This is a genomic window from Aeromonas sp. S5(2024), assembly GCF_041403025.1.
GTDB classification, from domain to species: domain Bacteria; phylum Pseudomonadota; class Gammaproteobacteria; order Enterobacterales; family Aeromonadaceae; genus Aeromonas; species Aeromonas hydrophila.
In genome coordinates this window covers 172,390-227,409 of record NZ_JBGLRI010000007.1, presented here as the reverse complement: position 1 = coordinate 227,409, position 55,020 = coordinate 172,390, and the positions used below count along the sequence as shown (strand labels likewise).

The following is a 55,020-nucleotide window of genomic DNA, read 5'->3' as shown; positions in this document are numbered from 1 at the left end:
GACAAGTTCATCGTCGAGTTGCAGGTACAACTGGATGCCAAGGGCGTGTCTCTTGAAGTGTCCGAGGGTGTCCGCCACTGGTTGGCCGAGAAGGGATATGACAGGGCCATGGGAGCGAGACCCATGGGGCGGGTCATCCAGGAACACCTCAAGAAACCCCTTGCCAATGAGATCCTGTTCGGATCCTTGGTCGATGGGGGGGTAGTGAAGGTTGAGTTGATAAATGACAGCCTCAGCTTTGACTATCAGGTCAATGTTGAAGCTGTTTCCCACTAAGCTTAACGCTGCTTGAAAACCACAAAAAACCCCAACCGAAAGGTTGGGGTTTTTTGCTGAATTCCTGGCTTAGCGAGAGCGGAAAACAATACGTCCCTTGGAGAGATCGTACGGAGTCAGAGCTACCGTTACTTTGTCCCCAGTCAGGATACGGATGTAGTTTTTGCGCATCTTGCCGGAAATATGAGCGATAACCACGTGACCATTCTCCAGTTCCACACGGAACATGGTATTGGGCAGGGTTTCGAGAATAGTGCCCTGCATCTCAATACTGTCTTCTTTAGCCATTGAATCCTCTTGATAAGCCACAACAAAAAATCCGCTGGATCATGCCGGATTTAAGGCTATGTGTAAAGTTTACTCGGGCTTGCTGTCGATATTTTTCCATTCCCCCTGTATCAACCGTTCATGGGGCAGATACTGGCGCTTGTAATTCATCTTGCGGCACGCCTCCACCAGATAGCCCAGATATAGCCAGCTGCGGCCAGTTCTTCTGGCCAGTTCCAACTGGCTCAGAATGGCGAAGGTACCGAGGGAACGATCGGCATGGGCCGGGTCGAAAAAGGTGTACATGGCGCTGAGGGAATGGGGCAGCAGATCCGTGGTTGCGACCCCGATCAGCCGGTTATCCTTGCGCATTTCCAGATAGAGGGGCGGCATCCAGTCGCAGTGCAGGAAGCCCTTGTACTGGGTACGGCTGGGGGGATACATGCTGCCGTCATGATGGCGTTCGCGAATATAGCGTTCATAGAGCTGGTAGTACTCTGGCTTGTCGTCGTAGCTGAGTACCAGTTCGATATCCTGATTGAGCTGGCGGATCCGCTTCTGGCTGCGGCTCGGCACGAAGCGCTCGCTGTGGATGCGCAGGGACTGGCAGGCATTGCATGCCGGGCAGTGGGGACGATAAATGTCGTTGCCGCTGCGCCGAAAGCCGGCCGTCAGCAGGCGTTCGTAGCCGCTGGCATTGAGCAGGCTGTGATCCATCAACACCAGCAGTTGCTCCTGCTCATGACCCAGATAGCTGCATTGGTGCTTCGGGGTCAGCCCTACCTTGAGGATCACTTCTTCGGTCATAGCAAAATGCTCCCCGTTTGCCAGCAATTGGCCGCCAGCGGTTGTCGGCTCAGTTGTGCCAGCGTCGTCAAAAATTGGCGTCTCGGCCACTCTTCTATTCCTAGGGTGGCCAAAAAATCGTTCTGCATCTGGCAATCGATCAAGGCGCCACCATAGCGGGCGAAGTGTCGACAGAGGGCCACCATGGCCAGTTTGGCACCATTGTCGATACGACTGAACATGGACTCGCCGCAGAATACCCGGCCGAGGGAGAGGCCATAGAGGCCGGCTTGCAACTGGCCCTCCTGCCAGATCTCGATGGAGTGGGCATGGCCAAGGCGGTGCAATTGTCGATAGGCGTCGATCATGGGTGTGCTAATCCAGGTTCCACTGGCACTGCGACGGGGCGCGGCGCAGGCCGCTATAACCTCATTAAAGGCGCGATCGATGGAAATATCGAATGAGGTACCACGGATAAATTTGCGCAGGGTGCGACCGATGTGCAGCTGTTCCGGCCGGATGACGCCTCTGGGATCCGGTGACCACCACAGCAGCGGCTGGTGGGGTTCATTCCACGGGAAGATCCCCTTGTGGTAAGCTGCCAGCAAGCGGGCAGGGGAGAGATCTCCGCCTATCGCCAGCAGGCCGTTGGGTTCCTCCAGGGCATGCTCTGGGTCGGGAAACCAGCACAGCTCATCATCCAATTGGGTAAGATAGCGAGACATAAGGTAACGAGGTTCATAGATGAAGGCCATTATCCTGATAGTATCCAGCTTGTTTTGCTTTGTCACTGCACCCGCCTGGGCGCAGGTCTACGAGCGCAATACGGCAAGACCCGTAAATCAGGTGGTGTTTGGCCAGGTCGAGACGGTGCGCAACATCACCCAGCGTCAAATTCTGGAATCAGAACACTCCGGCTGGAAAACCTTGGGCGGCGCCGTCCTGGGCGGTCTGCTTGGCAACCAGTTTGGTGGCGGTCATGGCCGTGAAATCGCTACTGCGGTCGGCGCATTGGCGGGGGCGGCTGCGGCGCAGCAGTATCAATCGGGCGGCAGCGTGGTGGAGAACAAGCTGGTGGAGCTGCTTATTCGCAACGAGCAAAACGGGCTGGTCAACGTCATTCAGGATTACGATCCGGCCATGGTGTTCATGAATGGCGACAAGGTGCGTATCCTCTATTTCGACGATGGCGTGCGGGTCGACAAGACCTATTGAAGCAGGCGCTGGCTCAAGCGGTCATCAAGGGGGGAGAAGTGACCCGACATGCTGCCGGCTGGGCAAGCTGTCGGGCGGGTACTACACGGAGAACATCTGGCGAGGTAACGTCAGGCCGATGAGTCCTGCGACACTATCTTGTCACGGCCGGTGTTCTTTGCCTGATAGAGCAGGCGATCCGCCTCGCTCAGAGCCTCGTCCATGGAACCACGCCCGACCTTGATCACGCCGAAACTGGCGCGAACAAACAGCGGCGTCTCCCTAGACAGCGGCTGCTGGCGCATCTGCTGGCGCAGCCCCTCCAGCCGTTTGAGTAGCACCGGTACGGTGCAGTGAGGCACCATCAGGGCAAACTCCTCGCCACCAAAACGGGCGATCATGGCATCTGGGAAGAACTGGGTGAGCAGTCGGGTGAGGTGGCAGAGCAGCTGATCGCCGATGGCATGGCCCCAGTGATCATTGACCTGCTTGAAGTGATCCACATCGAGCACGCACAGCGCAAGCGGCGTCTCCTGACGCTGGTGTTCCTCGAACCATTTCTGTCCTTCATTGAACCAGTAGCGCCGGTTGTAGAGCCCGGTCAGGTAGTCGCGATTGGCCGACTCCTGGATGCTGTTGAACTGCTCCAGCGCTTCTAGGTTGTGGCTGACCCGGCATTGCAGCTCTTCCGGTTCGAACGGTTGGTTGAGGAAGTCGTTGGCACCCTGCTTGAGGTAGCGGGCGGAGAGGCCGCGCTTGTCCGACACCGAGATGCCGATGATGGCGAGCTGCTGCTTGCTGTAACGCTCGCGCAGCATGCGCACCAGGCTGATCCCGTCAATTTCTGGCATATAGTAGTCGACCAGTACCAGCCGAATGGCCGGGTTCTGTTCAAGCTGGCCCAGGGCCTCGCGGGCGTGGCTCGCCTCATGCACCTGCAGCAGCTGCTTGCGTAACTGGGCCATGGTGCGGTGGCGGGAGGTGCGTGAATCATCGACCACCAGGACTTCGATGCGCTGGTTGAGGTAGAGGCGATGAACCAGGCTGACGGCGTATTGCAGGGAGTGGCGTGAATCTTTCATCACATAGTCCAGTACTCCTGCCTCCAGCCAGGCTGCGCGCTTCTCCTCGCTGATATCGGCAGTGAGGATCACCACCGGCAAGCCCCGTTCCAGCAACACCTTGACCGCTTCCCCGCTGGGGGCATCTGGCAGGGTCAGATCCACCAGTGCCACCACGTACTCTTCTCCCCGACAGTGGCGGGCACCCTCCAGGGTATCGAATGCATCGATCTCCAGCCCGGTTTGCTGGGTAATGGCCTGGATCAGCATCCGTCGAATGGTCAGACTGTCCTCGACTATCAATATTTTCTGTTTCATCCGGCTCCTTAAAGTAAAAAGGCATGCCTCGCGGCATGCCTTTTATATCCCTTGTGCTTATTGCGCGTCCAGATAGCGCTCGGCATCGAGGGCGGCCATACAGCCGGTGCCGGCCGAGGTGATGGCCTGGCGGTAGGTGTGGTCGGCCACGTCACCGGCGGCAAATACCCCTTCGATGCTGGTCTGGGTGGCGAAGCCGTCGAGGCCGCCACGCACCTTCAGATAGCCGTTCTGCATATCCAGCTGGTCGGCGAAGATCTGGGTATTGGGCTGGTGACCGATGGCGATGAAGACGCCCATCAGTGGCAAGTCGGTGGTGGTGTCGTTCTGGGTGTTGCGCAGACGCACGCCGGTCACCCCCATGTCGTCGCCCAGCACTTCGTCCAGAGTCTGGTGGGTGTGCAGCACGATATTGCCGCTGGCCACCTTGTCGTGCAGACGCTTGATCAGGATCTTCTCGGCGCGGAACTCGTCGCGACGGTGAATGAGGTGCACCTTCTTGGCGATGTTGGCCAGATAGAGCGCCTCTTCCACGGCGGTGTTGCCGCCGCCGACCACGGCCACTTCCTGATTGCGATAGAAGAAGCCGTCACAGGTGGCGCAGGCGGAGACGCCGCGGCCCTTGAAGGCCTCTTCGGAAGGCAGGCCCAGATACTTGGCGGAGGCACCGGTGGCGATGATCAGCGCATCACAGGTGTATTCGCCGTTGTCGCCCTTGAGGCGGAACGGGCTCTGGGTCAGTTGCACTTCATTGATATGATCGAACAGGATGCGGGTGTCGAACTTCTCCGCATGCTCTTTCATGCGCTCCATCAGGGCCGGACCGGTCAGACCCTCGGGGTCACCGGGCCAGTTCTCCACTTCGGTGGTGGTAGTCAGCTGACCGCCTTGCTGCATGCCGGTGATGAGCAGCGGATTGAGGTTGGCACGGGCGGCATAGACGGCGGCAGTGTAACCCGCCGGGCCTGACCCCAGGATCAGCAGTTTGCTATGAGTGACTTGGCTCATGATGTGATTTCCGAGACGTGATGAGTTTGCGCGATTGTAGGTAATTCGTGATAAGGGGTCAAAGGCCAGTGAGTCGATTGCATCAATCGGCTGGCGGGGTTGGAGAAGGGTAAGAAAGGTCTGAAAACATGCCCTGTCGCGGAAGGCTCCTCAACCGAGCCCGGCACTCCTTGATAAGGAGCACAATGGCTCTCTCGCCATAGTGATGTGAGAGGTGGCGCTTGGTATCCGCTGGTGCTTGCCGGACGTGGCACGCATTCCTATTGATGAGGTGGGGAAGGGCGCTTGCAACCGCGTTTGCCTGCGGGCGCTGCCCGCCAGGCTGATCCTGTCCGCTGGTGTGGCGGCGATCTAGGCGCGATTGACAAGTTTTGGCGCAGTGGCCCTCGCTGCCGGTGCTTTGCAGCACAGCGCCTGAGGCCATGGTTGCCTCGTTAGTACGGGGGGCAGCTAATCAGGCCGCGTACTGACATGAGGGGGAGCTCGATGAGGTGGCCGCTCTCCTGGTGGGCACATTCATGATGGCGACCCTAGTTATCCTGCAGGGCGAATGGCAAATCATTGCCGGGCAGTTGCGACGAAGACACAGGGAGGGGGAGTCGTTATGTTTTGAGTCTGATGGATACGCTGGCCGCGGTGAAAATTGCTGCAATGCAGGACAAAATAGCGACAGTGGCAGCGTGATAATCTGCACCACCTGAATCAATGCCGCTTCCTGCGCCGCTTTGGGCGAAAACAGTATGGTTTCGTGCTGTCAGTTCACGTACACTGGCCACAGCCATGCCTACGCGGTATTCATGGTTTTTTATTTCTTTAGGTACACCGATAATCATGCTATCCCTCGACTATCGATTGGTGGTTTATGTTGCAAGCTAGTTTGGCAACATTTGCGCCTTGCATATTCAGGTATTGACAGGATTTGTGACCATAATTATAAAATGACTGGTGATTCTTACCAAAAAATAGCCAAAGGATGGAATAAATGATGGAAGCTAAGAGTCGGCTAAAGGATTTGGACAGGATTGACCGCAACATTCTGAATGAGCTGCAAAAGGATGGCAGAATTTCGAACGTTGAGTTGTCCAAACGAGTTGGCCTGAGTCCTACACCGTGTCTGGAACGGGTTCGTCGCCTCGAGCGACAAGGGTATATCGAAGGGTATGCCGCCATTCTGAACCCTCATTATCTGGACGCGTCTCTGCTGGTATTCGTGGAAATTACCCTCAATCGCGGTGCCCCCGATGTGTTTGAACAGTTCAACAAGGCTGTTCAGGTGCTCGAGGAGATCCAGGAGTGCCATCTGGTCTCCGGCGATTTCGACTATCTGCTCAAGACCCGAGTCAGCGACATGTCGGCCTATCGCCGTCTGCTGGGGGAAACCCTGCTGCGTCTGCCTGGTGTCAATGACACTCGTACCTATGTGGTGATGGAAGAGGTCAAACAGAGCAGTCGTCTGGTGATCAGCACCCGTTGAGTCGGGTTATGCTGTGGCTTGCCAGCCTTGCGACAAGTCACGACATTCAGAAACGAGCGGCCGGTCCGCTCGTTTCTTCTTATCGAGTCGGTTGTGAATATGGCCGCCACGCCAGGCACTGGCTGACAACCGGTGGGCTTTTCAGGGATACTAGGCCCCCTTATCCCCCTGCATTACATGTTTTCAGAAAGGAGCCGGAGTTTGGCCGATAAAAAGCTGTTTACTCCTTTATCAGGTACACAACGGATCTTCGAAGCCGTCTTGATCGCCATCACCCTGATGGCTGCCTATCTCTTGCTTGCCCTGTTGTCCTACCACCCTGCCGATCCCGGTTGGTCCCAGACCTCCTGGCAAGGGGAGGTGAAAAACCTCGCCGGTAGCGCGGGGGCCTGGCTCGCCGACATCACCATGTTTACCTTCGGGGCTTTTTCCTATCTGGTTCCTCCCCTGGTCGTGCTGCTGGGCTGGAGCCTGTTCTGGCGTCCAAGCCGGCTGCTCGATGTGGATTACCTCACCCTGTCGGTGCGCATCGTCGGCTTCGTGCTGACCGTGCTCGGCATGTCCGCCATCGCCAGCATGAACTTCAACGATCTGCAGAATTTTTCCGCCGGCGGCCTGGTGGGGGACGTGATCTCCTCCGCCGTGGTGCCGCTGTTTGGCGGGGTTGGCGCCAACCTGATGCTGCTCTGCTTCGTGGCTACCGGCATCACCCTGTTCACCGGCTGGTCCTGGCTGACCATCGTCGAGCGGATCGGCGCTGCCTGCACCGGTTCAGTCAGCACCGTTTACCATTTTCCCACCACCCTCGGCCGCTGGCTGACCGGTGGCTGGCGCCAGCCGCGCGTTGAGGGGCCGGATCCCTTGCTGGAAGGGAGCGTGGGGGCCATCGAGCTCGATGACGAGGAAGATGAACCGCACTCCAGCTGGACCCGTCGTCCCAAGGAGAAGGCCAGCACCAAGAGCCAGAAGGCCAAGTCCGATGAGTGGCTGCCTGAGCTTGATGAGGATACATTCCAGTTCGACCCGCAGTTTGACGATGAAGATGACGAGCCGGCCCCGGTGGCCAAGGCCAAGCGTGCCGCCACCAACGGCGCCCGTCGTCAGCCTGCCCTGGTGACGGCCGATGACGAGGACGATGATCTGGATCTGCCCTGGGCAGAAGGGGATGAAGAGGCGCCTGTGCCGGCTGCTCCCACCCCCGGCAAGCCCAAGCGCCGCCTGCAACCTGGGCTGCCCCCCTTGCCCAGCATCGAGCTGCTGGACCGTCCGCCCGCCAAGACCCAGATGATGAGCAAGGACGAGCTGGAGCGCATGGGCCGGCTGGTGGAGGCGAAACTGGCCGACTACAACGTGCAGGCCAAGGTGGTGGGCGTCTATCCGGGCCCCGTCATCACCCGTTTCGAACTGGATCTGGCGCCCGGCATGAAGGCGAGCAAGATCACCAACCTCTCCCGCGATCTGGCCCGCTCTCTGTCGGCCAGCAGCGTGCGGGTGGTGGAAGTGATCCCGGGCAAGACGTTCGTCGGGATCGAGCTGCCCAACCGGGTGCGTCAGACCGTCTACCTGCGCGAGACCCTCGACTGCGACGCCTTCCGCGATAGCCGCAACCCGCTCACCATGGGGCTGGGTCAGGACATCGCCGGCGAACCCGTGGTGGTGAACCTCGCCAAGATGCCCCACCTGCTGGTGGCCGGTACCACAGGCTCCGGTAAGTCGGTGGGGGTGAACACCATGATCATCTCCATGCTCTACAAGTCGACGCCGGACGATCTGCGCTTCATCATGATCGACCCCAAGATGCTGGAGCTGTCGGTCTACGAGGGGATCCCCCATCTGCTGACCGAGGTGGTGACCGACATGAAGGACGCCGCCAACGCCCTGCGCTGGTGCGTGGGCGAGATGGAGCGTCGCTACAAGCTGATGTCGGCGGTCGGGGTGCGCAACCTCAAGGGCTACAACGACAAGGTGCTGGCGGCCATCGAGGAGGGGGAACCCCTGCTGGATCCGCTGTGGCGTCCGGGCGACTCCATGGACCAGATGCCGCCTGAGCTGGAAAAACTGCCCCACATCGTGGTGGTGGTGGACGAGTTTGCCGACATGATGATGATCGTCGGCAAGAAGGTGGAGGAGCTGATCGCCCGTATCGCCCAGAAGGCGCGGGCAGCCGGTATTCACCTGATCCTCGCGACCCAGCGTCCATCGGTGGATGTCATTACCGGTCTCATCAAGGCCAACATCCCGACCCGTATCTCGTTCCAGGTGTCGAGCAAGATCGACTCCCGTACCATCATCGATCAGGGCGGCGCCGAATCCCTGCTCGGCATGGGCGACATGCTCTACATGCCGGCCGGTACCTCCAACCCGACCCGGGTGCACGGTGCCTTTGTCGACGACCACGAGGTGCACAAGGTGGTGGCGGACTGGAAACTGCGCGGCGAGCCGAACTACATCGAGGAGATCCTCTCCGGTGAATCCGGCGGCGAGGGCGGCAGCGGCGAATATGGCGGTGGTGACGACGAAGAACTCGACCCCCTGTTCGACGAGGCGGTGGCCTTCGTGGTGGAATCGCGCCGCGGCTCGACCTCCAGCGTGCAGCGCAAGTTCAAGATCGGTTACAACCGGGCGGCCCGTCTCATCGAGCAGATGGAAAACCAGGGCATCGTCAGCGCCCCGGGCGGCAATGGTCAGCGCGATGTGCTGGCTCCGCCACCGGTACGGGACTAAGCCTCACCCCTCTATCATCCTGGCCATGCCCCCTGCGGGCGTGGCCTTTTATCGAGATAGCCGTTATGAAAAGCATGATGAAAAAACAACTGTTGATGGGCACTGTGCTGCTGGTTGCCAGCAGCCAGGTGTGGGCCGATGCGGCCAGCGATCTCAAGCAGAAGCTGGCGGGGGTGAGCCTCTTCTCCGCCAAGTTTGCCCAGATCGTCTATGACAGCAAGGGCAAGGAGCTGCAGCGCGCCGGCGGTGATCTGCTGGTACAGCGCCCCAATCGCTTCAACTGGCACACCACCTCGCCGGACGAGAGCCTGATCGTGGCCGATGGCAAGGATGTCTGGGTCTATGATCCCTTCGTCGAGCAGGTGACCGCCCTCAAGATGAAGGATGCGGTGCTCAACACCCCCTTCGTGCTGATCGCCGGTAACGACAACAGCCTCTGGAAGAACTATGACGTGACCCAGGAAGGGGATGTTTACACCGTCACCAGTCGCAATCAGGACGAGCTGATCGCCTCCTTCCGCATCACCTTCGACAGGCAGAACAACATCAGCCGCTTTGACGTGAAAGAGGCCCAGGGCCAGTGGAGCGAGTTCACCCTGAGCAACTTCAACCGCAAGCCGGTGCTCAAGGGCAACGAATTTGTCTTCAAGATCCCCAAGGGGGTCGCGCTGGACGATCAGCGCTGATGAGCAGACGGTCGCTGGATTTGTGGTCGGCCCGTCTGCCAATGGCGACGGGCATGATGCTGGGGGTCAATACCGATGAGTAACCTCTTGTTGGATTTCTCGTGGGCCCGTTGTTCCATGTTGGTATGCGTGATACTGAACGGTCAATACAGATGAGCAACTTGTCGCTGGATTTCTCGTCGGACTTTCGTCCGTTGGCGGCCCGGATGCGGCCGCAAACCCTCGAGCAGTATATCGGTCAGCAACATATTCTGGGGCCTGACAAGCCCCTGCGCAAAGCGATCCTGGCCGGCCACTGCCACTCCATGATCCTGTGGGGGCCTCCCGGCACCGGCAAGACCACGCTGGCCGAACTGATGGCCCACTACTGCCAGGCCGAGGTCGAGCGGCTCTCGGCGGTCACCTCCGGCATCAAGGAGATCCGCGCCGCCATCGACAAGGCCAAGGAGAACAGCTGGCGCGGGGTGCGCACCATCCTGTTCGTGGACGAGGTGCACCGTTTCAACAAGAGCCAGCAGGACGTGTTCCTGCCTCACATCGAAGACGGCACCATCACCTTCATCGGCGCCACCACCGAAAACCCCTCGTTCGAACTGAACAACGCGCTGCTCTCCCGGGCCCGGGTCTATCTGCTCAAACGGCTGGAGGAGGAGGACATCCTCACCCTGCTCGATCAGGCGATGCAGGACGCTCGCGGGCTCAATGATCCGGCGCTGACCTTCGCCCCCGGGGTGAAGGAGGCGCTGGCCAAGGCGGTGGATGGGGACGGGCGCAAGTCCCTCAACTACCTGGAGCTGCTGGCCGACATGGCCGAGCCCGACGGCAGCGGCCAGAAGCTTATCGACAGCACCCTGCTGGCCGCCGTGGTGGGGGAGCACGTGGCGCGCTTCGACAAGGGGGGCGATCACTTCTACGACCTCATCTCGGCGGTGCACAAATCCATTCGCGGCTCGGCACCGGATGCGGCGCTCTACTGGTATGCCCGTATGGTGAGTGCCGGTTGCGATCCGCTCTATATTGCGCGCCGGTTGCTGGCGATTGCCTCCGAGGACGTGGGCAATGCCGATCCCCGTGCCATGCAGGTGGCGCTCTCGGCCTGGGACTGCTTCCACCGCATCGGGCCGGCGGAAGGGGAGCGGGCCATCGCCCAGGCGATCGTCTACCTCGCCTGCGCGCCCAAGAGCAACGCGGTCTACACCGCCTGGAAGGCGGCGCTTCATGATGCCAAGAACCTGCCGGACTTCGAGGTGCCGCCGCACCTGCGCAACGCACCGACCAAGCTGATGAGCGAGCTGGGCTATGGCGCCGAGTACCGTTACGCCCACGACGAGCCCGGTGCCTATGCCGCCGGCGAGCAGTACTTCCCGCCCGAGCTGGCCGGCAAGCAGTACTACCAGCCCACCGAGCGGGGGCTGGAGAAGCAGATTGGCCAGAAGCTCGACTATCTGCATGAGCTGGATCGGCAGAGCCCGCGGCAACGGGACAAATAGTGGTGTGGATGGCGGCTGGTAGCGAGCCTCTCCCGGGTCTGTCTTGCCGGGTTGCGCGTTAATTGGTCAGCCGATTTGATCCAGGTCGTCATCCCCCGGAAAACAGGGCAAAACGGGCGCAATAGTCCCTGTTCGGGCGGGGGGGCGGTCTGATACACTGGCCCTCTGACCCCGCTTGTCTTGGCCTGGTGCCATCTTCTTGATTTCGAAGGCCTGCTCACCATAGGCCCGATTCTGAAAGACGACAGGGGTGCGCCAACCGATGTTAACTTCCGGATCTGTTTTCCAGCCCGTCATGATGACTCAGGCCCAGATCCCATTTTAAAAAAGTAGGTAAACCATGCTGGATCCCAAATATCTGCGCAGCGATATCGCCGAAGCTGCCGCTCGTCTGGCGACACGTGGCTACGTTCTGGACGTAGCGGCTGTCAATGCTCTGGAAGAGAAACGCAAGGATCTGCAGTCCCGTACCCAGGAGCTGCAGGCCGAGCGCAACGCCCGCTCCAAATCCATCGGTGAGGCTGCCCGTCGCGGCGAAGATGTTGCCCCGCTCAAGGCCGAGGTCACCAAGATCAACGAAGAGCTCGAGACCAGCAAGGTCGAGCTGGATGCCCTGCTGGCCGAGCTGAAGGTCATCGCAGACGCCATCCCCAACCTGCCGAGCGACACCACCCCGGTCGGTCGTGATGAGAACGACAACGTGGAAGTGCGCCGTTGGGGCACCCCGCGCGAGTTCAGCTTCCCGGTGCGCGATCACATCGATCTGGGTGAAGCGGCCAAGGGCGTTGACTTCAAGAACGGCGTCAAGCTCTCCGGCTCCCGCTTCGTGGTGATGAAGGGCCAGATTGCCCGTCTGCACCGCGCCCTGGCCCAGTTCATGCTGGACCTGCACACCCTGCAGCACGGTTACACCGAGTGCTACGTGCCCTATCTGGTCAACCCGGACAGCCTGTACGGTACCGGCCAGCTGCCGAAGTTCTCCCAGGACCTGTTCAATACCGGCATCGACGGCGAAGGGGAAGAAGAGGGCAAGGTACGCAAGTTCTCCCTGATCCCGACCTCCGAAGTGCCGCTCACCAACATGGCCCGCGACGAGATCTTCGACGAGCAGGAACTGCCCATCAAGATGACCGCCCACAGCCCCTGCTTCCGTTCCGAAGCCGGCTCCTACGGTCGTGATACCCGTGGCCTCATCCGCATGCACCAGTTCGACAAGGTCGAGATGGTCCAGCTGGTGCACCCTTCGAGCTCCTGGGAAGCACTGGAAGAGATGGCGGGTCACGCCGAGAAGGTGCTGCAACTGCTGGAGCTGCCGTATCGCGTGATGGCGCTCTCTACCGGTGACATGGGCTTCTGCGCCGCCAAGACTTACGATCTGGAAGTGTGGCTGCCGGCCCAGAACACCTATCGCGAGATCTCCTCCGTCTCCAACTGTACCGACTTCCAGGCGCGCCGCATGCAGGCTCGTGTGCGCATCGATGGCAAGCCGCAGCTGCTGCACACCCTGAATGGCTCCGGCCTGGCAGTGGGTCGCACCCTGGTGGCGGTGATCGAGAACTACCAGCAGGAAGACGGCCGCATCGCAATCCCGGCGGCGCTGCAATCCTACATGGGCGGCCTGACCCACATCGGGTAAGCGCTCATTGCAGACGACAACGCCATGGCATGCCATGGCGTTGTGCATTCTGGCGTCGGTCAACCGTTTCAATGGGCCGTGAATGCGCTGGTTCGCCGCCTGTTTGAACCGTTAACACATTTTTATCAAGCATTGCGCAATCGTTTTTGTTAGACTGCGCCGCAATTTCGCAGGACATCTTTTTCTATGGTCTGGATTGATTACGCCATCATCGGCATCGTCGGTTTCTCTGCTCTCATCAGCCTGGTGCGCGGCTTCGTCAAGGAGGCCATGTCCCTTGTCACCTGGTTTGTCGCCTTCTTCATCGCCAGCCATTTCTATTCGGATCTCGCCATCTACTTCACCTCGTTCAGCGATCCGCTGGTGCGCAACGGCCTGGCCATCGCCGCCCTGTTCGTGGCGACCCTGATCCTCGGCAGCGTGGTGAACTACGTGGTGGGGCTGTTGGTGGACAAGACGGGGCTGTCCGGGACCGATCGGGTGCTTGGCATCTGTTTTGGCGCTATTCGCGGGGTACTGATCGTCAGTGCCCTGCTTTTTTTCATGGATACCTTCACCAATCTCTCCCAGAGCGACTGGTGGACGGCGTCCAAGCTGGTGCCCGAGTTCAAGCCGGTCATCCAGTGGTTTTTCGGGTTCATGCTGAACTCATCGAGTTTTCTTAAACAGGTATAGTGACTTCGAGGTAGCAAAGACATGTGTGGTATTGTCGGTATAGTTGGCACCACCCCCGTCAATCAGGCCCTCTACGACGCCTTGACGGTGTTGCAGCACAGGGGACAGGATGCCGCCGGGATCGTGACCATTGACAGTGGAAACTTCCGGCAACGCAAGGCCAACGGCCTGGTGAAGGACGTGTTTGAAGTGCGTCACATGCAGCGCTTGAAAGGGCATATCGGCATAGGACATGTCAGATATCCCACCGCAGGCAGCTCCAGTGCCGCTGAAGCCCAACCTTTTTACGTGAACTCCCCCTACGGCATGGTGCTGGCCCACAACGGCAACCTCACCAACGCCAAGGAGCTCAAGGAGCAGCAGTTCAAGGTGGCCCGTCGCCACATCAACACCACTTCGGACTCCGAGGTGCTGCTGAACGTGCTGGCGCACGAGCTGGATCTCTGTGACAAGATGGCGCTGCGCCCGGAAGACATCTTCTCGGCGGTGCGCAAGGTGCACCAGCAGATCCGCGGCGCCTATGCCGTGGTCTCTCTGGTGATCGGCCACGGCCTCATCGGTTTTCGCGACCCCAACGGCATTCGCCCGCTGATCCTGGGCCGCCGGGTCGACGAGCAGGGGCAGGTGGAGTACATGCTCGCCTCCGAGAGCGTGGCGCTTGATGCCATCGGTTTCGAGACGGTGCGCGACGTCGCGCCGGGGGAGGCCATCTACATCACAGAGCAGGGCCAGCTTTTCTCCGAGCAGTGTGCGGAGAACCCGCAGATGAGTTCCTGCATCTTCGAATACGTCTACTTCGCTCGCCCTGATTCGTGCATCGACAAGGTGTCGGTCTACGCCGCCCGCCTCAACATGGGCCGCAAGCTGGGCCAGAAGATTGCCCGCGAGTGGGAAGATCTCGACGTGGACGTGGTCATCCCCATCCCCGAGACCTCCTGCGACGTGGCGCTGGAAATCGCCCACACCCTCGACTTGCCGTATCGTCAGGGCTTCGTGAAGAACCGCTACATCGGCCGTACCTTCATCATGCCGGGCCAGACCCAACGCAAGAAGTCGGTGCGCCGCAAGCTCAATGCCATCAGCTCCGAGTTCAAGGGCAAGAAGGTGTTGCTGGTGGACGACTCCATCGTGCGCGGCACCACTTCCGAGCAGATCATCCAGATGGCCCGTGAAGCAGGGGCAGCCAAGGTCTACTTCGCCTCGGCGGCGCCGGAAATTCGCTTCCCCAACGTCTACGGCATCGACATGCCCACCGCCAACGAGCTGATCGCCCACGGCCGGGAAGTGGAAGAGGTGTGCAAGCTGATTGGCGCCGACGGCCTCATCTTCCAGGATCTGGAAGATCTGGAAGCAGCGGTGCGGGAGATCAACCCCGAGCTACGCTATTTCGAGACCTCGGTGTTCAACGGCCATTACGTCACCTCCGACGTGGATCAATCCTACCTCGACCACCTCAACGCCATGCGCAGCGATGACAACAAGGCGGTGCGTGAGTGGCAGGAAGGCACCAGCAACCTGGAAATTTTTAACGAAGGCAGTTAAACGTTTTCCACGCAGGGGTGTTGCAACGAGATGGGGGCCTGGGCCCCCATTGTTGTTTCCGCTCGCCGAAAAGGGCCCGCATCTGCTTGAAAAAGCAGCGTTTGTATTCGCAGCTATGGGCAGTGGCGGCGGGATCCGCTAGCATGGGCCGCCGCCGTATCAACCCGAACAGACGAGAATTCAGATGGATGACCTGCTAGCCCCCGTGCGCCAGTTTTTGCACTGCGAGACCCCGGATGCGTGGATCGAGATGGCGCGGGATCCCGCCTGGCTGCCGACCCTGCTCATCGATCACGCCAACTGCGAGAACAAGGCCGCGCTCACCGCTCACAGCCTGGTGCGCCGCTACTGTCTGCCCAAGGGCAAGCGTCATCTGCTGCCCAAGCTGGAGTTCTATCGGGAGCTGGACGCGATTCCGGAGAAGGCCGAGATCCTGGGCAAGCGCAGCATGGGGGAGTCTGATCGCACCGTGTTCGAGGAGCTGTCCCGCAATCCGCTGCTGTTTCCCATGGTGCGACTCATCCAGGAGGAGCTGCATCACTTCGAGCAGGTGCTGGAGATGATGCAGGCCCGCGACATTCCCTATGGCCCGGTGACCGCCTCCCGCTATGCCCGCAATCTGATGCAGCATGTGCGCACCCACGAGCCCGCCACCATCGTCGACAAGCTGATCATCGGCGCCTATATCGAGGCGCGCTCCTGCGAGCGGTTTGCCAAGCTGGCGCCCCATCTGGACGAGGAACTGGGCCGTTTCTATGTCTCCTTGCTGCGCTCCGAGGCGCGCCACTATCAGGACTATCTGGCGCTGGCCGAGCAATATGCGGGGGAGGACATCAGTGAACGGGTGGCCTTCTTCGGCCAGGTGGAGGCGGAGCTGATCCGCTCGCCGGATCCGCAGTTCCGGTTCCATAGCGGTCTTCCTGTCAGATCTGACAGTTGTTGACGGGCAGGGCGCTGCCTACCATTGCAGCGTTCCTACTACGAGCGACGCATTCATTTTTGAGCGCAATTCCCGGCCCCTGAGCCGGGATTTTTTTGTCTCTTTTTCAGGCGTGAAAGCGGCGGGCAGGAGCCGGCGGCGAGCCGGCGGGTGGGGATCAACGGCGGTATTCGTTGTTGTAGTTCTGGATGAGGCGCCGGGTCACCTCGTGCTGGGGATCGGCGAATACCTTGAGGGTCTTGCCGCGCTCCACCACCCGTCCTTCGTGCATCACCAGCACCTCGTCGCTGATGTGGCTCACCACCCCCAGATCGTTGGCCACCAGCACATAGCTCAGCCCCATGGTCTCCTGCATCTCCAGCAGCAGGTTGATGATCTGGGAGCGCACCGAGATATCCAGGGTAGAGAGCGCCTCGTCGGCCACCACAATCTTGGGGTTGAGGATCAGCGCCCGTGCCAGCGCCACCCGCTGCTGCTGACCGGCGGAGAGCATCTGCGGATAGAAGAGGGCGTGGTCCGCCAGCATGCCCACCATGCGCAGGGTCTGCACCACCTTGTCGCGGCGCTCCTCCTCGGTCATCTCGGTGTTGAGGCGCAGCGGCGTCTCCAGGATCTGGCCGACCCGGATCTTGCGGTTGAGGGAGGAGTTGGGGTCCTGGAAGATCATCCGCAGCAGCTTGCAGCGGGTCTGATAGTCACCGTGGATCATCGGCTGCCCCTCGATGGCGATCTCGCCACCGCTCGGCTCTATCATGCCCGCCAGAATGCGGGCCAGGGTGCTCTTGCCGGAGCCGGCCTCGCCGACGATGGCCAGGGTCTGGCCCACCTCGAGATCAAAAGAGAGCGGCTTGATGGCTTCCACCGCCCGGCGTCGAAACAGGCCGGTGCGGTTCTGATAGGTCTTGCACAGGCCCCTGACCTGCAACAGGGAGGGTTCGATCACTGTCCTGGCTCCTTGGTGAGAGGGCATGCTGCCACGCTCTGATACGGGATTGAATTCACTTTTTGGGTTCTTCCATGTTCAACGGGAAGTGGCAGCTGAACTGGTGCCCCTTGATCTTGCTCATCAGCGGGGTCTGCACGCACTGCTTCTGGGCATAGGGGCAGCGGGGGCCGAGCCGGCAACCGATGGGCAGGTGCTGCAGCGGCGGAATGACGCCGGGCAGGGTTTCCAGGCGCGACTTGTGGCGCACCAGCTTGTCAAAGTCGGGGATCGACTTGAGCAGCGCATCGGTATAGGGGTGGTGCGGTGTCTCCAGGATCTGCTCCCGGGTACCCACCTCCACCATCTGCCCGCAATACATCACGTTGATGGTGTCGGTCAGGTTGGCGATGGCGGCGATGTCGTTGCTGATGATGAGGATGGTGGTGTTGCCCAGCTTGTTCATCTTGTCCAGCAGCCGCAGGATCTGCGAATGGGTGGTGGACTCCATGGCGCTGGTGGGTTCGTCCGCCACCAGCAGGCGCGGCTGGTTGGCGATGGCCATGGCGATCATCACTTTCTGGCACATGCCGTCCGACAGCTCGTGAGGGTAGGCCCGCATCACCTTGCGGTGATCCTTGACGCCGACCCGGTGCAGCAAGGCGATGGCCTTCTTCTTGCGCCACTGGAAGCGCTGCCAGAACTGCCCCTCGAAGGAGTCGGTCGGGATCGCCTCTTCCAGCTGGGTACCGATCTCCTCGGAGGGGTCGAGACAGCTGATGGGGTCCTGGAAGATCATGGCGATCTCGCGGCCCATGATGCGGCGCCGCTCGCGGGGCGCCATGGTCAGCAAGTCCATGTCGTTGAAGCGCATCCGGTCGGCGCGCACCGTCCAGTTGTCCTTCTGGATGCCGACGATCACCTTGGCCACCAGGCTCTTGCCGGAGCCGGATTCGCCCACCAGGCCGCGGATCTCCCCCTCGGCCAGGGTCAGGCTCACCTTGTCCACCGCCTTGACCTTGCCCTGCGGGGTGTCGATCTCGATGGTGAGGTTGCGTATATCGAGCAGAGGCATCAGTCATTCCCCTCTTTGAGCGCTTCGCGAATGCCTTCACCTACTAGATTGGTGACCAGCACGCTGAACAGGATGGCCATGCCCGGCAGGGTCACGGTCCAGGGGGCGAGATAGATGAGATCGCTCGAGTCGGCCAGCATGGCGCCCCATTCCGGTTGCGGTGACTGGGCGCCGAGGCCGAGAAAACCCACCGCCGAGATGTCGAGGATGGCCGCCGACAGGGTGCGGGTGGTCTGGGCCACCAGGGTCTCGACGATGTTTGGCAAAATGGCCAGCCGCATGATGCGCAAGGGGGGCGAGCCGTCGAGCCGGCTGGCGATGATGTACTCCTTCTGCATCTCGGTGTGAACCGCGTTGTAGGTGGCCCGGATGAAGGGAGGGATCAGCGCCAGGGTAATGGCGATCAGGGTGTTGAACAGGCCCGGCCCCAGGATGGCCACCATGATGATGGCCAGCAGCAGGGAGGGGATGGAGAGCAGGGTATCGAGCAGGTGGTGCAGCACACTCGACTTGAGCCCCTTGCTCATGCCGCCGAGGATGCCGATGGCGGTACCCGCCACCATGGCGATCACCACCACCAGCAGGGCGTTGCCAAAGGTGAACCTGGCGCCCACCACCAGCCGGGAGAGGATGTCGCGGCCCAGATCATCGGTACCGAGGAAATAATCGATGTTGCCGCTATTGGCCCAGGAGGGGGCCAGCAGCAAACGGCTGCTGTGCTGCTCGTCGATGCCGTAGGGCACCACCAGCGGGCCGAACAGGGTGATGAGCAGCAGGATCACGAAGCACCAGAGCCCTGCCATCGCCAGCGGATTGCGGCGATAGGAGGCCCAGGTCTGCTCCAGCGGCGAGAGGATCTTGAGCTCGGGGTAGAGGCTAGTCTTGTCTTGCATAGGATTCCTGGCTCCGGGTCATGCCATGAGCACGTTCAGTCTTGTTTTGCATAGAGTTCTTTGCGCCGCGCCGGGTAGATGATGGTGGTGAGCAGCTCGGTGCTGACGCTGATGAAGATGACGAAGCTGGCCACCACCAGGGTGGCACCGCGGATGGCGGCGTAATCCTGCAGGGCGATGCTGTTGATGAGCCAGCGGCCGATGCCGTGCCACTCGAACACCACCTCGGTGATCATGGCGGAGGTGAGCACGCTGCCCAGCTGCAGGCCCAGCAGCGGCAGCACCGGCGGCAGGGCGTTCTTGAGGCCGTGACGCCAGACGATCTGGCGACGGGAGAGGCCGCGGCTGGCCGCCGCCTTGATGTAGTTCTGCTTCATCACGTCGATGAGGGAGCTGCGCACGTGGCGGATCACCTCGGTGGTGGGTACCACCGCCAGCACCAGCGAGGGCAGGATCAGGTGGCGCAGGGCGTCGTGCAGGGCGGCCTGGCGCCAGGGCTCGTGGCTCATCAGCACGTCGATGAGGGCGATGCCGGTGATGGAGGGCACGTCATAGAGCAGGCTGATCTGGCCGGAGGCGGGCAGCCAGCCCAGATCCAGCGAGAAGAACATTACCACCAGCAGTGCCAGCCAGAACACCGGCACCGCGTAGCCGATGAGGCCGGCGGTCATGATGGTCAGATCGAGCGGCTTGCCCTGGGAGAGGGCCGCCAGGGTGCCGAGCGGAATGCCCACCAGCAGCGAGATGGCGAAAGCCGCCACGCAGAGGATCAGGGTAGCGGGGAAGTAGTGACGGATCTCGTCCAGCACCGGCAGGCCGGAGACGCCGGAGAGCCCCAGATCCCCGTCCAGAATGTGGCGCAGGAAGTCGGGGTAGCCGCTCCAGAAGCTGGCCTGCTGGCCGATGAGGCGCACGTCCAGCAGGTAGGCGACGAAGGTCAGCGCCAGCAGGGTGATGAGCAGCAGATTGATGCGACGCAGGATATAGAGAAACATGCTTACTCCCGATAGGCCTGGTTGAAGACGGTGCCGCCAAAGGGCATCAGGGAGAGCCCCTCGATGTCGCTGCGGCTGACTTGGGTGCGCAGGGCATGGGCCAGCGGAATGAGCGGCATCTGCTCGTTGAGCAGGGTCTGGGCGTAGTAGTAGTTGCGCAGCCTGAATGCCAGCTGGGGCGTGGTCACCGCGTCGTCCAGCAGCTGATCAAACGCCGGGCTGCACCAGCGGCTGTAGTTGTTGCCACGCTCGACGGCGGCGCAGCTCAGCAGTTGGCGAAAGAAGTTGTCCGGGTCGGCGTTGTCGGCAATCCAGCCGCTGAGCAGGCTGTCGTACTGGCCCTGGGCGAGGCGGGCCTCGATGACCGGCCACTCCTGCTGCACGATTTTGAGCTTGATGCCGACCTTGGCCAGATCGCTTCGCATCAGCTGGGCGGTTTTGAGGGCATCCGGGTTGTAGGCGCGCGAGCCCGGCTGCACCAGCACCTGCATCTCGAACCCTTGCTCCAGTCCCGCCTCCTTGAGCAGCTGGCGCGCCCGCTTGAGATCCGGCTGGCGCATCGGCAGGGAGGGGTTGTAACCCCAGGAGAGCGGCGGCAGCAGGCTGTTGGCGGCCTGACCCGTCTCGAAATAGACCGCCTGCAGCAGGTTGTCGATGTTGATGGCGCTGGCGATGGCCTGGCGCACCTGCACCTTGTTGAACGGTGCTTTGCGGGTATTGAGGGCGAGGAAGGCGACGTTCATGCCGGACTGCACCGCCAGGCTGAGGTCGGGATCCTGGTCGATCACCGACAGCTGGCTGGCGGCCGGGGTGCTCATCACGTCGCACTCGCCGGTCAGCAGCTTGGCCAGCCGCTTGGACGATTTGGGAGTGATGTCGTAGATGAGCTGCTCAATCTTGGCCTCGCCGCCCCAGTAACCGGGGTGGCGCAGGTAGCGCACATACTCGTTGTGGCGATACTCCTTGAAGCTGAACGGCCCGGTGCCCACCGGGCGGCTGTCGATGAGCCCCGGGGTGCCGGCCTTTTGCAGCTGCCCGGCATATTCGGCGGAGAGCACGATGGCGTAGTCGCTGGCGAGGGTGGCGAGGAAGGAGGCATCCGGCCGGTTCAGCTCGAATACCACCTGATCCGTGCCCTTCTTGTAGACCCGCTTGATCAGCTGATCCAGCCCCAGGCTGTAGAAGTAGGGGTATTCACCGCCGGAGACGTCGTGATAGGAGTGCTGCTTGTCGAGCAGCCGCTGCCAGGTGAACACCACGTCGTCGGCGTTGAGGGGGCGCGAGGGGTTGAACCAGGGCGTGTGGTGAAAGGTGACTCCCTTGCGCAGGGTCAGGGTATAGAAGAGGCCGTCTTCGCTGGTGCTCCAGCGGGTGGCGAGCCCTCCCTCCAGCGCCAGGGTGTTGGGGTTCACCTCCAGCAGACGGTCGTAGAGCGGGCGCGAGCTGGCATCCAGGGTCACCCCGGAATTGGAGACCTGGGGATTGAAGGTCTGGGGCGAGCCTTCGGCACAATAGATGAGTCCCGTCCTGGACGCGTCGTCTTGTTTCTGACAACCGGTGAGCAGCACCAGCACTCCAAGCAGCAAGGGTTTGAGCATTCTCATTGTCGAACCATGTTTTTATACGAAGTTGCCGGCGACGGGGCCGGCAAGGGGTGGGTGCCGCTCTGAGGCAGGCTGCCCGGGTGATTAATCCGCATCGTTGTCACTGTCCAGCAGCTGGTATTTGCGCAGCATGCCGCGGAACTGGTGATAGCTCAGGGCCAGCAGTTGGGCGGCTTTGCGCTGATTATACTGGGATTGCTGCAGCGCTTGCTTGAGTAAATTAATCTCATAGCCCGCCACCGCCTGTTTGAGATCCAGCGGCAGGGCGGGGGAGTCCGGTGCCACCGTCGGCGTCTGTTCCAGCGGGAGGGGGGGCGTGACCGCCGCCTGGGCCCGGGGGCGCCAGGGGGAATCGAACGGGTTGAGCACCAGCTCGGCCAGCGGCAACTGGGGGTTGCCCTGGCGGTAGATGCTGCGCTCCACCACGTTTTTCAGCTCCCGCACGTTGCCGGGCCAGGGGTAATCCAGCAGCAACTGGGTCGCCTTGCGCGAGAAACTGGCAAACAGCGGATAGCCGAGCTCCCGGGTCATGCCGTGGGCGAAGTGCTCCGCCAGCATCAGAATATCTTCGCGCCGCTCCCGCAGGGGGGGCAGGGTGATGACGTCGAAGGCGAGCCGATCCAGCAGGTCGTGGCGAAACTGTCCCTTGTCGGCCAGCGCCGGCAGATCCTCGTTGGTGGCGCACACCAGTCGCACATCCACCTTGAGGGCCTTGGCGCCGCCCACCCGCTCGAACTCGCCGTACTCGATGACCCGCAGCAGTTTTTCCTGCACCCGTGCGCTGGTGGTGGCCAGCTCGTCAAGGAAGAGGGTGCCGCCGTCGGCCCGCTCGAAGCGGCCCTGGTGGCGTTTGGCGGCGCCGGTGAAGGAGCCCGCCTCGTGACCGAACAGCTCGGTCTCCAGCAGACTCTCGCTCAAGGTGGCGCAGTTGACGGTGACAAAGCTTTGATCCCAGCGCGCCGAGAGATAATGTAGGCGGTGGGCGATGAGCTCCTTGCCGGTCCCCCGTTCGCCGATGATCAGCACGGGCTTGCGCAGCGGCGCCAGGCGGGAGGCCTGCTCAATGATCTCGAGAAATGCGTTGGATTCTCCCAACAGGCTTTCCGTGGCCGTGGTCATAGTCATCCCCGTGAATCGTTGAAAGCTGGTCAATCTTACCAAAAGTTGGTGATTCTAATCATTACTTGTGTGGTGCATCTTGAAACTCGACTTATCTGCCCCATATAAATCAACAAGTTAAATTCTGTTCCAGATTGGCACACAAGTTGCCATTGTCAATGGAGAAACAACGTATGCCAACCACAGGAGTACAATCATGAGTATTTTTTCCCGCCTGGCCGACATCATCAATTCCAACCTGACGGCCCTGCTCGACAAGGCAGAAGATCCCCAGAAAATGGTGCGCCTGATCATCCAGGAGATGGAAGACGAGCTGGTGAAGGAGCGCTCCAATCTGGCCCGCTTCCTCGCCAACCAGAAAGAGATCGGCCGCCAGGTCAGCCGCCATCAGGAGCGGGTTGCCGAGTGGCAGGGCAAGGCCGAGCTGGCCCTGAGCAAGGGACGGGAAGACTTGGCCCGCGCCGCCCTCATCGAGAAGAAAAAGCAGGCCGAGCTGGCCGACGGCCTCGAGCGCGAGCAGCAGGCGGTGGACAGCGGCATCGCCAAGCTGGGGGAGGAGATCCGTCAGCTGGAAGCCAAGCTGGAAGATGCCCGTGCTCGCCAGAAGGCGATGGCCATTCGCAGCGAAGCGGCCAGCAGCCGTCTCAACGTGCAGAGCCAGGTCGCCCGTGGCGACAGCCAGGCGGTGGTGAGCAAGTTCGAGCGAATGGAGCGTCGCATCGACGAGATGGAGGCCCGCGCCGATCTGGGACAGTCCGACAAGGCGCTGGCCCAGCAGTTTGCCGAACTGGAAGCCGACGATCAGATAAGCAAAGAGCTCGAGGCCATGCGCCAGAAGCTGGGCCAAGGCGATACCACGCCGAAACAGGGGGAGTAACAGATGGAAGATCTGCTGGGTGTATTGATGGTTCCCATGGTGGTCTTCATGGTGGTGGTGGCCCCCATCTGGCTGGTGCTGCACTACCGCGCCAAGGGACGCATTGGCGCCGGTCTTGCTGATGGCGAGCGTGAACAGCTGCAGGGGCTGCTGGTGCGTGCCGAGAAGATGCAAGAGCGGGTCGGTGCCCTGGAGTCGATTCTGGATGCGGAAGTCCCGGGTTGGAGGAACAAGGTATGAGCAGCATCAGTCGTGAAGGGCGCAACCTCTATCGTGATCCCCAGCGCGGCAAGATAGCCGGGGTCTGTGCCGGTCTGGCAGAGTACTTCGGGGTGGAGACCTGGATCGTGCGGCTGCTTGCCATCAGCGGCCTCATCTTCGCCGGCTTCATCACCTTTACCGCCTACGTGGCCGCCTGGTTTCTGCTCGACAAGAAGCCCGTCACCCTCTACGCCCAGGAGGATGCCGACTTTGCCGAGGTGCGGATGAAGGCGCGCAGCTGGCAGGCGGGTGTTACGCCTCATCAGGCCCTTGCCCGCATCGGCCAGGAGCTGGATGGGCTGGAGCCCAGATTGCAGCGCATCGAAAAGCTGGTGACCTCCAAGGAGTTCACTCTGCAGCGGGAGTTTCGCAACTTGTAACCCTGAGCGGCGCGATGGCCCCGCCGGCGCGGGCTGGCCTTTGATGGTGGGCACCGCGCCAGGGGGCCATGGCGCGAGGGTGGCAGCGGCCATCCCCCCTTCGCTCTGGATGGACGGGAGAACAGGACAAGCCTTGATACTCAATAAACTGGAACAGCAGTTCAATCGCCTGCAGCACAAGGCGAACGATGTGGTCAACCGGGTACGGGATCGCCACATCCGGCTGGCAGTCACCGGCCTCTCTCGCAGCGGCAAGACGGCCTTCATCACGGCGCTGGTCAACCAGCTGGAACACGCGGCTATCGACGGCCGCCTGCCCCTGTGGGATGCCCTGCGCCAGGGGCGCATCCTCGGTGCCCGCCGGGTGCCCCAGCAAAATGCCCACATTCCCACCTTTGCCTACGAACGCGGCCTCGACGCTCTGTTTGGCGATCCGCCGGCCTGGCCCGAGCCGACCCGCGGAGTGGCCGAGGTACGCCTCGAAATTCGCTATCGCACCCGCCATCCCCTGCGCAAGCACCTGGGGGAGATCTCCACCCTCTACGTGGATCTGGTGGACTATCCCGGGGAGTGGCTGCTCGACTTGCCGCTGCTGGAGATGAGCTACGAGCAGTGGAGCGAGCAGGTGCGCGAGCAGTTGCGTCGCCCCGAGCTGCAGGCCCTTGCCGCCGGCTGGCTGGCACCCGAATGGCAGGCGGATCAGGGCTTCGAGGAGCGGCCGGTGGCCCAGCTGGCCGAGCGCTACACCGACTATCTGCATGCCTGCAAACAAGAGTTGGGATTGCACCTGATCCAGCCCGGTCGCTTCGTGCTGCCGGGGGAGTATGCCGGCGCCCCCATGCTGCAGTTCGTGCCCTGGGTGTGGGCGATGCCTGTTGGCGAACCGGCCGAAGGCACCCTCTACGCCACCCTCAAGCAGCGCTTCGAGCAGTACAAGCAGCATCTGGTGCAGGGTTTTTATGAGCAGCATTTTGCCGGTTTCGATCGCCAGATCGTGCTGGTGGATTGCCTGCAGCCCCTCAACGCCGGTGCGGCCAGCTTTGGCGACATGCAGCAGGCCATTGCCCGCATCATGGAGAGCTTTGCCTACGGCAAGAGCAACTGGTGGCGGCGGCTCTTCTCGCCGCGCATCGACAAGCTGCTGTTCGTGGCGAGCAAGGCCGATCACGTCACCCCGGAGCAGCATGGCCCCATGGTCTCCCTGCTGCAGCATCTGGTACGTAGCGGCCGCGGCCAGGCCCGCTTTGAGGGGATTGCCACCGAGTGTCTGGCGCTGGCCGCCATCAAGGCGACCGAGGTGGGCAAGGGGGTGGCTGATGGCCGCGAGTTCCCCGCCATCCGTGGCACCAGTATTGCGGGTGAGCCGCTGCTGCTGTTTCCGGGCGAGGTGCCGTCCCATATTCCCCCCGCCCAGTGGTGGAACAATCAGGGCTTTGATTTTCAGGCATTTCGCCCGCTGCCCATGAGCCCCCATCAGGCGCTGCCCCATATCCGGCTCGATGCGGCGCTGGAGTTTCTGCTCGGGGATCACCTCGAATAACCGGTGTGCGGCACGAGCTTGTTGCCTGCGCCGTACCCGGGAGACTGTTTTCAGGAGAACAAGGCGATGAACGATCAGATAAAAGCGCGGCCACCGCTGCAGGGCAAGGTGATCCTGGAGCCCGCGTTGACGACAGCCGAGAAGGAGCGAGCGCCGGCGCCGGCCCAGCGGCTGGAGGAGGCGAGCTTCGAGCGCCTCGATGAGCTGGAAGATCTCACCGAGGTGGAGAGCGCCCTGGTCATCAAGCCGCGTCGCCGTCATCGGCTGCTGGCCTGGGGGCTGGGAGCGGTCGGTGTGCTCTCCTTGGGGCAATATGGCGCCTTCCTTTACGATCAATTTCTCACCACCCCGCTCTGGGGCGGCGCCTGGCTGGCGGCCTCGGCGCTGGTGGCGGCGGGCACCGCCGGCGTGGTGGGGCGCGAGTGGCTGCGGCTGCGCACCCTCAAGCGGCGCCAGGATGTGCGCTCGCGGGCCGAAGATCTGCTGGCCCATCAGGGGGTCGGCCAGGGCCAGGCGTTCTGCGAAGGGCTGGCCGAGCGTAGCGGTGACAAGGGGCGCGAAGGGTATCAGACCTGGCTGGCCCAGCTCGACGAGAGCCACAGCGATCGGGAGGTGTTGACCCTCTACAGCCAGCTGGTGCTCGGCGAGCGCGACAAGCTGGCCCAGGCGCGGGTGGCCAAATGGTCGGGAGAGGCCGCCGTGCTGGTGGCCTTGAGCCCGCTCGCCACCGTCGACATGATGCTGATGCTGTGGCGCAACCTGCGGATGATCGAGGACATCGCCGATGTCTACGCCATCGAGCTCGGCTACTGGAGCCGCATTCGCCTGATTCGTCAGGTGTTTCGCAACATGCTCTACGCCGGTGCCACCGAGCTGGTGACCGAGGTGGGGATGGATTTGCTGGGGGCCGAGCTCACCGCCAAGCTCTCCGCCCGCGCGGCGCAAGGGGTAGGGGCCGGGCTGCTCACCGCTCGCCTCGGCCTGCGCACCATAGAGGCGTGCCGTCCGCTGCCCTGGTGCGCGGACGAGAAACCCAGGCTCGGCGAGCTGCGCAAGCGGCTGATCGGCCAGCTGGCGGGCTACCTCAACAAGGGGTGAGCGGCCGGCCAGGGCTCGATTGTGGTTGTCACAAATTATTTACAATTGTCCGCCGCAGCCGACCCTTGGGTCGGCTGCTTTTTTGGGGGGCAAACCGTTACAGTGATCCCATCGCGCAATGGCGCCTGACCGCCCGGATGGCGGGTCGCAACCCAGAGGATGGAGTCACCCATGGCAAGTCTCTACACCGCCCACCAGCCGGATGAAGCGGGCACGATCCACTACTCGGACGAGGAGCACGGCACCTGGCAGATCCTGATCGCGCGCCAGCTGGCGGCGCTCGAGGGCAAGGCCTGTGACGAGTACCAGGCCGGGCTGGCGCGGCTCGATCTGCCCCGGGAGCGGATCCCCCAGCTGGCCCAGATCAACGCCGTGCTGCAACCGGCCACCGGCTGGTCGGTGGCGGCGGTGCCGGCGCTCATCTCCTTTGACCGCTTCTTTGCCCTGCTGGCCAACCGCCAGTTTCCGGTGGCCACCTTCATTCGCCGTCGGGACGAGCTCGATTATCTGCAGGAGCCCGACATCTTCCACGAGATCTTTGGCCACTGCGCCATGCTGACCAACCCCGCCTTCGCCCACTTCACCCATGTCTACGGTCAGCTTGGCCTGCGGGCCGGCAAGGAGGAGCGGGTCTTTCTGGCACGGCTCTACTGGTTCACGGTGGAGTTTGGCCTGCTGGCCACGGCGGAGGGGCTGCGCATCTATGGCGGCGGCATTCTCTCCTCCATCGGCGAGACCGCTTATGCCCTTGGCGGCCAACCCGTGCTGCAGCCCTTTGATCCCATCGAGGTGCTGCGCACCCCGTATCGCATCGACATCATGCAGCCCACCTATTTCGTGCTGCCCGAACTTGGCGAGCTCTATCGTCTGGCGGAGCAGGACATCATGGCCATGGTGGCCGAGGCGCGCCGTCTGGGGCTGCGTCCCCCCCGCTTTGCACCGGCTGGCGGCAAGCAGGCGAGCTGAGCCGCCCGCCGGTGTTTGATTACCCCCTTTTCATCGATATACAAGGAGAGTCCCATGTCCGAACTGGCCAGCCAGCAGTGTGAAGCGTGCCGCGCCGATGCCCCCAAGGTGAGCGAGCAGGAGCTGAGCGAACTGATGCGCCTCATCCCCGACTGGCAGCCGCTGGTGGTGAAAGGTGAGCTGCAGCTGCGGCGCGAATTCACCTTTCGCAACTTCAAGGAGGCGCTCGCCTTCACCAACCGGCTGGGTGAACTGGCTGAGGCGGAGTTTCATCATCCGGCAATCCTGACCGAATGGGGGAAGGTGACCGTCAGCTGGTGGACCCACAAGATTGGTGGCTTGCACCGCAATGACTTCATCATGGCGGCACGCACCGACCAGCTGCTCAAATAAACGTCTGTAGATGGCGCGGGCCTGCCCGGTGAAAACGGGGCGGGCCCGCATTTTTATGGGCTGGCGCTCGCACTGGCGGGATCGAGTCTGTATTATCCGGTCATTCATAGAGTTAGCTAGGAAGTGTGTCCCGAATGCGTCTTGAAGTCAGCTGTGAAGACCGCCTGGGCCTGACCCGGGAACTGCTCGACCGTCTGGTGGAGCACAACATCGATCTGCGCGGCATCGAAATCGATACCTCAGGCATCATCTATCTCAACTTTCCCGAGCTGGAGTTTCGTGATTTCCAGCACCTGATGCCGGAGATCCGCCGCATTCCCGGGGTCTATGACGTCAAGACCATCCCCTACATGCCCTCCGAGCGCGAACACCACGAGATCGAGGCGCTGCTCAAGGCGCTGCCGGATCTGGTCTTCTCCCTCGATGCCAAGGGCAAGGTGACCCAGGCCAACCAGTCCGCCCTCACCACCCTGGCCCTGCCGGTGGAGGAGGTGCGCGGCGCGGCGCTCGGCTCCCTGGTCAAGGGCTTCTCCTTCAGCCGCTGGCTGGAAGCGAGCGAGATCCGGCCGCAGACCTGCAAGCTCAGCATCAATGGCGAAGAGTATCTGGCGGATCTGATGCCGCTGTTCGTGGCAGAAGAGAAGGGCAGACAGGCCCTGGCCGGCGCCGTGGTGGTGCTCAAATCCGCCCGCCGGGTCGGCATGCACTTCAGTGCGCTGCACGCGGTGGAAGTGGGGGGCTTTGAACACCTGCAGGCCGAGAGCCAGAAGATGAAACAGGTGCTGGCTCAGGCGAGCAAGCTGGCGATGCAGGATGCGCCGCTGCTCATCGTCGGCGAGACCGGCACCGGCAAGGAGCTGCTGGCCCGCGCCTGCCACGGTGCCAGCCTGCGCTCCAGCCACCCCTTCATGGCGCTCAATTGCGCCGCCATGCCGGACAACGTGGCCGAGAGCGAGCTGTTCGGTTACGCCCCCGGCGCCTTTGGCAACAACACCGAGGGCAAGCGCGGGGTGCTGGAGCTGGCGAGCGGCGGTACCCTGATGCTGGACGAGATTGGCGACATGTCCCCCCATCTGCAGACCAAGTTCCTGCGGGTGCTGCAGGATGGCGTGTTCCGCCGGGTCGGTGACGAGCAGGAGGTGAAGGTCAACGTGCGCTTCATCTGCACCACCCAGAAGCAGCTGCTGGATCTGGTGCACGAGGGCAAGTTCCGGGAAGACCTCTACTATCGCCTCAACGTGCTGAGTCTGGCGCTGCCGCCGCTGCGCGAGCGCAAGGCGGACATCATGGCGCTGGCCCAGCAGTTCGTCTCCCGCTTTGCCAGCGAACTGCAGCGCCCGCGCCCGCGCTTTACCCGCAACATGGCCGAGTACCTGACCGCCTACCGCTGGCCGGGCAACGTGCGCCAGCTGCGCAACTGCCTCTACCGCGCCATGACCTTGCTGGAAGGGGACGAGATCGGCCCTGAGCACGTGGATCTGCCGGTGGCGGCCGACGCCATGCCGCTTATCGACGAGTGGTTCGAAGGGGGGCTCGACGAGGCGGTGAAACGCTTCGAGAGCCGGCTGCTGGAGCGGCTCTACCCGGCATTTCCCTCCACTCGCCAGCTGGCCAAACGGCTGGGCGTGTCGCACACCGCCATCGCCAACAAGTTGCGGGAATACGGGATCAACAAGAAGTAACCCCATGAATGCACTTTATTGCAGGGCTCACGCACGGGTGGGCCCTCGTCATTATTGTGATGCTGGACCGGTTAGCCCCTTGCTCTGTCGGCTGCGCCTTGTCATGCTGCTGACAAGTTCAATACTATTTCCATCCGGCTCACCCCTCGCGGGCAACCGCCCTTCATGGGTGCTGATGTGGGCTTAAGCGCAGGCACGATGCACTCTTTTTCACTGATCCGGATCCTGGCGTGGTTGGCGCCGCTGGTTTGCACGCTGGCCCTCTCCACCGAGCCGCCCCCCCTGACCTCGGCCGAGCTGCGAGCCGAGCAGGTGCGCCAGACCGTGCTCGACATTCTCAGCTACACCCGCTGGCCGACCGAACCGAGCGAACTGCGCCTGTGCGTGGCGGCGCCGACGGAGTACGCCACCGCGCTCTTCTCCATCAAGCAGCAGGCCAACGGCCGGCCGGTCACAGTCCATCGCTACGACGTCGATGACAAGGCGATCGGCCCCCAGTGTGACGTGCTCTATCTGGGGGTGTTGTCCCCCGAGCGACGGCTGCCGCTGTTCGAGCGGCTGCGCGGTTATCCCATTCTTAGCATCAGCGAACACAGCACCGAGTGCGTGGCGGACTCCGTCTTCTGTCTGCAGATCGGCAAGGAGCGGATCCGTTTTCGGGTCAATCTGGATGCCCTGGCCAGGAGCGGGGTGCGGGTGCATCCCGCCGTGCTCAAGCTGGCCAAGGCCGATGAGGGGGGCTCATGATCGGCTTGTTCCGCCCTCCCAACCAGCGCCTCACCTTGCGACAGAGTCTGGGACGCACCCACCTGGTGACGTCCCTGACGGCGGTCTGCATGGCCGGTGTGTTGCTGACCGGCATCGCCCTGCTGGCGCTGCGGCTCTATGCGGATCACAACCTGGAACTGGTGGCGCGGGCCATCAGCTACACCAGCGAAGCGGCCGTGGTGTTCCACGACGAAGAGGCGGCCCGCGAGGCGCTGCAGGCCATCACCACCCACGAGGATGTGGCGCGGGCCAGCATCTATCTGCCGAGCGGCCAGCTGCTGGCCAGCTGGAGCCGGGCCATGAGCACCCCCTGGTCCGGTCTTGAGCAGTACCTGGCGCGGCTCATCCTGCCGGGGCCGGTGGATCAGCCCATGCTGCGGGGCGGGGTGGAGATCGCCCGTATTCACCTGGTGGGGCACGGTCAATACCTGCTGCTGTTCCTGTTGCAGACCCTGCTGGCCATGCTGCTCTGCCTGGTGCTCAGCACCCTGGGGGCGCTCTACGTGGCGCGCCGGATGCAAAACTCCCTCACGGTTCCGCTCAAGGATCTGGCCCAGGTGGCCCACAGCGTCAGCCGCCAGCGGATCCTCGCCATGCGGGTGCCCGAGGCCAACATCGCCGAGCTGCACGCGCTCGGCCAGGATTTCAACTCCCTGCTCGACGAACTGGAAGCCTGGCAGGCTCACCAGCGGCGGGAGAATGCCAGCCTGCTGCACCAGGCCACCCATGACGCCTTGACCGGCTTGCCCAATCGTGCTCTGTTTGAGGCTCGTCTGGATCAGGCGGTGACCACCGGCCGGCTGCATGATGAGCGCTTTGCACTGCTCTACCTCGATTGTGATCGCTTCAAGCAGATTAACGACACCCTGGGCCATGCCGCCGGGGATGACGTGCTGATCGCCCTGGCCAGACGGGTACAACATCAGCTGCGGCCGATGGATCTGGTATGCCGTCTGGGGGGCGACGAGTTTGCCATCCTGCTGACCCCCTTGTCCCAGGTGGGCGAGGCGGAAGATGTGGTAACCCGCATCCAGCAGGCCATGGCAGACCCCGTGGTACTGGGGGATGGCAGCCAGCTGCTGGCTGCCGTCAGCATCGGGATCGCGCTGTATCCGGATCAGGGGCTGACTGCCGCCGATCTGCTGCAGCAGGCGGACCATGCCATGTACCAAGCCAAACGGCTGCGTCGGGAGCTTGCACTCCATGACCAGCTGGAATTCGATGTCTCTGCTGAGGAAAAATAACAATGAAGATCCATGTCCTGATGAAAACCGGCTTGATCGGCCTGCTGTTGAGCGTGCTGGCGGGGTGCCAAAGCGCCCCCCACGGCCTGACCGCAGCGCAGATCGCCGTACTCAAGGAGCAAGGCTTTCGCCTGACCGACGAGGGTTGGACTCTGGACTTCTCCAACCGTGTGCTGTTTGCCAACAACGCCGGTGTCCTGACCCCCAAGACCCGTGTGGTGGTGGAAAAACTGGGCAAGACCCTGCAGGAGGTTGGCTTGAACCGGGCGCGGATCGATGGTCATACCGACTCCAACGGGGCGGCGGACTATAACGATCAGCTCTCGTACAAGCGGGCGCAGTCGGTGGCCGACGTGCTGGTCTCGGTGGGTATGCCGCAGGCCAACCTGGACATCCGGGGCCGTGGTGAACGCGATCCGATCGCCGACAACAAGACGGCTGCCGGTCGAGCCGAGAACCGCCGCGTGGCGATTGTCATCAGCAATGAATGACATGGTTGTGTAGATAAAAAAAGAGCGCCTGATGGCGCTCTTTTTTGTGGCTCGCAGTTATTCCTGCTTGAGCTTTTCGCGGTCGTGGTGACTGCGCAGGCGGATGTTGATCATCTCCACTGTCAGCGAGAAGGCCATGGCGAAGTAGATGTAGCCCTTCGGAATGTGCAAGTCCATCCCCTCGGCCATCAGTGCGAAACCGACCAGGGTGAGGAAGGAGAGGGCCAGCATCTTGATGGTGGGGTGGTTGTCGACGAAATCGCCGATGGCCTTGGCGGCGAACATCATGATGAAGACGGCGATCATGATGGCCAGCACCATGACCGGCACGTGATCCGCCATGCCCACGGCGGTGATGACCGAATCCAGGCTGAAGACGATGTCGAGAATGGCGATCTGGATCAGAGTGCTGATGAAGCCGGACGCGGCGGCGCTCACGCTCTCAGGCTCGGCGGCCCCCTCCAGGGTGGCGTGGATCTCGTGGGCACTCTTGCCGATGAGGAACAGACCCCCCAGCAGCAGGATGAGATCGCGGCCCGAGATGGCCTCGCCCAGCACGGTGAACAGTGGCTCGGTGAGACGCATCACCCAGGCCAGGGAGAGCAGCAGCAGGATGCGGGTGCCCATGGCGAGACCCAGCCCCAGGATCCGCGCCTTCTGGCGCTGTGCCTCCGGCAGACGACCGACCAGGATGGAGATAAAGATGATGTTGTCGATGCCCAGTACGATCTCGAGCAGGGTCAGGGTGGCGAGCGCGACCCAGGCGGAGGGGTCTGCAATCCATTCCAGCATGATTGAACCTTGGTTGAACTTTGATTGAGGGTTGAAGCCGCGCATTCTAACAGGGGGTTATGGCTTGTCCCAGTGGCAGGAAAAGATAAAAATGGCGGCCATCCAACGGGAGGGACATATGTTTCGTTTAGGACTCATCATCAATCCGGTCGCCGGCATCGGCGGCGCGGTCGGTCTCAAGGGCAGTGACGGCATGGTGGCCGAGGCGCTGGCCCGTGGCGCCGTCCCCAAGGCCTGCGAGCGGACCCGGCAGGCGCTGCTGCCGCTGTGTGAACTGGCGGACCGCTTCGAGCTGCTGACGGTAGCGGGCGAGATGGGGGCCGAGCTTGCCAGCGAGCTCGGCCTGCCTTGCCGCATTGTCCATCAGCCCGCGGCGGAAGCGACTACGGCGGCCGATACCCGTATCGCCGCCGAACGGATGCGCGAGGCGGGCGTCGATCTGCTGCTGTTTGCCGGCGGTGACGGCACCGCGCGGGACATCTGCGCGGCGGTGGGGGAGGCGTGCCACGTGCTCGGCATTCCGGCCGGCTGCAAGATCCACTCCGGGGTCTATGGGGTGACCCCCGCCGCCAGCGGCCGTGTGGCGGCCCGGATGATCGCCGGCGAGCTGCTGAGTCTGGTGGATGCCGAGGTGATGGACATCGACGAGGAGGCGTTTCGCGCCGGCAAGGTGCGCGCCCGCCACTACGGCCAGCTGCAGGTGCCCGGCGATCTGCGCTATGTGCAGGCGGTTAAGCAGGGGGGGCGCGAGTCTGAAGCGCTGGTGCTGGCAGACATCGCCGCCGGCGTGGTCGAGCAGATGGAGCCCGATACCCTCTATCTGATGGGCTCCGGCAGCACGGTGGCGGCCTGCATGACGGAGCTCGGCCTCGAAAATACCCTGCTCGGTGTGGATCTGGTGGAAAATGGCCGGCTTATCGGGCAGGATCTGTCCGCCGCCGAGATCCTGACCCGGATCCGTGGCCGTCACTGCCGGCTGATCATTACCCTGATCGGCGGTCAGGGACATCTGTTTGGGCGCGGAAATCAGCAACTGAGTCCAGAGGTGTTGCGGGCCGTCGGGCGGGACCAGATCCAGGTCCTGGCCACCAAAGCCAAGCTGGCGGCCCTTGCGGGCAGGCCCTTGCTGGTGGATACCGATGACCCGGCGCTGAACCGGTCGTTAAGTGGTTATCTGCGGATCACCACGGGATACAAGGATCAGGTCATCTACCCGGTGGCCAACCCGGAATAGGACATCAAGGATGCGGCTGGCCTGGCGCCAGAGAGCCGTGATCAACCGGATCGCGGTTCCACTCCCCCGAATTATTTTGCCGGCAACCCCGGAAAATGAGGCTGCGTTAAATGACGATTCATGATTTTGAGCACAAGTTGTTGGGACTGATAGACGGCATGGTGGCCACGGCGACCGACGATGAGCTGTTTGCCGGGGGGTATCTGCGCGGCCACATCTCGCTGGCGGTGGCGCGGGCCGAGCTGGAAGGCAAGACCCTGGTGCGGGATGTAAAGAGTTATGTGCTGCGCAGCCTGAACGAGGCGATCCTGCAGGGTGAACTCTCCGAGCAGGATGAGAAGCTGGTGCAGGCAATGTGGATTCGTTTGCAACAACAAGCAGAAGCTTGATCGGTTACACAGTTCAAACAGAAGTTTGAGTTTATTCTTCCCCGAAGTTAGTGAAAGGTTAATAATAAGTTTCGCCTTTTGTTTCAGGGATTAAACTATGGCTTCCTTCTCGCGTATTGCCAATAAACTGCCGCTCGAAATGCTCTACCAATGGGAGCGGCAGTGTCCTGACCGAGTCTATCTGCGTCAAACCATCAACCGCGAATACCTGGACTTCACCTGGGGTGAGGTGGCTGACGAGGCCCGCCGCATGGTGACGGCGCTGCGTCAGCTGGGGCTGGTGGCCGGCGACAAGGTGGCGCTGCTCTCCAAGAACTGCGCCCAGTGGTTCATCGCCGATCTCGCCATGCAGATGGGGCAGTACGTGAGCGTGCCCATCTATCCCACCGCCAACGTCGACACCATCGAATACGTGCTGCGTCACAGCGAGGCCAAGGCGATTTTCGTCGGCAAGCTCGATGACTGGAAGAGCCAGGAGGCGGGGGTACCCGCCGAATTGCTGCGCATCGCCTTTCCCTATGACACCATGCCGGCGGTCCATCAGTGGGACGATCTGCTGGAGCAACACGAACCCATCCCGGACAGCCCGGTGCAGGCACCGGACTCCCTGCTGAGCCTGGTCTACACCTCCGGCAGCACCGGCAAGCCGAAAGGGGCCATGCTGAGCGTCGAGCGCTACGCCTGGTCGTGCGAGAAGCTGGTGGAGGCGGTCGGGCTGTGCGAGCAGGATCGCGGCTTCTCCTACCTGCCGCTGGCCCACATCACCGAGCGGGTCTATGTCTATGGCGGCAGCCTCTATGGCCGCGCCGAGATCGCCTTCCCCGAATCTCTCGACACCTTCATCGAGGACGTCAAGCGCTGCCGTCCCACCGTGTTCATCTCGGTGCCACGGCTATGGGCCATGTTCCGCATCAAGATCCACGAGAAACTGCCCCAGAAGAAACTCGAGCTACTGCTCAAGATCCCGTTCGTGTCGGGCCTCATCAAGCGCAAGCTGCAAAAGGGGCTGGGGCTGGATCAGGCGCGGGTGCTGGGCTGTGGCTCGGCGCCGGTGGCACCGGCCCTGCTCGAGTGGTATCACAGCATCGGTATCGAGATCACCGAGGCCTGGGGCATGACCGAGAACCACGCCTTCTCCACCCTCAACTACCCGTTCAGGGCCGACAAGATAGGCACGGTCGGCAAGGCGGGGCCGGGGGTCACCATCAAGATCTCCGACGAAGGGGAGATCCTTTGTCGCTGCGAGGGGATGATGCTGGGTTACTACAAGGATCCCGAGCACAGCCGTGAAGCCATCGACGAAGAGGGCTGGCTGCACACCGGCGACATGGGCAAGCTGGATCGGGAGGGTTATCTCACCATCACCGGCCGCATGAAAGACGTGTTCAAGACCGCCAAGGGCAAGTATGTGGCGCCAGTGCCCATCGAGGGGCTGCTCGGCCAGGAGCCCATCATCGAGCAGCTGTGCGTGATTGGCTACGGCATGCCGCAGCCGGTGGCGCTGGTGCAGCTGGCGGAGAGCGCCATGAAGGGGGATCGCAATCAGGTCAGCGCCCAGCTGGAGGCGGCCCGCAACCGGGTCAACGAGCAGCTGGAGTCCCACGCCAAAATTCGCGGCATCCTGGTGGTGAAGAGCCCCTGGAACATCGAGAACGGGGTGCTCACCCCGACCATGAAGATCCGCCGCCACCTGCTGGAGCAGAAGTATGCCGATCTCGGCGACGCCTGGTCCTCTTCCCAGAGCATCATCTGGGAGTCCTGACGGGGCCCGCCAGGCTTGCTGCCGATCACCACAAAACAACAAGGGGAGCCACTGGCTCCCCTTGTTGTTTCAGGCAACGGCAGGTCAGACCGCCTGATACTCCAGCTCGACCGAACCGAGCGCCTTGAGGGTGGCGCGGGCAGAGTCCTGCTGGCTGATCTGGCCATCCTTGCTCTCCAGCAGCACGGCGCGGCGGATGGTGGCGAGATCCTCGCCGCCCAGCACCGCGTGGGCACAGGCCATCTGCATCGGTGGCAGGCTGGGGTTGAAGGCGGCGTTTTCGGCGTAGCGACCGCAGAAGATGCGACCGTCGGCGAACTGCAGCGCCACTGCGGCATAGCCCTGGCTGTAGGGGGCGTAGCTCTGGCGGGCAGCGGCCAGCGCGGCCTGCCACAGCGGATCGTCGCTCTCAAGCGTGAGCTCGTCGTGGGCCTGCGGGCTCATCAGCGCGTCCGTGATGTCCAGATCCGCCGGGCCGAACGAGTGGGGCAGGAAGGATTGCAGCGCGCTCAAGTCATCCGGCAGGGAGACCTTGAGGATCTTGGCGGTGCTCAGCTCGTTCATGAATTGGCGGCAGTGACCGCAGGGGGTGTAGTTGACGGTGATTTCAGAGATGCCGGTCTCGCCGCCCAGCCAGGCGTTGGAGATGGCGGACTGCTCGGCATGGACCGAGTGGAACAGCCCCTGACCTGCAAACTCCATGTTGGCGCCGAAATACCAGTTGCCGCTCAGGCCGCAGGCGATGGCACCGACGAAGAACTTGGAGATGGGGGCCACCGAGCAGGCGGCGGCCAGCGGCAGCAGGGCCAGGCGCAGGGCGCGATCGTCAAGACCGGTGGCGGCCTTCAGCGTGGCGACCTGATCCGGGGTGAAGCGAGCCTGGAAATCATCGCCCAGCATGGGCAGCAGCGCCGCCTTGAGCGGGGCGGACAGGGTATCGAGTGGCTTGGCAAAACGGGGATGCATAGTGTGTCCTCAAAGGCCAATTGGGGGGCCATTGTAGGGAGCAAGCTCGGCTAAATGTGTGAGCATGCTCACGCCCTGACGGGCAAACGGAGGGGGATGGTAATGGAAACGTTTGTCTTGTGCAAATTGTGCGGCAGGTCGCACATCGGCGGGCCCGCAGGCCCGCCATCGCGGAAAAGGGTGCTCTTCAGCTCAACCAGTGGTAAATGGCAAACAGCAGAGGGGCCACGGCGGCGGTGAGGATGCCGCACACCACCATGGCCAGCGAGGCAAAGGCACCCTGGGTGATGCCCTGCTCGGCGGAGGTGGCGGTGCCGATGGCGTGGGCGCAGGCCCCCATGGCCAGCCCCTGGGCTTCGGGGTCGGTGACCCGCATCAGTTTGAGCAGGGGGAAGCCGATCAGGGCGCCGACGATCCCGACGACGACCACCACGGCGGCAGCGATGGCTGGAATGCCGCCCAGGGACTGGCTGACGCTCATGGCGAGCGGCGTGGTGATGGATTTGGTGGCGAGCGAGGCCAGCAACGCCGGATCGGCGCCCATAAAATGACCGATCAGCAAGGTAGTGCAGACCGAGATCAAGACCGAGCTCAGGGTACAGATTAGGATGGGCTTGAGCCTGGCCTGGATCTGGCGGGCCTGCTGATAAAGGGGCAGCGCCAGCGCCACCACCGCCGGCTCCAGCAGTGCCGTGATGGGGCGGGTGCCGCTCTCGTACTGCTCCAGCGGCAGATCGAACCAGAGCAGCAGGCCGATGATGACGGCGGTGGGCACCAGCACCGGGTTGATGATGGGCCAGGGCAGCTTGCGATAGAGGGCCCGGGTGGCGAAATAGAGCGCCAGGGTCAAGGGAATGGCCAGCCAGAAGATCATTTGTTCATCCTCTGGTAGAGGCGGCCGACGGTGCCGAGGATCAGCACGATCCCGAGCACGATGCAGAGCATGATGAGGCCGAAGGATTGGCGCAGCGGCTCCAGCCAGGCCACCAGCCCGACTGCCACCGGTACGAACAAGACCCCCATGTGGCGCAGCAGCAGGCCGGCGCCCTGCTCGACCCAGTGCAGTTTCACCAGTTGCAGGGAGAGCAGCACGAACAGCAGCAGCATGCCGATGATGCTGCCGGGGAAGGCGAACGGCAGGATGGCTGCCAGGGTTTTGCCCGCCAGCAGGCAGGCGACGATGACCAGAAAGTCACGAAGGTACAGCAAGGCACGTTGCGCGATCACAGGAGCCCCATCTTGGTAACGGTGAACTAAGGAATACGCCAGTCTACCAGAGAGGCCGGGTCGCGGCATTAAAACAATAACAGCTGAAATCAGTTCGTTTGAGGCTGATTTAATTGAAGATTTTCAGATAGAACCCTTTCGAACCACAAGGAGTCGCCATGACATCTCTCTTGTCCCGCCTGCGCCAGCTGGCGGACGACCACCATCTGCCCCCTTCGTTGCTGCAAACCCGCCAGTGGGAGGGGCCCCTGTGCCGGGTGCGGCTCGACAACACCGGCAGCAGCGAGGCCCGGGTCGGGCACTGGACGCTGTTTGACGGCAAGCTCGGCCTCTCGCCCGCGTGCGCCATCTACGGCGAAGGTTTCCAGATGCTGGCCCAGACCATGGGCAGCTGGCAAGCGCCGCAGCCGGTCGGCCGTTGCCCCGATGCCGGTGTCTATCGCATCACCGATGATCAGGGTTATCACACGGTGCACAACCTGCTGCTGGTGGAGCATGACAAGGGCTGGCTGCTGCTCGCCTTTGCCAGTTGTCAGCGCTTTGGCGGGGAGTTTCGGCTCTACCCCGATGGCCGGCTGCAGATCCTGATGAATGGTGAGGGGCGTGCGCTCCCTGCCGGCCAGTTCTGGCAGAGCGAGGCGCTGCTCTGCCTCGAGGGGAAAGATCGGGAGGCACTGCTGGCCGAGCTGGCACAGCGGATCGAGGCCGAGCATGGCTCGCTGATCAGCCAGGTCGGCGAGCGCCCCAGCGGCTGGTGCTCCTGGTATCACTACTATGCGGACGTGAGCGCCTCCGACATTCGCGAGAACCTGCAAGTGCGTGCCGAGCGCTTCCCGGCGCTGCGCTACGTGCAGATCGACGATGGTTATCAGGCCAAGATGGGCGACTGGCTCACCCCGTCGGCCAAGTTCGAGCAGGGGGTGGCGTCCCTGGCCGCCGAGATCAAAGGTGCCGGCTGCGAGCCCGCGCTCTGGGTGGCCCCCTTTATCGCCGAGCCCGGCTCCCAGGTGTTTCAGGATCACCCCGACTGGTTCGTGAAGGGGGATGACGGGCTGCCGCTGCCCTCCGAGCGGGTTACCTACGGCGGCTGGCGCTGCACCCCCTGGTATGTGCTGGATGGCACCCACCCCGAGGTGCAGGCTCACCTCGAGCGGGTGTTTCGTACCCTGCGCGAGCAGTGGGGCATCCACTACTTCAAGCTCGACGCCAACTTCTGGGGCGCCATCCACGGCGGCCGCTTCCACGACCCGGCCGCCACCCGGGTGGAGGCCTACCGACGCGGCATGGCCGCCATCCTGCGCGGGGCGGGCGAGGGGGCCTTCCTGCTCGGCTGCAACGCCCCCATCTGGCCAAGCCTTGGGCTGGTGCACGGCATGCGGGTGAGCGATGACGTGGAGCGCAACGGTCATCGTTATCGCCAGATCGCTCGCGAGGCCTTCTGCCGCGCCTGGCAGAACGACCGGCTGTGGGCGCTGGATCCTGACTGCATCTGTTTGCTGGATCTGCCAAGCCAGCAGGCGAGCCCTGCCGAGTACCGCTTCCATCTGGCGGCGCTGGTGGCAAGCGGCGGCATGATGCTGGCCGGGGACAGGCTGCAGGATCTCGACGAGGTTCAGGCGGCGCAACTGCGCAAGCTGCTCGAGCTTTGCGCGGCGCGCGCCCCTGGCGCCCGTTTCGAGTCGATGGACTTTGCCTGCGGCGAGGTGAGCCTGCCCGAGGGCGGCACCCTGCTCTGCCTCTTCAACTGGGAGGCGCAGCCTCAGGAGTTCCTGTTGCCGGCAGGGGGCGAAGATTTCTGGGATGAGGGGGCAGTCGGCACCGCGCTCATCCTGCAGGGGGGCGAGGGACGGGTGATCCGCTACCGCTGAGCAGGCTGGCAATCATGATTCAGGCTCCCACGGGAGCCTGAATCTATTGCGAAAGGAGCAGCTATACCGGAGTCAGTAACGCCACTCGAAGCCGATGGCGTAATTGGCTGCACCATAGCCCGGGATCTCGTTGCTGGAGAGCAGGGCCTTGAAGGTGAGCTGCGCTGTGAGCGGAATGCCGAGCCCCATGCCGAGGGCTACCTCGTCGTTGGTGTTGCCCATCATGTCGGCCCGGATCATCCGATAGAGCGACATGTCCTGGCTCATGTGCACATAGCTCTGGGAGGCACGGTTGTAGAGCTGGCCGAAGACCTCCAGCTGGAAACCGGCCTGGGGGGTGATGGCCAGCGGCACGCCGACGAAGTTGTAGAGATCGGAGCGGTTGAAATAGCTGTTGGTGATCTGGGGGGTAAAGTCGGTCTGCTGATAGAGGCGGCTGAAGTTGCTCTCGATCAACTGATAGGTCTGCTGCGGCAACTGCAACAGGTAGTCGGGGACATCAAAACGCACACCCGCCATGCTGGCCGATGGCAGCAGGGCGCAGATGAGCAAACCAAAACCGGATAATCCTGAACGCATCGGATGCGGCATCCCCAAGGGTCGATAGGCCAACCGGCCGTTAGTGCAATGTTAGCGCACAAATAATTGAAACATCAGGAGTCTTTGCTCCCCTTCCCATTATGTCGCGGGGTGGGGGAGCGTACAGTCATTTAACCGTGAGGCGGGTCACATCTCACAGATTTTCGAGGTAGTGATAGAGGCTCTTGAGGATGGCAAAGTTCCGTTCGTTACCCTGATTCTGCTCGGCCAGCGCCTCGAGGCGCGGCACATAGTCCGGCAGACGGCGGCTGAAGTAGTCGCTGCAGTGCAGGCGCCAGCGCTTTTGCTCCGCTTCGCTCAAGGTGTGCGGCCAGTTGCGGGCACGGTAGCGAAACAGCATCTCCGGCAGCCGTGAGTCGGTGAAGGCAAACTCCCGCTCGCCCAGCAGATCCGCCGGGGTGGCGCGCACCAGATCCATGGTGGACTTGTCGCCGTGACCGAAGAAGCCGGCGTAGAGCTGGGTATCCGGGTCGCCGTCATTGCTGCCGGCAAACTCCTGATTGAACACTTCCACCAGCTTTTCCCGCACTTCGGGGTGGGCGCGGAGCAGATCCAGGCTCTTGCGGCACTGCTCCCGGTCGATGCCAAGCTGGTCGGCACGCTCCGCCGTCAGGGTGGCGGCCGGCGCCAGCACCGGGCACTTGTTGATGTGTACCAGCTTCACCGGAATCCCGGCCAGATCCCCCAGCTCCTCTTTCTTGGTGTAGAGGCGCTCGCGGATCTCCTCACTGGTGAGCTCGATGAGCGGGGTGGGGTCGCGGGTCAGATCCACCATGATCACTGCATTCTGGTTGCTGGGGTGCCAGGCGAGCGGCGAGACCCAGCTTGCACACCCCTGCCAGGGGGAGAACATGCCGGAGACGTGCACCAGCGGCTTCATGGTCACCACGTCGATGAGGGCCTTCACCTTGTTCTTGTTGCGAAGGTCGAACAGGTAGCCGAACAGCTTGGGCTGGGCTTTTTTCACCAGCTTGGCCATCTCGATGGTGGCCAGCACGTCGGAGAGCGCATCGTGGGCGTTGGCGTGGGCCACGCCGTTGGCGACGGTGAGCTTCTCCAGCTTGAAGCTTGGCTTGCCCTCTTCGTCAAACGCCCACTCGATCCCCTCCGGGCGCAGGGCGTAGCAGGCGCGCAGCATGTCGAGGATATCCCAGCGGGAGTTGCCATTCTGCCAGGCGTAGGCATAGGGGTCATAGAAGTTGCGATAGAGGGTGTAGCGGGTCACCTCGTCATCGAAGCGGATGCTGTTGTAGCCCAGCACGCAGGTGCCCGGGGTGGCGAACTGCTCGTGGATCTGACGAATGAAATCCGCCTCGCACAACCCGTCCTTCATCGCCTTTTGCGGCGTGATGCCGGTGATCAGGCACGCTTCCGGCTCCGGCAGGTAATCCGCCGGTGGCTTGCAATAGATGACCAGTGGCTCGCCGATGAGGTTGAAATCCGCATCGGTACGAATGCCGGCAAACTGCGCCGGTCTGTCCTTGGCCGGGCTGATGCCGAAGGTCTCGTAGTCGTGGAAGTAGAAGGTCGGCTCGCTGCCGGCGTGTGCTGTTTTGCTCATGTTGCTCGAGAGGGATATCCGATGACGGTGGCGCCTGGCGCCAGGGTGGGGGTGCCATGCACCTCGGTTGCCTGCATGGTAAACCATAGCGCAGGCAGAACGAAGGGCAGACCAGCCGGCTGCCGCTTTATTGGGCAGGCAGGCGCCAGTGGCAGGAGAAAAAGAGGTACGGGGGAGAGAGTACAAAGAGACAGCCCCGTTGGCGGGGCTGTCCAGCTTTTCTGGTGGCGGGCTCAGTGGCAGAGCTTGTAGTAGACCTCGTTCCACTGCAGGGTCTGCTTGAGCTCGGGGATGCGGGTGTGCTCGTCGATGACCACGCACTCGATGCCCATGAGGTCGGCGAAGGTACGCAGTTGCTCGATATCCACCGACTGGGTGAATACCGAGTGGTGGGCGGCGCCCGCCAGGATCCAGGCCTCGGCGCTGGTCTGCAGGTCCGGCATGGGCTGCCACAGGGCGCTGGCCACCGGCAGTTTCGGCATGGCCTCTGGCAGGTCCACCACTTCCAGCTGATTGACCACCAGCCGGAAGCGGTTGCCCAGATCGATCAGGCTGGCGTTGACTGCCTTGCCGGCGGGGGCCGCAAACAGCAGGCGGGCCGGGTCTGCCTTCTTGCCTATCCCTAAGTGCTGGGCATCCAGCACGGGTTTATCGGCGGCGATGGAGGGGCAGACCTCCAGCATATGGGCACCCAGCACCAGGTTGTTGCCCGCCTCCAGGTGGTAGGTGTAGTCCTCCATGAAGGAGGTGCCACCCGCAAGTCCGGCCCCCATTACCTTGAGGGTGCGCAGCAGGGCGGCCGTCTTCCAGTCCCCTTCTGCCCCAAAACCAAAACCTTGCTGCATCAGGCGCTGACAGGCGAGCCCCGGCAGCTGGTGGAGGCCGTGAAGGTCTTCAAAGGTGGTGGTGAAGGCACCAAAGCCGCCGTCGGTGAGGAATTTCTTCATTCCCAGCTCCTGGCGCGCCGCCTCATAGAGGGAGGCGCGAAGCACCCCGCCCGCCTGCACCGCCTCGGTCAGGGTGTAGGTTTCTTCGTATTCGGCCAGCAGCGCCTCGATGTCGCTTGCAGGCACGGCATCGATCACCTTTACCAGGTCGCCGACCGGGTGGTAGTTCACCTGATAGCCGAACTGGATCTGGGCCTCAATCTTGTCGCCCTCGGTGACCGCCACGTTGCGCATGTTGTCGCCAAAGCGGGCGATCTTCAGGTGGCGGCTGTCGTGAATGGCGGCGGCGACCCGCATCCAGTTGCCCAGCTTACGGTGGGCCTCTTCATCCTGCCAGTGACCGACCACCACGGTGCGCGGCAGGCGCAGGCGGGCACCCATGAAGCCGAACTCACGGCCGCCATGGGCGGTCTGGTTCAGGTTCATGAAGTCCATGTCGATCTCGTTCCACGGCAGATCCCGGTTGAACTGGGTGTGGAACTGCAACAGGGGTTTTTGCAACTGACTCAGCGCCGGGATCCACATCTTGGCGGGGGAGAAGGTGTGCATCCACACCATGAGCCCGATGCAGCGCTGGTCGTGATTGGCATCGCGGGCCACCGCGCTTATCTCGTCGAGTGTGGTGCCGGTGGGTTTGAGCACTATCTTGACCGGCAGGCCGGCGCGCTCGTTGAGCTGGCTGGTGATGGTGTGGGCGTGATCGGCCACCTGCTTCAGGGTGGCGGCGCCATACAGGTGCTGGCTGCCGACCAGGAACCACACTTCCAGCTGTTTCATCAATTCCATCTTGGTGTCCTCTTTATGCTTTTGTCTGGCCGTAATAGGCGTGTTTGCCATGTTTGCGCTGGTAGTGCTTCTCCAGCAGGTAATCGGGCAGGGGGCGGGCCGCAGGGTTGATCTGGCCGGTGAGCCAGGCCATGCGGGCCACCTCTTCCAGCACCACGGCGTTGTGTACCGCATCCTCGGCGCTCTTGCCCCAGCTGAAGGGGCCGTGGTTGGCCACCAGCACCCCCGGCATGGTGAGGATGGGGGTCTGCTTGAGGGTCTCGACGATGAGATGACCGGTCAGCCCCTCGTAATCCTCCTCGACCTCACCCGGGGTAAGCAGGCGCGAGCAGGGGATCTCGCCGTGAAAGTAGTCGGCCTGGGTGGTGCCGAAAATGGGGATGGCACGCCCCGCCTGAGCCCAGGCGGTGGCGTGGGTAGAGTGGGTGTGCACCACGCCGCCAAGCTCCGGATAGGCGCGATAGAGCACCAGGTGGGTGGCGGTGTCGGAGGAGGGGCGCAAGGCGCCTTCCACCTGCTTGCCCGCCAGATCCAGCACCACCATGTCTTCGAGCAGCATCCGCTCGTAACTGACGCCGCTCGGCTTTATCACCACCAGGTTGCGCTCTCGGTCGATGCCGCTGACGTTGCCCCAGGTGAAGGTCACCAGCTCGTGGCGCGGCAGATCCAGGTTGGCGACGAGCACCTGCTCCTTGAGCATCTTGAGGTTCATGCCGAAATCCCCCGGTTGTAAAGCGGCTCGGCGGCAGCGCCCCAGGCGAGGTAGCGCTGGTAAAGGCGCTCGTATTCGGCGACCCGCTCAGGGTCAGGCTGGTGGGTGCGCTCCACGGCGCTCGCCATGTGGTACTGGGCCTTGGCCACATCGGCGTGGATGCCGGCGGCCACGGCGGCAAAGATGGCAGCCCCCAGGGCGCAGCACTGATCCGAGGCCACCACCTGGATGGGCCTGTTCATCACGTCGGCGCAGGTCTGCATCACGGTGGCCGACTTGCGGGCGATGCCGCCAAGGGCGATCACCTGCTCCACCGGCACCTGCTGACTGGTCATGCACTCCATGATGCTGCGGGCCCCGAAGGCGGTGGAAGCCACCAGGGCACCGAACAGATCGGGCGCATCGGTGCCGAGGTTGAGCCCGGTGACGGTGCCCTGCAGACGCTGGTTGGCATATGGGGTGCGGCGACCGTTGAACCAGTCGAGCACCACCGGCAGGTGGGCCAGATCGCGCTGCTGCTCCCAGGCGGCGGCAAGGCTTGGCAGCAGCTCCCGCTTGTGGGCCTCGATGGCGGTGCGCAGCTCCGGATACTGGGCGGCGAGGCTCTCCAGCGGCCAGCCGAGCTGGCGCTGATACCAGGCATAGATGTCGCCGAACGCCGATTGTCCCGCCTCCAGTCCCACCATGCCCGGCACCACGCTGCCGTCCACCTGGCCGCAGATCCCGGCAATGGCCCGATCACCGATGGTGGCTTCGTCGGCGATCAGGATGTCGCAGGTGGAGGTGCCTATTATCTTGACCAGCGCATTGTTGCCGGCCCCGGCCCCCACTGCCCCCATGTGGCAGTCAAAGGCCCCGCCGGCGATCACCACCTCGCAGGAGAGATGCAGCCGCTCCGCCCACTCGGGGGTCAGGGTGCCGACCGGCAGATCGGCGGTCCAGCTGTCGGTAAAGAGGGGGTAGTCGAGATCCTCGGTCAACAGCGGATCCAAGGCGTTGAGAAATTCGGCGGGGGGCAGGCCGCCCCAGCTCGGGTGCCAGAGGGACTTGTGGCCGGCGGAGCAGCGCCCGCGCCGGATGTCGGCCGGGGCCTGGGTGCCGCTCAGGATGGCGGGGACCCAGTCGCACAGCTCGACCCAGTTGCAGGCGGCGGCGCGCACCGCCGCGTCACTGCGGGAGACGTGCAGGATCTTGGCCCAGAACCACTCGGAGGAGTAGACCCCGCCGATGTAGCGGCTGTAGTCGGGGAACTGGCCGCCGTGGCACAGCGCCGTGATGACCTCGGCCTCCTCGATGGCGGTGTGATCCTTCCACAGCACGAACATGGCGTTGGGGTTGTCGGCAAACTCCGGACGCAGGGCCAGCACACGGCCTTCCTCGTCGATGGGGGCCGGCGTGGAGCCTGTGCTGTCCACCCCGATGCCGCGCACGGCGGCGCGCTGACTCGGGGTGAGCTGGCTCACTACCGCGACCACCGCCTGCTCCATGGATTCCAGATAGTCGAGGGGGTGGTGGCGAAACTGGTTGGTGACCGGCTGACAGTAACGACCGGCCTGCCAGCGCGGGTAATAGACGACCTGGGTTGCCAGCTCGGCGCCGTCGTGGCAGCGCACGGCGAGTGCCCTGACTGAATCGCTGCCGAAATCGAGTCCGATGGTGATCTGCTCGGACCTGGGGTGCTCAGACATAAGTGCTCCTGACCATCAATGAGGGGTGACTGGTGAGGAACCATAGGAGATGGACCGGACGGGCGGTTAGCCATTGGCTGCTGGAAATATGGATTTAAACGCTATGCCGGCAAGAGGGTGACGGCTATCGAAGATCCGCTATGTGATTATTTTGCTGAAAACATAGACAAAACGGCTGCAATTTCATGGCGTGATCCTGCTCTCCATTTTTCCATGTGAAAACGATTACAACTTGGTTCGCTCAACTAGCAACAACAATAACGTCCTGTTTAAGCATGTTTTTATATGGCTGTGACTTGATTGGCTCAAGGAGCAGTACTGCGTGGATACATGGATTGATAGAACACCTGGAGACACTCGCATGAACAAAATCGTTAACAGCATGATCGCAATGGGGTTTGCCCTTGGTATGGCAAATTCTGCTTTCTCTGCCGAGGCATTGAAGCTGGGCTATCTGGTCAAGCAGCCGGAGGAGCCCTGGTTCCAGACCGAATGGAACTTCGCCGACAAGGCGGGCAAGGATCTCGGCTTCGAGGTGATCAAGATCGCCGTCCCCGATGGCGAGAAGACCCTCAATGCCATCGACAGCCTGGCGGCCAACGGCGCCAAGGGCTTCGTCATCTGCACCCCTGATCCCAAGCTCGGGGCCGCCATCATGGCCAAGGCCAACAGCATGGATCTGAAAGTCATCACGGTGGACGACCAGTTCGTCAACGCCAAGGGCCAGCCCATGGAGCAGGTGCCGCTGGTGATGATGGCCGCCACCAAGATTGGTGAACGCCAGGGCCAGGAGCTCTACAAGGAGATGCAAAAGCGTCAGTGGGACGTGAAGGCGACCGGGGTGCTTGCCATCACCGCCGACGAGCTCGACACCGCCCGCCGCCGGGTCGAAGGCTCCCTGAGCGCACTCAAGGCCGCCGGTTTCCCCGAGGCCCAGATCTACCGCTCGCCGACCAAGGCCAACGACATTCCGGGGGCGCTGGATGCCGCCAACTCCATGCTGGTGCAGCACCCCGAGGTGAAGAACTGGCTCATCGTCGGCATGAATGACAACACTGTGCTGGGCGGCGTGCGCGCCACCGAAGGGCAGGGCTTCAAGGCCGGGAACGTCATCGGCATCGGCATCAACGGGGTGGATGCGGTGAACGAGCTCTCCAAGTCCAGCGCCACCGGCTTCCTCGGCTCCCTGCTGCCAAGCCCGGACGTGCACGGTTACAAGAGCATCCAGATGCTCCATGACTGGGTGGTCAACGGCGCCGAGCCGGCCAAGTTCACCGAGGTGACCGACGTGGTGCTCATCACCCGCGACAACTTCAAGGTCGAGCTGCAGAAGAAAGGTCTGTGATTGACGCCATCTAAACCCTGACACCGAGACCGGCATGGCGCAGTGCGCCATGCCGGTCGGCTGGAGTGAAACATGAATCAGTCAGTTCCTTATCTGGAGTTTTGCGGCATCAGCAAGGAGTTTCCCGGCGTCAAGGCGCTGAAGAACGTCTCCTTCTGCTGCCAGCAGGGCACGGTGCACGCGCTGATGGGGGAAAACGGCGCGGGCAAGTCCACCCTGCTCAAGATCCTGAGCGGTTTTCAGTCGCCCACCACCGGAGTGGTGAAGCTGGCCGGCCAGGAGCGGGTCTTTCAGAGCACGGTCGATGCGCTGGAGAGCGGGATCGCCATCATCTATCAGGAGTTGCACCTGGTGCCCGAGATGACGGTGGCCGAGAACATCTACCTCGGCCAGCTGCCCACCCGGCGCGGGGTCATCGACCGGGAGCAGCTCTATCAGGATGCGGCCAGGCAGCTGGCGCGCCTCGGCATGGATGTCTCCCCCGAGACGCCGCTCAAGTACCTGTCACTGGGGCAATGGCAGATGGTGGAGATCGCCAAGGCGCTGACCCGGGACGCCAGCGTCATCGCCTTCGACGAGCCGACCAGCAGTCTGTCGTCGCGCGAGATCGAGCAGCTGTTTCGGGTCATCCGTCAGCTGCGCGACGAGGGCAAGGTCATTCTCTACGTCTCCCACCGGATGGACGAGATCTTCGCCCTGTGCGACGCCATCACGGTATTCAAGGACGGCCAGTTCGTGCGTACCTTCGCCTCCATGGCCGAGGTGGACCGAGATCTGCTGGTCAAGACCATGGTGGGGCGCGAGCTGACCGACATCTATGGCTACAGCCCAAGGCCGCTCGGTGAGGCGGGCCTCAAGGTGGCGAACCTGATGGGACCTGGGCTCAAGGCGCCGGTATCGTTCGAGGTCAAACGCGGGGAGATCCTCGGCATCTTCGGGTTGGTGGGGGCCGGGCGCAGCGAGCTGATGAAGCTCATCTTCGGCGCCGACAAGATGCACAGCGGTGAGATAGCGGTATTTGGCAAGCCGGTGGTCATCGGCAGCCCCATCGACGCCATTCGCAGCGGCATCATGCTCTGTACCGAGGATCGCAAGGCGCTTGGCATCATCCCCATCCACTCGGTGCAGGAGAACATCAACATCAGTGCCCGCCGTCACCACGCGTGGGGGGGCTTCTGGATCAACCAGCAGTGGGAGGACGAGAACGCGAGGCTGCGGATCCGCGACATGCGGGTCAAGACCCCGTCTCCCCAGCAGGCCATCATGAACCTCTCCGGCGGTAACCAGCAGAAGGCCATTCTGGGGCGCTGGCTCTCCGAGGACATGAAGGTCATCTTGCTCGACGAGCCGACCCGCGGCATCGACGTCGGGGCAAAGAACGAGATTTACAACGTGATTTACGATCTGGCCAAGGTGGGCATCGCCGTGGTGGTGGTATCCAGCGAGCTGCCGGAAGTACTGGGCATCGCGGACCGGATCATGGTCATGCGGGAGGGGGAGATCGCCGGCGAGCTTTCCCACGACGAGGCCAACGAGGTCAAGGCGCTCAATCTGGCCATGCCGGCCCGTTGATCTGCTGACCGCAACGAGATAGCACCCGGAATTTTCAGGAGAAATACCATGACAACTACTACCTCAGTCGGCCAGGCCGCCAGCGCCGCGACGGCCAGCGGCTCCCGCCTGCAACTGGCCCGCGTCTGGGATCAATACGGCATGCTGGTGATCTTCGCCATCCTGTTCCTGCTGGCCTGTGTGCTGGTGCCCAACTTCGCCAGCCTGATCAACATGCGCGGGCTCGGGCTCGCCGTCTCCATGTCGGGCATGGTGGCCTGCGGCATGCTGTTCTGCCTCGCCTCCGGCGAGTTCGACATGTCGGTGGGCTCCGTGGTGGCCTGCTCCGGCGTCGCCTGCGCGGTGGGCATCAACGCCACCGAGAGCATCACGGTGGGCATCCTGGCCGGCATGTCGGTGGGAGTGCTGTTTGGCCTCATCAACGGCATCGTCGTGGCCAAATTCAAGATCAACGCCCTCATCACCACCCTCGCCACCATGCAGATGGCGCGCGGGGTCGGCTACATCATCTCCGACGGCAAGGCGGTGGGCATCGTCGAGGAGCGTTTCTTCGAGCTCGGCAACTCCGCCCTGCTCGGCATCCCGACCCCGGTCTGGCTGACCGCCGTCTGCTTCGTGCTGTTCGGCTTGCTGCTCAACAAGACCACCTTCGGCCGCAACACCCTGGCCATGGGGGGCAATGAGGAGGCGGCGCGCCTGGCCGGGGTCAACGTGGTGCGCACCAAGATCATCATCTTCACCATGACCGGGCTGATTGCCTCCATCGCCGGCATCATACTCGCCTCGCGCATGACCTCGGGTCAGCCGATGACCTCCATCGGTTTCGAGCTGGTGGTGATCTCCGCCTGCGTGCTGGGCGGGGTCTCCATGAAGGGGGGCATTGGCAAGATCTCCTACATCATCGCCGGGGTGCTGATCCTGGGGCTGATGGAGAACGCCATGAACCTGCTCAACATCTCCCCGTTTGCCCAGTACGTGGTGCGTGGCCTCATCCTGCTCGCGGCCGTGCTGTTCGACCGCTACAAGCAGGTACGCAAGGCGCGCATCTGATCCCTGTCCAACCGGAGCAGGCCCGCGCGCTGCGGGCCTGCCGAGGGTTGCCCCTGGCGTACGATGCATCCCGTTGTGAGCCAGTTCACCAATTTCACACGGCGCCGCGCGCCGGATAGCGCGTTCCCAAGGTGAGTCTTTACAATGGCCCAAGCCGATTTTTTTACCCAAGCGCTGTTTTCCGCCATGTCCTCGATGCAAAAAGAGAAGCCGAAACAACTCAATCCCCTGCTGCCGGGCTATGCCTTCGACGTCTTCCTGGTCTCGGGCATGACCCCCATCGAGCAGGGGAGTGCGCTCGACTTCATCATCGACCGGCCCCTGGGGATGAAGGGCTTCATCGTCAATCTGACCATCAGGGGCAAGGGGCAGATCTTTCAGGGGGAGCAGGCCTTTACCGTGGAGCCTGGCGATCTGCTGCTGTTTCCACCGGCGGCGGTGCACCATTACGGCCGGGCGCCGGATGCGCAAGCGTGGTACCACCGCTGGGTCTATTTCCGGCCGCGGGCCTACTGGGCCGACTGGCTCAAGTGGCCGCAGGTGACGGAGCGGGTGGGGCGATTGCAACTGGCGGACGCCGCCTTGCTCGCCGAGTTCGATGCCCTGTTCCTCGACATCGAAGAGACCCACCAGCAGCTGCGACCCATGTCGGAGCAGCTGGCCATGAACCTGCTGGAGCGGCTGCTGATTCGCTGCTACGAAGCCTCCTCCCTGGATGCCTATCCCGCCATCGACCACAGAGTTCACCAGGCGTGCCAGATCTTAAGCGAGTCGCTCTGCGCCGAGATCTCGGTGGAGGCGCTGGCGGAGCAGGTGTTCTTGTCCCCCTCGCGCCTCGCCCACCTGTTTCGCGAGCAGGTGGGGGTGAGCATAGTGCGCTGGCGCGAGGATCAGCGCATCATGCGGGCCAAGTTGCTGCTGCAGACCACACCGCTGTCGGTGGCCACCATAGGCCAGCAGGTGGGCTATGACGATCAGCTCTACTTCTCGCGGGTGTTTCGAAAGCGGGTGGGGGTGAGCCCCACCGAATACCGCAAATGCGCCACCCCGCTGTGATGCCTCTTGCCTGAGGCTGCGGCCCATCTTGTCCCATCAGCGTTCACCCCATGAGGGGGTGGCTGCCTGGGGCAGGGGGCCGCTGCTTTCTTCATCACTCCTCGTCGATGGCGGCGAAGCGCTCCACCAGATAGTCGATGAGGGCCCGCACCGAGGGGAGCAGGCCGCGCCGGGAGGGGAACACGGCGTGGATGAGCTCGGGCTTCGGCTCCCAGGCAGGCACCACCTTGACCAGGGTGGCGGCGGTCAGCTGCTCCTGCACCATCAACAGGGGCAACTGTACCACCCCGACCCCGGCCAGCGCCGCACTGCGCAGCGCCACCATGTCGGTGGTGACGAAGCGGGGCTGGTGGGTGAGGTCGGCATGTGCCCCCTGCGGCCCGAACAGCGACCAGAGGTAGTGCTGCCGCGGCGCCCCCAGCCCCATGCTGGGCCAGCCGTGCAGATCCGCCGGCGCGGCGGGCAAGCCCCGCAGTGCGACGAGTGCCGGGCTGGCCACCAGGCACTGGCGACGCTGCGCCAGTATCCGGATCACCAGCTCGCTGTCCTGCAGCGGTGGCGGCCTGACCCTGATGGCCACATCGACCCCTTCGGCGATGGGGTCGACCCGCCGATTGGTCCCTTCCAGTTCGACCCTGATCTGCGGGTGACGGGCCATGAAATCCGCCAGCATGGGGCCGACATGGGTGTGCAACAGGGCGATGGGGCAGCTCATGCGGATGAGCCCGCAGGGCTCGGCCCGGGTCATCTCGATGGCGGCCTGCGCCGCCTCGGCCTCCACCAGCATCGCCTTGCAGTGCTCGTAATAGGTGCGGCCCAGCTCGGTCACCGCAAACTGACGGGTCGAGCGCTGGAGCAGCCGTACGCCGAGCCGCTCTTCGAGCTGTGCTATCCGGCGGCTGAGGCGGGATTTGGGCATGCCGATGGCGCGGCCGGCGGGGGCAAAACCGCCGTGATCCACCACCTGGACGAAGTAGTAGAGATCGTTCAGATCCTGCATAGGATGCCTCATCGTTCCAAAAATAGGACGCTGATGCCCAATTTAGCAGTCTACCCACCTGTTCGTCTCGAAACTATGCTGTCTCCAGTGTTCAATTCCACCGGATATGTCAGGAGCGACAGATGAAAAAGATCCTCGGCGTTTACAGCGCACCCCGTCCTCACTGGGTAGGCGACGGCTTTCCCGTACGCTCTCTCTTCTCCTACAACAGCCACGGCAAGCAGCTGAGCCCCTTCCTGCTGCTCGACTATGCCGGCCCGGCCAACTTTACGCCGACCAGCCGGCCGCGCGGGGTGGGTGAACACCCTCATCGCGGTTTCGAGACGGTGACCATCGTCTACAAGGGCGAAGTGGCGCACCGGGATTCGACCGGTCGGGGCGGCGTGATAGGCCCGGGTGACGTGCAGTGGATGACTGCCGGCGCCGGTATCCTGCACGAGGAGTTTCATGCCCCGGCCTTCAGTGAGTCGGGCGGTGAGCTGGAGATGGTGCAGTTGTGGGTGAATCTACCGAGTCGGCACAAGATGACGCCGCCCGGCTACCAGCCCATCCTGGCGGGCGATATTCCGACCGTGGCACTGGCCAGCGACGCGGGGTCGGTGCGGGTCATCGCCGGCGAGTTTGAGGGGGTCCGTGGCCCGGCCCATACCTTCAGCCCGCTGCATGTCTGGGATCTGCGTCTGGTGCAGGGCAGTGTCAGCACACTCGAGTTGCCCGAAGGCTGGACCGGCGCGCTCATCGTGCTCAAGGGGACCGTGCAGGTCAACGGCAGTGCCATCGCCCGTGAGGCGCAGATGGTGGTGCTGGACCGGGCAGGGCGGCAGGTGCTGATCGAGGCAAACAGCGACGCCACTGTGCTGCTGCTGAGCGGTGAGCCCATCGAGGAGCCCATCGTGGGTCACGGCCCCTTCGTGATGAACAGCCATGAGGAGATAGTGCAGGCCATCGATGACTTCAACAGCGGCAGATTCGGCGTGATGCCGGAGTGATAAATGGACAAGGCCCTCGCATGAGGGCCTTGTTTTTATGAGGCTGCGGATCAGCGCTGACGGGCCTTGAACCTGGGGTTGCTCTTGCAGATCACGAACAGCTTGCCGCGGCGGCGGACAATCTGGCAATCGGGGTGGCGCGACTTGGCCGATTTGAGGGAGGAGAGGACTTTCATGACTGCGTTTTTCCTTTGTTGAAGAACTGACCGAAACGCTGGCCGAAGCGGGCGACCTGACCTTCCTTGCTGACCTGCTTCTGCTTGCCGGTATAGAAGGGGTGTGACGCACTGGAGACATCCAGCGTCACATAGGGGTAGGTGTTGCCGTCTTCCCACCGCTTGGTGCGATCGGTCTTGAGGGTGGAACCCACCAGAAAATAGGTATTGGCGGTCAGGTCGTGGAACAGAACCTGACGGTACTCGGGGTGAATGTCGGGACGCATGATGCTGGCCTCATGATTTGATTGTTATAACATAACAAATAAATCATGCCTTTGTTGAGAATAGATATCAACAATTTTTTGTCTTGTGTGGTGATGGGGTAATACCACCGAGCGAGGTTCTGCCTCTCCGGCAAGCAGGGTAACCGGTCGGGTTTGGTGATGCCGCAGCAGGGTTGGCAACAAGAGGTTGATGACGCACTTTACTTTTGATTTTTACTGTATAAAAATACAGTTATAAATCATGGAGAAGTATCCTATGCGTCTGGAAATCATCATCGACAAAAAACATCAGGTGCCCACCTCGACCATGGAGGCGCTGCGTCAGGAGCTGCTCAAGCAACTGGGCGAGAAATTCCCCGATCTGCATGTGCGGGTCGCCCCCGGCAGCGCCATGGCATTGACGGTCAGCCGCGCCAGCAAGGAGGACAAGGAGCTGGCAGAAGCCATGGTGCAGGAGGTGTGGGAGAATGCCGACAGCTGGATGCCGGAGAGTGTTGCCTCCTGAGCATGGTGGCCGAGATTTTATCTAGCGCCTCTCTTGCCGAACAAAAAACGCAGCCAAAGGCTGCGTTTTTTGTTGCTGCAGGGATGAGCTCCCGAGCTGATGGTGCGTCAGCACTCAGCCTTTGATCCTCAACCGTCAAAGCCC

General features: G+C 62.6%; 56 protein-coding genes (2 of these 56 cut by a window edge). 31 read left to right on the top strand and 25 right to left on the bottom strand.

Annotation, left to right across the window (positions count from 1 at the left end; all coding sequences use genetic code 11):
* On the top strand, window positions 1-276 hold the 3' portion of the coding sequence (gene clpA / locus ACB032_RS15225) for an ATP-dependent Clp protease ATP-binding subunit ClpA (RefSeq protein ID WP_371138244.1). It extends 1,977 nt beyond the left edge of the window; the window shows 276 of its 2,253 coding nt (coding positions 1,978-2,253); its start codon lies beyond the left edge, outside the window; it ends in the stop codon at window positions 274-276.
* A 69-nt stretch (window positions 277-345) separates the two neighbouring features.
* Here clpA and infA read toward each other — a convergent pair whose 3' ends face one another.
* The 3 genes from infA to aat all read right to left on the bottom strand — a co-directional run bounded on the left by infA (window position 346) and on the right by aat (window position 2,054).
* Window positions 346-564: a translation initiation factor IF-1 gene (gene infA / locus ACB032_RS15220; RefSeq protein WP_005300033.1), complete on the bottom strand. Its 219-nt coding sequence runs from the start codon at window positions 562-564 to the stop codon at window positions 346-348.
* A 69-nt stretch (window positions 565-633) separates the two neighbouring features.
* Window positions 634-1,350, bottom strand: coding sequence for an arginyltransferase (locus tag ACB032_RS15215; protein ID WP_371138243.1), 717 nt, complete (start codon window positions 1,348-1,350; stop codon window positions 634-636).
* Window positions 1,347-2,054, bottom strand: coding sequence for a leucyl/phenylalanyl-tRNA--protein transferase (aat, locus tag ACB032_RS15210; protein ID WP_371138242.1), 708 nt, complete (start codon window positions 2,052-2,054; stop codon window positions 1,347-1,349). Before aat ends, ACB032_RS15215 begins: the two co-directional genes overlap by 4 nt.
* 19 nt (window positions 2,055-2,073) lie before the next feature.
* On the opposite strand from aat, the gene ACB032_RS15205 reads away from it, so the two are divergent.
* On the top strand, window positions 2,074-2,544 hold the full coding sequence (locus tag ACB032_RS15205) for a glycine zipper 2TM domain-containing protein (RefSeq protein WP_016350454.1): 471 nt from the start codon (window positions 2,074-2,076) through the stop codon (window positions 2,542-2,544).
* Window positions 2,545-2,654: 110 nt separating this feature from the next.
* On the opposite strand, the gene ACB032_RS15200 is transcribed toward ACB032_RS15205, so the two are convergent.
* The 3 genes from ACB032_RS15200 to ACB032_RS15190 all read right to left on the bottom strand — a co-directional run bounded on the left by ACB032_RS15200 (window position 2,655) and on the right by ACB032_RS15190 (window position 5,743).
* Window positions 2,655-3,902, bottom strand: coding sequence for a diguanylate cyclase (locus ACB032_RS15200; protein ID WP_371138241.1), 1,248 nt, complete (start codon window positions 3,900-3,902; stop codon window positions 2,655-2,657).
* Between the two features lie 57 nt (window positions 3,903-3,959).
* Window positions 3,960-4,910 (bottom strand): thioredoxin-disulfide reductase, encoded by a 951-nt coding sequence (gene trxB / locus ACB032_RS15195; protein ID WP_371138240.1) that lies wholly within the window; start codon window positions 4,908-4,910, stop codon window positions 3,960-3,962.
* A gap of 602 nt (window positions 4,911-5,512) precedes the next feature.
* Window positions 5,513-5,743: an alanine dehydrogenase gene (locus ACB032_RS15190; protein WP_135354313.1), complete on the bottom strand. Its 231-nt coding sequence runs from the start codon at window positions 5,741-5,743 to the stop codon at window positions 5,513-5,515.
* 149 nt (window positions 5,744-5,892) lie between these two features.
* On the opposite strand from ACB032_RS15190, the gene lrp reads away from it, so the two are divergent.
* The 8 genes from lrp (at window position 5,893) to ACB032_RS15150 (ending at window position 16,080) form a co-directional block, all read left to right on the top strand.
* Window positions 5,893-6,384, top strand: coding sequence for a leucine-responsive transcriptional regulator Lrp (gene lrp, locus ACB032_RS15185; protein WP_005300047.1), 492 nt, complete (start codon window positions 5,893-5,895; stop codon window positions 6,382-6,384).
* Between the two features lie 201 nt (window positions 6,385-6,585).
* Window positions 6,586-9,108, top strand: a complete 2,523-nt coding sequence (locus ACB032_RS15180; protein ID WP_371138239.1) for a DNA translocase FtsK 4TM domain-containing protein — start codon at window positions 6,586-6,588, stop codon at window positions 9,106-9,108.
* A gap of 77 nt (window positions 9,109-9,185) precedes the next feature.
* On the top strand, window positions 9,186-9,794 hold the full coding sequence (gene lolA / locus ACB032_RS15175) for an outer membrane lipoprotein chaperone LolA (protein ID WP_043145982.1): 609 nt from the start codon (window positions 9,186-9,188) through the stop codon (window positions 9,792-9,794).
* A gap of 152 nt (window positions 9,795-9,946) precedes the next feature.
* The gene (locus ACB032_RS15170; RefSeq protein WP_371138238.1) at window positions 9,947-11,284 is read left to right on the top strand and encodes a replication-associated recombination protein A; all 1,338 of its coding nucleotides are present in this window, start codon (window positions 9,947-9,949) and stop codon (window positions 11,282-11,284) included.
* A gap of 340 nt (window positions 11,285-11,624) precedes the next feature.
* The gene (serS, locus tag ACB032_RS15165; RefSeq protein WP_039214580.1) at window positions 11,625-12,920 is read left to right on the top strand and encodes a serine--tRNA ligase; all 1,296 of its coding nucleotides are present in this window, start codon (window positions 11,625-11,627) and stop codon (window positions 12,918-12,920) included.
* A 186-nt stretch (window positions 12,921-13,106) separates the two neighbouring features.
* On the top strand, window positions 13,107-13,595 hold the full coding sequence (locus ACB032_RS15160) for a CvpA family protein (protein ID WP_011705745.1): 489 nt from the start codon (window positions 13,107-13,109) through the stop codon (window positions 13,593-13,595).
* Window positions 13,596-13,616: 21 nt separating this feature from the next.
* Window positions 13,617-15,137 carry an amidophosphoribosyltransferase gene (gene purF / locus ACB032_RS15155; RefSeq protein WP_371138237.1) on the top strand — a complete coding sequence of 507 codons (1,521 nt, stop codon included), beginning with the start codon at window positions 13,617-13,619 and terminating at the stop codon, window positions 15,135-15,137.
* A gap of 184 nt (window positions 15,138-15,321) precedes the next feature.
* Window positions 15,322-16,080, top strand: a complete 759-nt coding sequence (locus tag ACB032_RS15150; RefSeq protein ID WP_371138236.1) for a tRNA-(ms[2]io[6]A)-hydroxylase — start codon at window positions 15,322-15,324, stop codon at window positions 16,078-16,080.
* A gap of 154 nt (window positions 16,081-16,234) precedes the next feature.
* Here ACB032_RS15150 and ACB032_RS15145 read toward each other — a convergent pair whose 3' ends face one another.
* From ACB032_RS15145 to pspF, 6 genes are all read right to left on the bottom strand, one after another.
* Window positions 16,235-17,020, bottom strand: coding sequence for an ATP-binding cassette domain-containing protein (locus ACB032_RS15145; protein ID WP_011705748.1), 786 nt, complete (start codon window positions 17,018-17,020; stop codon window positions 16,235-16,237).
* Window positions 17,021-17,075: 55 nt separating this feature from the next.
* Entirely contained in the window at window positions 17,076-18,074 is a 999-nt protein-coding gene (locus ACB032_RS15140; RefSeq protein WP_005300065.1) for an oligopeptide/dipeptide ABC transporter ATP-binding protein, read from the bottom strand.
* Window positions 18,074-18,967, bottom strand: a complete 894-nt coding sequence (locus ACB032_RS15135; protein ID WP_016350464.1) for an ABC transporter permease subunit — start codon at window positions 18,965-18,967, stop codon at window positions 18,074-18,076. Before ACB032_RS15135 ends, ACB032_RS15140 begins: the two co-directional genes overlap by 1 nt.
* A 35-nt stretch (window positions 18,968-19,002) precedes the next feature.
* Window positions 19,003-19,962, bottom strand: coding sequence for an ABC transporter permease (locus ACB032_RS15130; RefSeq protein WP_371138235.1), 960 nt, complete (start codon window positions 19,960-19,962; stop codon window positions 19,003-19,005).
* A 2-nt stretch (window positions 19,963-19,964) separates the two neighbouring features.
* Window positions 19,965-21,560 (bottom strand): ABC transporter substrate-binding protein SapA, encoded by a 1,596-nt coding sequence (gene sapA, locus ACB032_RS15125; protein ID WP_371138257.1) that lies wholly within the window; start codon window positions 21,558-21,560, stop codon window positions 19,965-19,967.
* A 90-nt stretch (window positions 21,561-21,650) separates the two neighbouring features.
* Window positions 21,651-22,685 (bottom strand): phage shock protein operon transcriptional activator, encoded by a 1,035-nt coding sequence (gene pspF / locus ACB032_RS15120; protein ID WP_371138256.1) that lies wholly within the window; start codon window positions 22,683-22,685, stop codon window positions 21,651-21,653.
* Between the two features lie 196 nt (window positions 22,686-22,881).
* Between pspF and pspA the strand changes: the two genes are divergently transcribed.
* The 11 genes from pspA (at window position 22,882) to ACB032_RS15065 (ending at window position 32,385) form a co-directional block, all read left to right on the top strand.
* Window positions 22,882-23,562, top strand: coding sequence for a phage shock protein PspA (gene pspA, locus ACB032_RS15115; RefSeq protein ID WP_011705754.1), 681 nt, complete (start codon window positions 22,882-22,884; stop codon window positions 23,560-23,562).
* Window positions 23,563-23,565: 3 nt separating this feature from the next.
* Window positions 23,566-23,802: an envelope stress response membrane protein PspB gene (gene pspB / locus ACB032_RS15110; protein WP_005300084.1), complete on the top strand. Its 237-nt coding sequence runs from the start codon at window positions 23,566-23,568 to the stop codon at window positions 23,800-23,802.
* Window positions 23,799-24,203 (top strand): envelope stress response membrane protein PspC, encoded by a 405-nt coding sequence (gene pspC, locus ACB032_RS15105; RefSeq protein ID WP_029301161.1) that lies wholly within the window; start codon window positions 23,799-23,801, stop codon window positions 24,201-24,203. The genes pspB and pspC overlap by 4 nt, the downstream gene beginning before the upstream one ends.
* A 133-nt stretch (window positions 24,204-24,336) precedes the next feature.
* Window positions 24,337-25,743: a YcjX family protein gene (locus ACB032_RS15100; RefSeq protein ID WP_371138234.1), complete on the top strand. Its 1,407-nt coding sequence runs from the start codon at window positions 24,337-24,339 to the stop codon at window positions 25,741-25,743.
* Window positions 25,744-25,809: 66 nt separating this feature from the next.
* Entirely contained in the window at window positions 25,810-26,841 is a 1,032-nt protein-coding gene (locus ACB032_RS15095) for a YcjF family protein (RefSeq protein WP_371138233.1), read from the top strand.
* A 171-nt stretch (window positions 26,842-27,012) separates the two neighbouring features.
* A complete protein-coding gene (phhA, locus tag ACB032_RS15090; protein WP_371138232.1) occupies window positions 27,013-27,807 on the top strand; it encodes a phenylalanine 4-monooxygenase in 795 nt (264 codons plus the stop codon).
* 54 nt (window positions 27,808-27,861) lie between these two features.
* On the top strand, window positions 27,862-28,200 hold the full coding sequence (locus ACB032_RS15085) for a 4a-hydroxytetrahydrobiopterin dehydratase (protein WP_029303242.1): 339 nt from the start codon (window positions 27,862-27,864) through the stop codon (window positions 28,198-28,200).
* 134 nt (window positions 28,201-28,334) lie between these two features.
* The gene (gene tyrR / locus ACB032_RS15080; protein WP_016350472.1) at window positions 28,335-29,882 is read left to right on the top strand and encodes a transcriptional regulator TyrR; all 1,548 of its coding nucleotides are present in this window, start codon (window positions 28,335-28,337) and stop codon (window positions 29,880-29,882) included.
* A gap of 165 nt (window positions 29,883-30,047) precedes the next feature.
* Window positions 30,048-30,629, top strand: coding sequence for a YfiR family protein (locus tag ACB032_RS15075; RefSeq protein ID WP_060389642.1), 582 nt, complete (start codon window positions 30,048-30,050; stop codon window positions 30,627-30,629).
* Entirely contained in the window at window positions 30,626-31,894 is a 1,269-nt protein-coding gene (locus tag ACB032_RS15070; RefSeq protein ID WP_016350474.1) for a diguanylate cyclase domain-containing protein, read from the top strand. The genes ACB032_RS15075 and ACB032_RS15070 overlap by 4 nt, the downstream gene beginning before the upstream one ends.
* Window positions 31,895-31,896: 2 nt before the next feature.
* Window positions 31,897-32,385 carry an OmpA family protein gene (locus ACB032_RS15065; protein ID WP_024944029.1) on the top strand — a complete coding sequence of 163 codons (489 nt, stop codon included), beginning with the start codon at window positions 31,897-31,899 and terminating at the stop codon, window positions 32,383-32,385.
* 57 nt (window positions 32,386-32,442) lie between these two features.
* Here ACB032_RS15065 and ACB032_RS15060 read toward each other — a convergent pair whose 3' ends face one another.
* Window positions 32,443-33,177: a TerC family protein gene (locus tag ACB032_RS15060; protein ID WP_016350476.1), complete on the bottom strand. Its 735-nt coding sequence runs from the start codon at window positions 33,175-33,177 to the stop codon at window positions 32,443-32,445.
* A 118-nt stretch (window positions 33,178-33,295) separates the two neighbouring features.
* On the opposite strand from ACB032_RS15060, the gene ACB032_RS15055 reads away from it, so the two are divergent.
* The 3 genes from ACB032_RS15055 (at window position 33,296) to ACB032_RS15045 (ending at window position 36,562) form a co-directional block, all read left to right on the top strand.
* Window positions 33,296-34,411 carry an ATP-NAD kinase family protein gene (locus ACB032_RS15055; protein ID WP_371138231.1) on the top strand — a complete coding sequence of 372 codons (1,116 nt, stop codon included), beginning with the start codon at window positions 33,296-33,298 and terminating at the stop codon, window positions 34,409-34,411.
* A 110-nt stretch (window positions 34,412-34,521) separates the two neighbouring features.
* Window positions 34,522-34,800: a YfcL family protein gene (locus tag ACB032_RS15050; protein ID WP_011705767.1), complete on the top strand. Its 279-nt coding sequence runs from the start codon at window positions 34,522-34,524 to the stop codon at window positions 34,798-34,800.
* 97 nt (window positions 34,801-34,897) lie between these two features.
* Entirely contained in the window at window positions 34,898-36,562 is a 1,665-nt protein-coding gene (locus ACB032_RS15045) for an AMP-binding protein (RefSeq protein WP_371138230.1), read from the top strand.
* An 84-nt stretch (window positions 36,563-36,646) separates the two neighbouring features.
* Here the strand turns inward: ACB032_RS15045 and cdd are convergent, their stop codons facing one another.
* The 3 genes from cdd to ACB032_RS15030 all read right to left on the bottom strand — a co-directional run bounded on the left by cdd (window position 36,647) and on the right by ACB032_RS15030 (window position 38,755).
* Window positions 36,647-37,528, bottom strand: coding sequence for a cytidine deaminase (gene cdd, locus ACB032_RS15040; RefSeq protein ID WP_045525023.1), 882 nt, complete (start codon window positions 37,526-37,528; stop codon window positions 36,647-36,649).
* Between the two features lie 187 nt (window positions 37,529-37,715).
* Window positions 37,716-38,402 (bottom strand): LrgB family protein, encoded by a 687-nt coding sequence (locus ACB032_RS15035; RefSeq protein ID WP_011705770.1) that lies wholly within the window; start codon window positions 38,400-38,402, stop codon window positions 37,716-37,718.
* Window positions 38,399-38,755 (bottom strand): CidA/LrgA family protein, encoded by a 357-nt coding sequence (locus ACB032_RS15030; protein WP_011705771.1) that lies wholly within the window; start codon window positions 38,753-38,755, stop codon window positions 38,399-38,401. Before ACB032_RS15030 ends, ACB032_RS15035 begins: the two co-directional genes overlap by 4 nt.
* A gap of 158 nt (window positions 38,756-38,913) precedes the next feature.
* On the opposite strand from ACB032_RS15030, the gene ACB032_RS15025 reads away from it, so the two are divergent.
* Window positions 38,914-40,623, top strand: a complete 1,710-nt coding sequence (locus tag ACB032_RS15025) for a glycoside hydrolase family 36 protein (RefSeq protein ID WP_371138229.1) — start codon at window positions 38,914-38,916, stop codon at window positions 40,621-40,623.
* A 72-nt stretch (window positions 40,624-40,695) separates the two neighbouring features.
* Here the strand turns inward: ACB032_RS15025 and ACB032_RS15020 are convergent, their stop codons facing one another.
* The 5 genes from ACB032_RS15020 to ACB032_RS15000 all read right to left on the bottom strand — a co-directional run bounded on the left by ACB032_RS15020 (window position 40,696) and on the right by ACB032_RS15000 (window position 46,917).
* Window positions 40,696-41,202 (bottom strand): hypothetical protein, encoded by a 507-nt coding sequence (locus ACB032_RS15020; RefSeq protein ID WP_039214596.1) that lies wholly within the window; start codon window positions 41,200-41,202, stop codon window positions 40,696-40,698.
* A 154-nt stretch (window positions 41,203-41,356) separates the two neighbouring features.
* Entirely contained in the window at window positions 41,357-42,784 is a 1,428-nt protein-coding gene (gene sbcB, locus ACB032_RS15015) for an exodeoxyribonuclease I (protein ID WP_371138228.1), read from the bottom strand.
* A gap of 233 nt (window positions 42,785-43,017) precedes the next feature.
* Complete coding sequence (gene araA / locus ACB032_RS15010) at window positions 43,018-44,517, bottom strand: L-arabinose isomerase (protein WP_371138227.1); 1,500 nt, start codon at window positions 44,515-44,517, stop codon at window positions 43,018-43,020.
* A gap of 13 nt (window positions 44,518-44,530) precedes the next feature.
* A complete protein-coding gene (locus ACB032_RS15005; RefSeq protein ID WP_042065793.1) occupies window positions 44,531-45,229 on the bottom strand; it encodes an L-ribulose-5-phosphate 4-epimerase in 699 nt (232 codons plus the stop codon).
* Complete coding sequence (locus tag ACB032_RS15000; RefSeq protein ID WP_371138226.1) at window positions 45,226-46,917, bottom strand: ribulokinase; 1,692 nt, start codon at window positions 46,915-46,917, stop codon at window positions 45,226-45,228. The genes ACB032_RS15005 and ACB032_RS15000 overlap by 4 nt, the downstream gene beginning before the upstream one ends.
* 361 nt (window positions 46,918-47,278) lie before the next feature.
* On the opposite strand from ACB032_RS15000, the gene ACB032_RS14995 reads away from it, so the two are divergent.
* The 4 genes from ACB032_RS14995 to araC all read left to right on the top strand — a co-directional run bounded on the left by ACB032_RS14995 (window position 47,279) and on the right by araC (window position 51,940).
* Entirely contained in the window at window positions 47,279-48,262 is a 984-nt protein-coding gene (locus ACB032_RS14995) for an arabinose ABC transporter substrate-binding protein (RefSeq protein WP_043163160.1), read from the top strand.
* 72 nt (window positions 48,263-48,334) lie between these two features.
* The gene (gene araG / locus ACB032_RS14990) at window positions 48,335-49,834 is read left to right on the top strand and encodes an L-arabinose ABC transporter ATP-binding protein AraG (protein ID WP_219312701.1); all 1,500 of its coding nucleotides are present in this window, start codon (window positions 48,335-48,337) and stop codon (window positions 49,832-49,834) included.
* Between the two features lie 48 nt (window positions 49,835-49,882).
* Window positions 49,883-50,884 carry an L-arabinose ABC transporter permease AraH gene (gene araH / locus ACB032_RS14985; protein WP_029303215.1) on the top strand — a complete coding sequence of 334 codons (1,002 nt, stop codon included), beginning with the start codon at window positions 49,883-49,885 and terminating at the stop codon, window positions 50,882-50,884.
* A 144-nt stretch (window positions 50,885-51,028) separates the two neighbouring features.
* On the top strand, window positions 51,029-51,940 hold the full coding sequence (gene araC, locus ACB032_RS14980) for an arabinose operon transcriptional regulator AraC (RefSeq protein WP_366519271.1): 912 nt from the start codon (window positions 51,029-51,031) through the stop codon (window positions 51,938-51,940).
* A gap of 94 nt (window positions 51,941-52,034) precedes the next feature.
* Here araC and ACB032_RS14975 read toward each other — a convergent pair whose 3' ends face one another.
* Window positions 52,035-52,940, bottom strand: coding sequence for a LysR family transcriptional regulator (locus tag ACB032_RS14975; protein ID WP_371138225.1), 906 nt, complete (start codon window positions 52,938-52,940; stop codon window positions 52,035-52,037).
* A gap of 122 nt (window positions 52,941-53,062) precedes the next feature.
* On the opposite strand from ACB032_RS14975, the gene ACB032_RS14970 reads away from it, so the two are divergent.
* Window positions 53,063-53,929, top strand: a complete 867-nt coding sequence (locus tag ACB032_RS14970) for a pirin family protein (protein ID WP_336752447.1) — start codon at window positions 53,063-53,065, stop codon at window positions 53,927-53,929.
* Between the two features lie 50 nt (window positions 53,930-53,979).
* On the opposite strand, the gene ykgO is transcribed toward ACB032_RS14970, so the two are convergent.
* Window positions 53,980-54,105 (bottom strand): type B 50S ribosomal protein L36, encoded by a 126-nt coding sequence (gene ykgO / locus ACB032_RS14965; protein WP_005300174.1) that lies wholly within the window; start codon window positions 54,103-54,105, stop codon window positions 53,980-53,982.
* Window positions 54,102-54,371 carry a type B 50S ribosomal protein L31 gene (locus ACB032_RS14960; protein WP_323883762.1) on the bottom strand — a complete coding sequence of 90 codons (270 nt, stop codon included), beginning with the start codon at window positions 54,369-54,371 and terminating at the stop codon, window positions 54,102-54,104. The genes ykgO and ACB032_RS14960 overlap by 4 nt, the downstream gene beginning before the upstream one ends.
* 256 nt (window positions 54,372-54,627) lie before the next feature.
* Here ACB032_RS14960 and ACB032_RS14955 point away from each other — a divergent pair, with 256 nt between their 5' ends.
* The gene (locus ACB032_RS14955) at window positions 54,628-54,876 is read left to right on the top strand and encodes a DinI family protein (protein ID WP_011705785.1); all 249 of its coding nucleotides are present in this window, start codon (window positions 54,628-54,630) and stop codon (window positions 54,874-54,876) included.
* Window positions 54,877-55,011: 135 nt separating this feature from the next.
* Here ACB032_RS14955 and ACB032_RS14950 read toward each other — a convergent pair whose 3' ends face one another.
* Window positions 55,012-55,020, bottom strand: the end of a protein-coding gene (locus tag ACB032_RS14950) for a DUF2927 domain-containing protein (RefSeq protein WP_371138224.1). The gene runs 813 nt beyond the window's last position; only the last 9 of its 822 coding nucleotides appear in the window; its start codon lies beyond the right edge, outside the window — the gene reads right to left on this strand; its stop codon occupies window positions 55,012-55,014.

What these genes read in the sequence shown, in the direction of transcription:
- infA (WP_005300033.1), bottom strand. Translation starts at nt 564, where the DNA reads ATGGCTAAAGAAGACAGTATTGAGATGCAGGGCACTATTCTCGAAACC.
- ACB032_RS15215 (WP_371138243.1), bottom strand. Translation starts at nt 1,350, where the DNA reads ATGACCGAAGAAGTGATCCTCAAGGTAGGGCTGACCCCGAAGCACCAA.
- aat (WP_371138242.1), bottom strand. Translation starts at nt 2,054, where the DNA reads ATGTCTCGCTATCTTACCCAATTGGATGATGAGCTGTGCTGGTTTCCC.
- ACB032_RS15205 (WP_016350454.1), top strand. Translation starts at nt 2,074, where the DNA reads ATGAAGGCCATTATCCTGATAGTATCCAGCTTGTTTTGCTTTGTCACT.
- ACB032_RS15200 (WP_371138241.1), bottom strand. Translation starts at nt 3,902, where the DNA reads ATGAAACAGAAAATATTGATAGTCGAGGACAGTCTGACCATTCGACGG.
- trxB (WP_371138240.1), bottom strand. Translation starts at nt 4,910, where the DNA reads ATGAGCCAAGTCACTCATAGCAAACTGCTGATCCTGGGGTCAGGCCCG.
- ACB032_RS15190 (WP_135354313.1), bottom strand. Translation starts at nt 5,743, where the DNA reads ATGATTATCGGTGTACCTAAAGAAATAAAAAACCATGAATACCGCGTA.
- lrp (WP_005300047.1), top strand. Translation starts at nt 5,893, where the DNA reads ATGATGGAAGCTAAGAGTCGGCTAAAGGATTTGGACAGGATTGACCGC.
- lolA (WP_043145982.1), top strand. Translation starts at nt 9,186, where the DNA reads ATGAAAAAACAACTGTTGATGGGCACTGTGCTGCTGGTTGCCAGCAGC.
- ACB032_RS15170 (WP_371138238.1), top strand. Translation starts at nt 9,947, where the DNA reads ATGAGCAACTTGTCGCTGGATTTCTCGTCGGACTTTCGTCCGTTGGCG.
- serS (WP_039214580.1), top strand. Translation starts at nt 11,625, where the DNA reads ATGCTGGATCCCAAATATCTGCGCAGCGATATCGCCGAAGCTGCCGCT.
- ACB032_RS15160 (WP_011705745.1), top strand. Translation starts at nt 13,107, where the DNA reads ATGGTCTGGATTGATTACGCCATCATCGGCATCGTCGGTTTCTCTGCT.
- purF (WP_371138237.1), top strand. Translation starts at nt 13,617, where the DNA reads ATGTGTGGTATTGTCGGTATAGTTGGCACCACCCCCGTCAATCAGGCC.
- ACB032_RS15150 (WP_371138236.1), top strand. Translation starts at nt 15,322, where the DNA reads ATGGATGACCTGCTAGCCCCCGTGCGCCAGTTTTTGCACTGCGAGACC.
- ACB032_RS15140 (WP_005300065.1), bottom strand. Translation starts at nt 18,074, where the DNA reads ATGCCTCTGCTCGATATACGCAACCTCACCATCGAGATCGACACCCCG.
- ACB032_RS15135 (WP_016350464.1), bottom strand. Translation starts at nt 18,967, where the DNA reads ATGCAAGACAAGACTAGCCTCTACCCCGAGCTCAAGATCCTCTCGCCG.
- ACB032_RS15130 (WP_371138235.1), bottom strand. Translation starts at nt 19,962, where the DNA reads ATGTTTCTCTATATCCTGCGTCGCATCAATCTGCTGCTCATCACCCTG.
- sapA (WP_371138257.1), bottom strand. Translation starts at nt 21,560, where the DNA reads ATGCTCAAACCCTTGCTGCTTGGAGTGCTGGTGCTGCTCACCGGTTGT.
- pspF (WP_371138256.1), bottom strand. Translation starts at nt 22,685, where the DNA reads ATGACCACGGCCACGGAAAGCCTGTTGGGAGAATCCAACGCATTTCTC.
- pspA (WP_011705754.1), top strand. Translation starts at nt 22,882, where the DNA reads ATGAGTATTTTTTCCCGCCTGGCCGACATCATCAATTCCAACCTGACG.
- pspB (WP_005300084.1), top strand. Translation starts at nt 23,566, where the DNA reads ATGGAAGATCTGCTGGGTGTATTGATGGTTCCCATGGTGGTCTTCATG.
- pspC (WP_029301161.1), top strand. Translation starts at nt 23,799, where the DNA reads ATGAGCAGCATCAGTCGTGAAGGGCGCAACCTCTATCGTGATCCCCAG.
- ACB032_RS15095 (WP_371138233.1), top strand. Translation starts at nt 25,810, where the DNA reads ATGAACGATCAGATAAAAGCGCGGCCACCGCTGCAGGGCAAGGTGATC.
- phhA (WP_371138232.1), top strand. Translation starts at nt 27,013, where the DNA reads ATGGCAAGTCTCTACACCGCCCACCAGCCGGATGAAGCGGGCACGATC.
- ACB032_RS15085 (WP_029303242.1), top strand. Translation starts at nt 27,862, where the DNA reads ATGTCCGAACTGGCCAGCCAGCAGTGTGAAGCGTGCCGCGCCGATGCC.
- tyrR (WP_016350472.1), top strand. Translation starts at nt 28,335, where the DNA reads ATGCGTCTTGAAGTCAGCTGTGAAGACCGCCTGGGCCTGACCCGGGAA.
- ACB032_RS15075 (WP_060389642.1), top strand. Translation starts at nt 30,048, where the DNA reads ATGGGTGCTGATGTGGGCTTAAGCGCAGGCACGATGCACTCTTTTTCA.
- ACB032_RS15070 (WP_016350474.1), top strand. Translation starts at nt 30,626, where the DNA reads ATGATCGGCTTGTTCCGCCCTCCCAACCAGCGCCTCACCTTGCGACAG.
- ACB032_RS15065 (WP_024944029.1), top strand. Translation starts at nt 31,897, where the DNA reads ATGAAGATCCATGTCCTGATGAAAACCGGCTTGATCGGCCTGCTGTTG.
- ACB032_RS15060 (WP_016350476.1), bottom strand. Translation starts at nt 33,177, where the DNA reads ATGCTGGAATGGATTGCAGACCCCTCCGCCTGGGTCGCGCTCGCCACC.
- ACB032_RS15055 (WP_371138231.1), top strand. Translation starts at nt 33,296, where the DNA reads ATGTTTCGTTTAGGACTCATCATCAATCCGGTCGCCGGCATCGGCGGC.
- ACB032_RS15050 (WP_011705767.1), top strand. Translation starts at nt 34,522, where the DNA reads ATGACGATTCATGATTTTGAGCACAAGTTGTTGGGACTGATAGACGGC.
- ACB032_RS15045 (WP_371138230.1), top strand. Translation starts at nt 34,898, where the DNA reads ATGGCTTCCTTCTCGCGTATTGCCAATAAACTGCCGCTCGAAATGCTC.
- cdd (WP_045525023.1), bottom strand. Translation starts at nt 37,528, where the DNA reads ATGCATCCCCGTTTTGCCAAGCCACTCGATACCCTGTCCGCCCCGCTC.
- ACB032_RS15035 (WP_011705770.1), bottom strand. Translation starts at nt 38,402, where the DNA reads ATGATCTTCTGGCTGGCCATTCCCTTGACCCTGGCGCTCTATTTCGCC.
- ACB032_RS15025 (WP_371138229.1), top strand. Translation starts at nt 38,914, where the DNA reads ATGACATCTCTCTTGTCCCGCCTGCGCCAGCTGGCGGACGACCACCAT.
- ACB032_RS15020 (WP_039214596.1), bottom strand. Translation starts at nt 41,202, where the DNA reads ATGCGTTCAGGATTATCCGGTTTTGGTTTGCTCATCTGCGCCCTGCTG.
- sbcB (WP_371138228.1), bottom strand. Translation starts at nt 42,784, where the DNA reads ATGAGCAAAACAGCACACGCCGGCAGCGAGCCGACCTTCTACTTCCAC.
- araA (WP_371138227.1), bottom strand. Translation starts at nt 44,517, where the DNA reads ATGGAATTGATGAAACAGCTGGAAGTGTGGTTCCTGGTCGGCAGCCAG.
- ACB032_RS15005 (WP_042065793.1), bottom strand. Translation starts at nt 45,229, where the DNA reads ATGAACCTCAAGATGCTCAAGGAGCAGGTGCTCGTCGCCAACCTGGAT.
- ACB032_RS15000 (WP_371138226.1), bottom strand. Translation starts at nt 46,917, where the DNA reads ATGTCTGAGCACCCCAGGTCCGAGCAGATCACCATCGGACTCGATTTC.
- ACB032_RS14995 (WP_043163160.1), top strand. Translation starts at nt 47,279, where the DNA reads ATGAACAAAATCGTTAACAGCATGATCGCAATGGGGTTTGCCCTTGGT.
- araG (WP_219312701.1), top strand. Translation starts at nt 48,335, where the DNA reads ATGAATCAGTCAGTTCCTTATCTGGAGTTTTGCGGCATCAGCAAGGAG.
- araH (WP_029303215.1), top strand. Translation starts at nt 49,883, where the DNA reads ATGACAACTACTACCTCAGTCGGCCAGGCCGCCAGCGCCGCGACGGCC.
- araC (WP_366519271.1), top strand. Translation starts at nt 51,029, where the DNA reads ATGGCCCAAGCCGATTTTTTTACCCAAGCGCTGTTTTCCGCCATGTCC.
- ACB032_RS14975 (WP_371138225.1), bottom strand. Translation starts at nt 52,940, where the DNA reads ATGCAGGATCTGAACGATCTCTACTACTTCGTCCAGGTGGTGGATCAC.
- ACB032_RS14970 (WP_336752447.1), top strand. Translation starts at nt 53,063, where the DNA reads ATGAAAAAGATCCTCGGCGTTTACAGCGCACCCCGTCCTCACTGGGTA.
- ykgO (WP_005300174.1), bottom strand. Translation starts at nt 54,105, where the DNA reads ATGAAAGTCCTCTCCTCCCTCAAATCGGCCAAGTCGCGCCACCCCGAT.
- ACB032_RS14960 (WP_323883762.1), bottom strand. Translation starts at nt 54,371, where the DNA reads ATGCGTCCCGACATTCACCCCGAGTACCGTCAGGTTCTGTTCCACGAC.
- ACB032_RS14955 (WP_011705785.1), top strand. Translation starts at nt 54,628, where the DNA reads ATGCGTCTGGAAATCATCATCGACAAAAAACATCAGGTGCCCACCTCG.